48 protein-coding genes (2 of these 48 running past the window's edge) are annotated in these 57,255 nt (G+C 72.1%); 27 read left to right on the forward strand and 21 right to left on the reverse strand.

Annotation, left to right across the window (positions count from 1 at the left end):
* Positions 1–384, reverse strand: the 5' portion of a protein-coding gene (paaN, locus tag ABZ854_RS05890; RefSeq protein ID WP_361204862.1) for a phenylacetic acid degradation protein PaaN. Its footprint begins 1,308 nt before the window's first position; only the first 384 of its 1,692 coding nucleotides appear in the window; it begins with the start codon at positions 382–384; its stop codon lies off the left edge, out of view.
* A gap of 160 nt (positions 385–544) precedes the next feature.
* Here paaN and ABZ854_RS05895 point away from each other — a divergent pair, with 160 nt between their 5' ends.
* Both ABZ854_RS05895 and ABZ854_RS05900 read left to right on the forward strand, forming a co-directional pair.
* Positions 545–2,059 (forward strand): 3-hydroxyacyl-CoA dehydrogenase, encoded by a 1,515-nt coding sequence (locus ABZ854_RS05895; protein ID WP_361204865.1) that lies wholly within the window; start codon positions 545–547, stop codon positions 2,057–2,059.
* Positions 2,056–2,643, forward strand: coding sequence for a TetR/AcrR family transcriptional regulator (locus ABZ854_RS05900; protein ID WP_361204868.1), 588 nt, complete (start codon positions 2,056–2,058; stop codon positions 2,641–2,643). Before ABZ854_RS05895 ends, ABZ854_RS05900 begins: the two co-directional genes overlap by 4 nt.
* Positions 2,644–2,693: 50 nt before the next feature.
* Here the strand turns inward: ABZ854_RS05900 and ABZ854_RS05905 are convergent, their stop codons facing one another.
* Positions 2,694–3,179 (reverse strand): Lrp/AsnC family transcriptional regulator, encoded by a 486-nt coding sequence (locus ABZ854_RS05905; protein ID WP_361205175.1) that lies wholly within the window; start codon positions 3,177–3,179, stop codon positions 2,694–2,696.
* Between the two features lie 190 nt (positions 3,180–3,369).
* Between ABZ854_RS05905 and pdhA (ABZ854_RS05910) the strand changes: the two genes are divergently transcribed.
* From pdhA (ABZ854_RS05910) to ABZ854_RS05940, 7 genes are all read left to right on the forward strand, one after another.
* Positions 3,370–4,533: a pyruvate dehydrogenase (acetyl-transferring) E1 component subunit alpha gene (pdhA, locus tag ABZ854_RS05910; RefSeq protein ID WP_361204871.1), complete on the forward strand. Its 1,164-nt coding sequence runs from the start codon at positions 3,370–3,372 to the stop codon at positions 4,531–4,533.
* Entirely contained in the window at positions 4,530–5,534 is a 1,005-nt protein-coding gene (locus ABZ854_RS05915; RefSeq protein WP_361204874.1) for an alpha-ketoacid dehydrogenase subunit beta, read from the forward strand. Before pdhA (ABZ854_RS05910) ends, ABZ854_RS05915 begins: the two co-directional genes overlap by 4 nt.
* Positions 5,534–6,949, forward strand: a complete 1,416-nt coding sequence (locus ABZ854_RS05920; protein WP_361204877.1) for a dihydrolipoamide acetyltransferase family protein — start codon at positions 5,534–5,536, stop codon at positions 6,947–6,949. The genes ABZ854_RS05915 and ABZ854_RS05920 overlap by 1 nt, the downstream gene beginning before the upstream one ends.
* 103 nt (positions 6,950–7,052) lie before the next feature.
* Complete coding sequence (locus ABZ854_RS05925; RefSeq protein ID WP_361205178.1) at positions 7,053–7,925, forward strand: NTP transferase domain-containing protein; 873 nt, start codon at positions 7,053–7,055, stop codon at positions 7,923–7,925.
* The gene (locus ABZ854_RS05930) at positions 7,922–9,307 is read left to right on the forward strand and encodes a molybdopterin molybdotransferase MoeA (protein WP_361204880.1); all 1,386 of its coding nucleotides are present in this window, start codon (positions 7,922–7,924) and stop codon (positions 9,305–9,307) included. Before ABZ854_RS05925 ends, ABZ854_RS05930 begins: the two co-directional genes overlap by 4 nt.
* On the forward strand, positions 9,304–10,401 hold the full coding sequence (locus ABZ854_RS05935) for a potassium channel family protein (protein WP_361204883.1): 1,098 nt from the start codon (positions 9,304–9,306) through the stop codon (positions 10,399–10,401). Before ABZ854_RS05930 ends, ABZ854_RS05935 begins: the two co-directional genes overlap by 4 nt.
* A gap of 47 nt (positions 10,402–10,448) precedes the next feature.
* Positions 10,449–11,429: an NAD(P)H-quinone oxidoreductase gene (locus ABZ854_RS05940; RefSeq protein ID WP_361204886.1), complete on the forward strand. Its 981-nt coding sequence runs from the start codon at positions 10,449–10,451 to the stop codon at positions 11,427–11,429.
* Positions 11,430–11,475: 46 nt separating this feature from the next.
* Here ABZ854_RS05940 and ABZ854_RS05945 read toward each other — a convergent pair whose 3' ends face one another.
* Positions 11,476–12,183, reverse strand: coding sequence for a hypothetical protein (locus tag ABZ854_RS05945; RefSeq protein WP_361204889.1), 708 nt, complete (start codon positions 12,181–12,183; stop codon positions 11,476–11,478).
* Positions 12,184–12,359: 176 nt separating this feature from the next.
* Here ABZ854_RS05945 and ABZ854_RS05950 point away from each other — a divergent pair, with 176 nt between their 5' ends.
* Positions 12,360–12,896, forward strand: coding sequence for a bacterial proteasome activator family protein (locus ABZ854_RS05950; protein ID WP_361204892.1), 537 nt, complete (start codon positions 12,360–12,362; stop codon positions 12,894–12,896).
* 164 nt (positions 12,897–13,060) lie between these two features.
* Here the strand turns inward: ABZ854_RS05950 and ABZ854_RS05955 are convergent, their stop codons facing one another.
* The gene (locus ABZ854_RS05955) at positions 13,061–14,719 is read right to left on the reverse strand and encodes a protein kinase (protein WP_361204894.1); all 1,659 of its coding nucleotides are present in this window, start codon (positions 14,717–14,719) and stop codon (positions 13,061–13,063) included.
* 370 nt (positions 14,720–15,089) lie between these two features.
* On the opposite strand from ABZ854_RS05955, the gene ABZ854_RS05960 reads away from it, so the two are divergent.
* A complete protein-coding gene (locus ABZ854_RS05960; protein WP_361204897.1) occupies positions 15,090–16,667 on the forward strand; it encodes a protein kinase in 1,578 nt (525 codons plus the stop codon).
* Between the two features lie 72 nt (positions 16,668–16,739).
* Here ABZ854_RS05960 and ABZ854_RS05965 read toward each other — a convergent pair whose 3' ends face one another.
* Entirely contained in the window at positions 16,740–17,738 is a 999-nt protein-coding gene (locus ABZ854_RS05965) for a phosphotransferase (protein ID WP_361204900.1), read from the reverse strand.
* Positions 17,739–18,309: 571 nt separating this feature from the next.
* Between ABZ854_RS05965 and pdhA (ABZ854_RS05970) the strand changes: the two genes are divergently transcribed.
* The 3 genes from pdhA (ABZ854_RS05970) to ABZ854_RS05980 are packed head-to-tail and all read left to right on the forward strand — an operon-like array spanning position 18,310 to position 21,961.
* Complete coding sequence (gene pdhA / locus ABZ854_RS05970) at positions 18,310–19,497, forward strand: pyruvate dehydrogenase (acetyl-transferring) E1 component subunit alpha (RefSeq protein WP_361204903.1); 1,188 nt, start codon at positions 18,310–18,312, stop codon at positions 19,495–19,497.
* On the forward strand, positions 19,497–20,474 hold the full coding sequence (locus ABZ854_RS05975) for an alpha-ketoacid dehydrogenase subunit beta (protein ID WP_361204907.1): 978 nt from the start codon (positions 19,497–19,499) through the stop codon (positions 20,472–20,474). The genes pdhA (ABZ854_RS05970) and ABZ854_RS05975 overlap by 1 nt, the downstream gene beginning before the upstream one ends.
* Positions 20,475–20,485: 11 nt before the next feature.
* Positions 20,486–21,961 (forward strand): dihydrolipoamide acetyltransferase family protein, encoded by a 1,476-nt coding sequence (locus ABZ854_RS05980; RefSeq protein WP_361204910.1) that lies wholly within the window; start codon positions 20,486–20,488, stop codon positions 21,959–21,961.
* A 76-nt stretch (positions 21,962–22,037) separates the two neighbouring features.
* Here the strand turns inward: ABZ854_RS05980 and ABZ854_RS05985 are convergent, their stop codons facing one another.
* Positions 22,038–23,048 carry a Bro-N domain-containing protein gene (locus ABZ854_RS05985; RefSeq protein WP_361204913.1) on the reverse strand — a complete coding sequence of 337 codons (1,011 nt, stop codon included), beginning with the start codon at positions 23,046–23,048 and terminating at the stop codon, positions 22,038–22,040.
* Positions 23,049–23,299: 251 nt separating this feature from the next.
* On the opposite strand from ABZ854_RS05985, the gene ABZ854_RS05990 reads away from it, so the two are divergent.
* Complete coding sequence (locus tag ABZ854_RS05990; protein WP_361204916.1) at positions 23,300–24,064, forward strand: hypothetical protein; 765 nt, start codon at positions 23,300–23,302, stop codon at positions 24,062–24,064.
* Between the two features lie 140 nt (positions 24,065–24,204).
* A complete protein-coding gene (locus ABZ854_RS05995; protein ID WP_361204919.1) occupies positions 24,205–25,122 on the forward strand; it encodes an alpha/beta hydrolase in 918 nt (305 codons plus the stop codon).
* Here the strand turns inward: ABZ854_RS05995 and ABZ854_RS06000 are convergent.
* The 3 genes from ABZ854_RS06000 to ABZ854_RS06010 all read right to left on the reverse strand — a co-directional run bounded on the left by ABZ854_RS06000 (position 25,114) and on the right by ABZ854_RS06010 (position 27,142).
* Positions 25,114–25,566 carry a hypothetical protein gene (locus ABZ854_RS06000; RefSeq protein WP_361204922.1) on the reverse strand — a complete coding sequence of 151 codons (453 nt, stop codon included), beginning with the start codon at positions 25,564–25,566 and terminating at the stop codon, positions 25,114–25,116. The genes ABZ854_RS05995 and ABZ854_RS06000 overlap by 9 nt on opposite strands.
* Positions 25,563–26,114, reverse strand: a complete 552-nt coding sequence (locus tag ABZ854_RS06005; RefSeq protein WP_361204925.1) for an RNA polymerase sigma factor — start codon at positions 26,112–26,114, stop codon at positions 25,563–25,565. Before ABZ854_RS06005 ends, ABZ854_RS06000 begins: the two co-directional genes overlap by 4 nt.
* Positions 26,115–26,239: 125 nt before the next feature.
* Positions 26,240–27,142 carry a D-alanyl-D-alanine carboxypeptidase gene (locus tag ABZ854_RS06010; protein WP_361204928.1) on the reverse strand — a complete coding sequence of 301 codons (903 nt, stop codon included), beginning with the start codon at positions 27,140–27,142 and terminating at the stop codon, positions 26,240–26,242.
* 244 nt (positions 27,143–27,386) lie between these two features.
* Here ABZ854_RS06010 and ABZ854_RS06015 point away from each other — a divergent pair, with 244 nt between their 5' ends.
* Complete coding sequence (locus ABZ854_RS06015) at positions 27,387–28,037, forward strand: GntR family transcriptional regulator (protein WP_361204931.1); 651 nt, start codon at positions 27,387–27,389, stop codon at positions 28,035–28,037.
* A gap of 50 nt (positions 28,038–28,087) precedes the next feature.
* Positions 28,088–29,329 carry an MFS transporter gene (locus ABZ854_RS06020; RefSeq protein ID WP_361205181.1) on the forward strand — a complete coding sequence of 414 codons (1,242 nt, stop codon included), beginning with the start codon at positions 28,088–28,090 and terminating at the stop codon, positions 29,327–29,329.
* Positions 29,330–29,721: 392 nt separating this feature from the next.
* On the opposite strand, the gene ABZ854_RS06025 is transcribed toward ABZ854_RS06020, so the two are convergent.
* Positions 29,722–30,546 (reverse strand): maleylpyruvate isomerase family mycothiol-dependent enzyme, encoded by an 825-nt coding sequence (locus tag ABZ854_RS06025; protein ID WP_361204934.1) that lies wholly within the window; start codon positions 30,544–30,546, stop codon positions 29,722–29,724.
* Positions 30,547–30,778: 232 nt separating this feature from the next.
* Between ABZ854_RS06025 and ABZ854_RS06030 the strand changes: the two genes are divergently transcribed.
* Complete coding sequence (locus ABZ854_RS06030) at positions 30,779–31,579, forward strand: carbon-nitrogen family hydrolase (RefSeq protein ID WP_361204937.1); 801 nt, start codon at positions 30,779–30,781, stop codon at positions 31,577–31,579.
* Between the two features lie 18 nt (positions 31,580–31,597).
* On the opposite strand, the gene ABZ854_RS06035 is transcribed toward ABZ854_RS06030, so the two are convergent.
* Entirely contained in the window at positions 31,598–32,101 is a 504-nt protein-coding gene (locus ABZ854_RS06035) for an LURP-one-related family protein (protein WP_361204940.1), read from the reverse strand.
* Positions 32,102–32,939: 838 nt separating this feature from the next.
* On the opposite strand from ABZ854_RS06035, the gene ABZ854_RS06040 reads away from it, so the two are divergent.
* Positions 32,940–34,778, forward strand: coding sequence for an NHL domain-containing thioredoxin family protein (locus ABZ854_RS06040; protein ID WP_361204943.1), 1,839 nt, complete (start codon positions 32,940–32,942; stop codon positions 34,776–34,778).
* A gap of 280 nt (positions 34,779–35,058) precedes the next feature.
* Here ABZ854_RS06040 and ABZ854_RS06045 read toward each other — a convergent pair whose 3' ends face one another.
* The 3 genes from ABZ854_RS06045 to ABZ854_RS06055 form a co-directional block, all read right to left on the reverse strand.
* Positions 35,059–35,325, reverse strand: coding sequence for a DUF6458 family protein (locus ABZ854_RS06045; protein WP_361204946.1), 267 nt, complete (start codon positions 35,323–35,325; stop codon positions 35,059–35,061).
* A gap of 110 nt (positions 35,326–35,435) precedes the next feature.
* Complete coding sequence (locus ABZ854_RS06050; protein WP_361204949.1) at positions 35,436–36,758, reverse strand: M18 family aminopeptidase; 1,323 nt, start codon at positions 36,756–36,758, stop codon at positions 35,436–35,438.
* Between the two features lie 93 nt (positions 36,759–36,851).
* Entirely contained in the window at positions 36,852–38,678 is a 1,827-nt protein-coding gene (locus tag ABZ854_RS06055; protein ID WP_361204952.1) for an acyl-CoA dehydrogenase, read from the reverse strand.
* 139 nt (positions 38,679–38,817) lie between these two features.
* On the opposite strand from ABZ854_RS06055, the gene ABZ854_RS06060 reads away from it, so the two are divergent.
* The 3 genes from ABZ854_RS06060 to ABZ854_RS06070 all read left to right on the forward strand — a co-directional run bounded on the left by ABZ854_RS06060 (position 38,818) and on the right by ABZ854_RS06070 (position 42,149).
* The gene (locus ABZ854_RS06060; protein ID WP_361204955.1) at positions 38,818–39,294 is read left to right on the forward strand and encodes an SseB family protein; all 477 of its coding nucleotides are present in this window, start codon (positions 38,818–38,820) and stop codon (positions 39,292–39,294) included.
* Positions 39,295–39,437: 143 nt separating this feature from the next.
* Positions 39,438–40,409, forward strand: coding sequence for a pirin family protein (locus tag ABZ854_RS06065; RefSeq protein WP_361204958.1), 972 nt, complete (start codon positions 39,438–39,440; stop codon positions 40,407–40,409).
* Positions 40,410–40,634: 225 nt separating this feature from the next.
* On the forward strand, positions 40,635–42,149 hold the full coding sequence (locus ABZ854_RS06070; protein WP_361204961.1) for a sigma-70 family RNA polymerase sigma factor: 1,515 nt from the start codon (positions 40,635–40,637) through the stop codon (positions 42,147–42,149).
* Here ABZ854_RS06070 and ABZ854_RS06075 read toward each other — a convergent pair.
* Positions 42,050–43,009, reverse strand: a complete 960-nt coding sequence (locus tag ABZ854_RS06075; RefSeq protein WP_361204964.1) for a transposase — start codon at positions 43,007–43,009, stop codon at positions 42,050–42,052. The two genes, ABZ854_RS06070 and ABZ854_RS06075, sit on opposite strands and share 100 nt — an antisense overlap.
* Positions 43,010–43,257: 248 nt before the next feature.
* Between ABZ854_RS06075 and ABZ854_RS06080 the strand changes: the two genes are divergently transcribed.
* The 3 genes from ABZ854_RS06080 to ABZ854_RS06090 all read left to right on the forward strand — a co-directional run bounded on the left by ABZ854_RS06080 (position 43,258) and on the right by ABZ854_RS06090 (position 47,978).
* Positions 43,258–45,036 (forward strand): M4 family metallopeptidase, encoded by a 1,779-nt coding sequence (locus tag ABZ854_RS06080; protein ID WP_361204967.1) that lies wholly within the window; start codon positions 43,258–43,260, stop codon positions 45,034–45,036.
* A gap of 135 nt (positions 45,037–45,171) precedes the next feature.
* Positions 45,172–46,836, forward strand: a complete 1,665-nt coding sequence (locus ABZ854_RS06085) for a M4 family metallopeptidase (protein WP_361204970.1) — start codon at positions 45,172–45,174, stop codon at positions 46,834–46,836.
* A 68-nt stretch (positions 46,837–46,904) separates the two neighbouring features.
* Positions 46,905–47,978: an AI-2E family transporter gene (locus tag ABZ854_RS06090; protein ID WP_361204973.1), complete on the forward strand. Its 1,074-nt coding sequence runs from the start codon at positions 46,905–46,907 to the stop codon at positions 47,976–47,978.
* Here ABZ854_RS06090 and ABZ854_RS06095 read toward each other — a convergent pair.
* Positions 47,921–50,086 carry a SpoIIE family protein phosphatase gene (locus ABZ854_RS06095; RefSeq protein ID WP_361204976.1) on the reverse strand — a complete coding sequence of 722 codons (2,166 nt, stop codon included), beginning with the start codon at positions 50,084–50,086 and terminating at the stop codon, positions 47,921–47,923. The genes ABZ854_RS06090 and ABZ854_RS06095 overlap by 58 nt on opposite strands.
* 234 nt (positions 50,087–50,320) lie before the next feature.
* Here ABZ854_RS06095 and aspS point away from each other — a divergent pair, with 234 nt between their 5' ends.
* Entirely contained in the window at positions 50,321–52,084 is a 1,764-nt protein-coding gene (aspS, locus tag ABZ854_RS06100) for an aspartate--tRNA ligase (protein WP_361204979.1), read from the forward strand.
* 12 nt (positions 52,085–52,096) lie between these two features.
* Here aspS and ABZ854_RS06105 read toward each other — a convergent pair whose 3' ends face one another.
* The 5 genes from ABZ854_RS06105 to ABZ854_RS06125 all read right to left on the reverse strand — a co-directional run.
* Positions 52,097–52,810: a hypothetical protein gene (locus tag ABZ854_RS06105; RefSeq protein ID WP_361204981.1), complete on the reverse strand. Its 714-nt coding sequence runs from the start codon at positions 52,808–52,810 to the stop codon at positions 52,097–52,099.
* Between the two features lie 60 nt (positions 52,811–52,870).
* Positions 52,871–53,626, reverse strand: a complete 756-nt coding sequence (locus tag ABZ854_RS06110) for a YoaK family protein (RefSeq protein ID WP_361204984.1) — start codon at positions 53,624–53,626, stop codon at positions 52,871–52,873.
* Between the two features lie 76 nt (positions 53,627–53,702).
* Positions 53,703–54,791: a hypothetical protein gene (locus ABZ854_RS06115; RefSeq protein WP_361204987.1), complete on the reverse strand. Its 1,089-nt coding sequence runs from the start codon at positions 54,789–54,791 to the stop codon at positions 53,703–53,705.
* An 85-nt stretch (positions 54,792–54,876) separates the two neighbouring features.
* The gene (gene metG / locus ABZ854_RS06120; RefSeq protein ID WP_361204990.1) at positions 54,877–56,493 is read right to left on the reverse strand and encodes a methionine--tRNA ligase; all 1,617 of its coding nucleotides are present in this window, start codon (positions 56,491–56,493) and stop codon (positions 54,877–54,879) included.
* Between the two features lie 123 nt (positions 56,494–56,616).
* Positions 56,617–57,255: the 3' portion of a VWA domain-containing protein gene (locus ABZ854_RS06125; protein WP_361204993.1), read on the reverse strand. It continues 792 nt past the right edge of the window; the window shows 639 of its 1,431 coding nt (coding positions 793–1,431); its start codon lies beyond the right edge, outside the window; it ends in the stop codon at positions 56,617–56,619.

Below are 57,255 nucleotides of genomic sequence, written 5' to 3' on the forward strand. Positions count from 1 at the left end.
GATCCGCTTGAGGATCTCCACGCAGACCACGGCGCGGGTCTCGGCGCCCGCGTCCCGCCAGGCGCGCTGTCCGGCCTTCATGGCGGGCAGCAGCACGTCCAGGTCGGCGTGCGGGTAGCTGACGTCCAGGTCGATGCCGTACGGGGAGCGCTCGCCGCCCACCCAGTCGTCAGTGCCGGGCTGGCCGAGGTCGAGGCGGGTGCCCAGCAGGGCGTCGAAGGCGGCCTTGCCGGCCGCCGCGTCCAGGCTGCCGTTCTCGCCGTACGCCTTGGGGTGCTCGGGGTGCGGGGACCAGTACGCGCGCGTGCGGATCGCTTCCAGGGCCTGGTCGAGTGTGGGCCGGTGCTTGGCGATCAGCTCGTGCGCGGTCAGTTCGGCGGCCATGCGGGACCAACTCCTCGTCTGAAGAACTCTTCGTCGAGTTCACGACCTGCGCGGAAACAGAGGCAGGAACAGGCGGACAGGGCTAGAGTAACCGAACGATCGGTCGGTACAAGGGGGTCCGCCGCATCTGTGGAAAACCCCGTGCGGGAGGATCGCGCACATGACAGCTCCTGACCTCAGCAGCCCCGTGGCCGTCGTCGGCACCGGCACCATGGGCCAGGGCATCGCCCAGGTCGCGCTGGTCGCCGGCCACCCGGTGCGGCTCTACGACGCCGTCCCCGGGCGGGCCCGCCAGGCGGCCGACGCCATCGGCGCCCGCCTGGACCGGCTCGTGGCCAAGGACCGGCTCACCGGCGCCGACCGGGACGCGGCCCGCGCCCGCCTCACGCCCGCGGACAGCCTCGTCGAGCTGGCGGACTGCACGCTGGTCGTCGAGGCCGTCCTGGAGCGCCTGGACGTCAAGCAGCAGCTCTTCCGCGAGCTGGAGGAGATCGTCTCCGACGACTGCCTGCTCGCCACCAACACCTCCTCGCTGTCGGTGACGGCGATCGGCGGCGCCCTGCGCAACCCCGGCCGCTTCGTCGGCCTGCACTTCTTCAACCCGGCCCCGCTGCTGCCGCTGGTCGAGGTCGTCTCCGGGTTCGCCACCGACGTCACGTCGGCCACGCGCGCGTACGAGATGGCCCGTACCTGGGGCAAGACACCGGTGGCCTGCGCGGACACCCCCGGCTTCATCGTCAACCGGATCGCCCGGCCCTTCTACGCCGAGGCGTTCGCCGTGTACGAGGCCCAGGGCGCCGACCCGGCCACCATCGACGCCGTCCTGCGCGAGTGCGGCGGCTTCAGGATGGGCGCGTTCGAGCTGACGGACCTCATCGGGCAGGACGTCAACGAGTCCGTCACCCACTCGGTGTGGCAGTCCTTCTTCCAGGACGTCCGCTTCACGCCCTCCCTCGCCCAGCGCCGGCTCGTCGAGTCCGGCCGGCTCGGCCGCAAGTCCGGGCACGGCTGGTACGACCACGCGGACGGCGCCGAGCGGCCCGAACCGCACACCGCCGACAAGGAGCAGCCGCCCGCCTACGTGATCGCCGAGGGCACCCTGGAGCCCGCCGGCCAGCTGCTCACGCTGATCCGGGAGGCCGGCATCCAGGTCCGTGAGGACGACGAGGACCACGGCACCCGTCTGGTGCTGCCCAGCGGCGGCCAGCTGGTCCTCGCCGACGGCCAGACCTCCGTGGAGTTCCGGGACGTCGTCTACTTCGACCTCGCCCTCGACTACCGCAAGGCCACCCGTGTCGCCCTGTCCGCCTCCCAGGACACCTCCCCGCAGACCCTCGCCGAGGCCGTCGGGCTCTTCCAGGCGCTCGGCAAGGACGTCAGCGTGATCGGGGACGTCCCCGGCATGATCGTCGCCCGTACGGTCGCCCGGATCATCGACCTCGCGCACGACGCCGTCGCCAAGGGCGTCGCCACCGAGGAGGACATCGACACCGCTATGCGGCTCGGCGTCAACTACCCGCTCGGCCCCTTCGAGTGGAGTCGCTCGCTCGGCCGCGGCTGGGCCTGCGGGGTGCTGGACGAGCTGCACGAGCGCGACCCCTCCGGCCGCTACGCGCCCTCCCTGGCGCTGTACCGGCACGCCTACGCCTCCGAGAAGCGGGAGGGCACCTCATGACCACGGCCCGGCGGGACACCTACACCCCGGAGACGCTGCTCACGGTCGCCGTCCGGGTCTTCAACGAGCGTGGCTACGACGGTACCTCCATGGAGCACCTGTCCAAGGCGGCCGGCATCTCCAAGTCGTCGATCTACCACCACGTCAGCGGCAAGGAGGAGCTGCTGCGCCGCGCCGTCAGCCGGGCGCTGGACGGCCTCTTCGGCATCCTCGGCGAGGAACACGCGCGCGTGGGGCGCCCCGCGGACCGGCTGGAGTACGTCGTCCGCCGCATGGTCGAGGTGCTCATGACCGAGCTGCCCTATGTGACGCTGCTGCTGCGCGTGCGGGGCAACACCGACACCGAGCGGTGGGCGCTGGAGCGGCGCCGCGACTTCGACCACCGGGTCGCCGAGCTGCTGAGCGCGGCGGCCGCCGAGGGTGACGTGCGCGCCGACGTGGAGGTGCGGCTGGCCACCCGGCTGGTCTTCGGAATGGTCAACTCCATTGTGGAGTGGTACCGCCCGGACACGCGGGGCGCCGGTGAGCGCGAGGTGGCCGACGCGGTCGTACGGCTGGTGTTCTCCGGTCTGCGGCGGGACTGAGCCGCACCACACCCCGGGAGGCGCACCGCACCCCGCGCGGCACTCCCGGCTCAGTCCTCCGGCTCCAGGTCCTCCTCCTCGAACACCAGCAGCGTGCGCGTGCTCAGCACCTCGGGGAGCGCCTGGAGCCGGGTCAGCACCACCTCGCGCAGCGCCCGGTTGTCGGGCGTGTGCACCAGGAGCAGCACGTCGAAGTCGCCGCCCACCAGGGCGATGTGGGAGGCGCCGGGCAGCTGGCGCAGCTGCTCGCGGACCGTGCGCCAGGTGTTCTGGACGATCTTCAGGGTGATGTACGCCGACGTGCCGTGGCCGGCCCGCTCGTGGTCGACGCGGGCGCCGAAGCCCCGGATCACCCCGTCCTCGACGAGCCGGTTGATGCGCGCGTACGCGTTCGCGCGCGAGACGTGCACCCGTTCGGCCACGGACCGTATCGAGGCGCGGCCGTCCGACTGCAGGATCTTCAGGATGTCCTGGTCGATGGAATCCAGCGGGCGCGGCGCCGGCAGCAGGGCGTCGTCGTCCGGTCCTCCGGCCATTTGTTCAGGTGCCATGTCCCCCCGCTTCACCGCCGTGGACGTCCTGCGTTCATTCCAGGCTGTGGAGAACCGTTTGTCCACAGCCTGGCGGTGCCTGTAGCCAAAATGTGCCGACGACCGAACAATCGGTAGGTGAGGCGCCTCACAGTCGACGCGCCTCCCGTAGCCACTCCCCCGAGGAGGTGCCGTCATGACGGTCATGGAGCAGCGAGGCGGATACCGGCCCGCGCCGCCGCCCGCCTGGCAGCCCCGCATGGACCCCGCGCCGCTGCTGCCCGACGCCGAGCCCTACCGCGTCCTCGGCACCGAGGCGGCCGGCAAGGCCGACCCGGACCTGCTGCGCAGGCTCTACGCCCAGCTGGTGCGCGGCCGCCGCTACAACGCGCAGGCCACCGCGCTGACCAAGCAGGGCCGGCTTGCCGTCTACCCCTCCACCACCGGCCAGGAGGCCTGCGAGGTCGCCGCCGCGATGGCCCTGGAGGAGCGCGACTGGCTGTTCCCCAGCTACCGCGACACCCTCGCGGTCGTCGCCCGCGGCGTGGACCCGGTCGAGGCCCTCACGCTGCTGCGCGGCGACTGGCACACCGGCTACGACCCGCACGAGCACCGGGTGGCGCCGCTCAGCACCCCGCTGGCCACGCAGCTCCCGCACGCCGTCGGTCTCGCGCACGCCGCCCGCCTCAAGGGCGACGACGTCGTCGCGCTCGCCATGATCGGCGACGGCGGCACCAGCGAGGGCGACTTCCACGAGGCGCTGAACTTCGCCGCCGTGTGGCAGGCGCCGGTCGTCTTCCTCGTGCAGAACAACGGCTTCGCCATCTCCGTCCCGCTGGCCAAGCAGACCGCCGCCCCCTCCCTCGCCCACAAGGCCGTCGGCTACGGCATGCCGGGCCGGCTGGTCGACGGCAACGACGCCGCCGCCATGTACGAGGTCATCGGCGACGCCGTGCGCCACGCGCGCGCGGGCGGCGGCCCGACCCTGATCGAGGCCGTGACGTACCGCATCGACGCCCACACCAACGCCGACGACGCAACCCGCTATCGGGGCGACGGCGAGGTCGACGCCTGGCGCGACCACGACCCGGTCCAGCTGCTGGAACGCGAACTGACCGAGCGCGGGCTGCTCGACGAGAGCGGCATCGCGGCCGCCCGCGAGGACGCCGAGGCGATGGCGGCCGACCTGCGCGCGCGCATGAACCGGGACGCCGAACTGAACCCGATGGACCTCTTCGACCACGTGTACGCCGAGACCACCGCGCAACTGCGCGAGCAGCGCGCCCTGCTGCGCGCCGAGCTGGAGGCCGAGCACGACGACCAGGGCGACCTGGACGACCAGGAAGGCGACCTGCGATGACCACCGTCGCCGTCAAGCCCGCCACCATGGCGCAGGCCCTCACGCGCGCGCTGCGCGACGCGATGGCCGCCGACCCCACCGTGCACGTCATGGGCGAGGACGTCGGCACGCTCGGCGGCGTCTTCCGGGTCACCGACGGACTCGCCAAGGAGTTCGGCGAGGACCGCTGCACCGATACCCCGCTGGCCGAGGCCGGCATCCTCGGCGCCGCCGTCGGCATGGCCATGTACGGCCTGCGCCCGGTCGTCGAGATGCAGTTCGACGCCTTCGCCTACCCGGCGTTCGAGCAGCTAGTCAGCCACGTGTCCCGGATGCGCAACCGCACCCGCGGCAAGATGCCCCTGCCGATCACCGTCCGCATCCCCTACGGCGGCGGAATCGGCGGCGTCGAGCATCACAGCGACTCCTCCGAGGCCTACTACATGGCCACCCCGGGCCTGCACGTGGTCACGCCCGCGACCATCGCCGACGCCTACGGGATGCTGCGCGAGGCCATCGCCTCCGACGACCCGGTGGTCTTCCTGGAGCCCAAGCGGCTGTACTGGTCGAAGGACTCCTGGAACCCCGAGCACCCCACCGAGGTCGAGCCCATCGGGCGGGCAGTGGTCCGGCGGACCGGCCGCAGCGCCACGCTGATCACCTACGGCCCGTCCGTCCCCGTCTGCCTGGAGGCCGCCGAGGCCGCGCAGGCGGAGGGCTGGGACCTGGAGGTCGTCGACCTGCGCTCCCTGGTGCCGTTCGACGACGAGACGGTCTGCGCCTCCGTACGGCGTACCGGCCGGGCCGTCGTCGTCCACGAGTCGACCGGGTTCGGCGGGCCGGGCGGCGAGATCACGGCCCGTGTCACCGAGCGCTGCTTCCACCACCTGGAGGCACCCGTGCTGCGCGTGGCCGGATTCGACATCCCCTATCCGCCGCCGATGCTGGAGCGGCACCACCTGCCCGGCGTCGACCGCATCCTGGACGCCGTCGCGCGTCTGCAGTGGGAGGCCGAGAGCTGATGGCACAGGTGCTGGAGTTCAAGCTCCCCGACCTCGGGGAGGGCCTGACCGAGGCGGAGATCGTCCGCTGGCTGGTGCAGGTCGGTGACGTGGTCGTCGTCGACCAGCCGGTCGTCGAGGTCGAGACGGCCAAGGCGATGGTCGAGGTCCCCTGCCCGTACGGCGGCGTGGTCACCGCCCGCTTCGGCGAGGAGGGCACCGAACTGCCCGTCGGAGCCCCGCTGCTGACGGTCGCGGTCGGCGAGTCAGCCACCGTGGCGGACGGCGACTCGGAGGGGTCCGGCAACGTGCTCGTCGGCTACGGCACCCAGGCCCCCGCGGCCCGGCGCCGCCGGGTCCGGACCACGACGGCGGGCCCGACCCGCCGCGACGACGCGCCCGACCGGGACGCCACCGTTCCGCGGAACGGCACGTCCGGCCCGAGGACGGGCCCCTCGCATCGGCCCGAACCCGCCGCTCCCGCGCCACACGCGCGCGTGACCGCGCCCGCCCCGGCTCCCGCGCCCGCTTCGGCGTTCGCCGACGGCCCGGTGCCGGTGATCTCCCCGCTGGTACGGCGGCTCGCCCGCGAGGGCGGCCTGGACCTGCGCCGGCTGTCCGGATCCGGCCCCGACGGGCTGATCCTGCGGGCCGACGTCGAGGGCGCCCTGCGCGCCAAGGACGCCACGCCCACCCCCGTGGCCCTCGCACCGGCCCCGGCCGTCCGCGGCGGCGGCGCGGACCGCGGCGGACTGCGCGTCCCCCTCAAGGGCGTGCGCGGTGCCGTGGCCGACAAACTCTCCCGCAGCCGCCGGGAGATCCCGGACGCCACCTGCTGGGTCGACGCCGACGCCACGGAACTCATGCGCGCGCGGACCGCCATGAACGCCGCCGGAGCGCCGAAGATCTCCCTCCTCGCGCTGCTCGCCCGCGTCTGCACCGCCGCCCTGGCCCGCTTCCCCGAGCTGAACTCCTACGTCGACACCGAGGCCCGCGAGGTCGTCCAACTCGACCACGTACACCTCGGGTTCGCCGCGCAGACCGAGCGCGGGCTCGTGGTCCCGGTGGTCCGGGACGCCCACGCGCGTGACGCCGAGTCGCTGACCGCGGAGTTCGCCCGGCTCACCGAGGCCGCCCGCACCGGAACCCTGACCCCCGGGGAACTCACCGGCGGCACCTTCACGTTGAACAACTACGGCGTGTTCGGCGTCGACGGCTCCACGCCGATCATCAACCACCCCGAGGCCGCGATGCTCGGCGTCGGCCGCATCATTCCCAAGCCGTGGGTGCACGAGGGCGAGCTGGCCGTCCGGCAGGGCGTCCAGCTCTCCCTCACCTTCGACCACCGGGTGTGCGACGGCGGCACGGCCGGCGGCTTCCTGAGGTACGTGGCGGACTGCGTGGAACAGCCGGCGGTGCTGCTGCGCACTCTGTGACCCATTCAAATAACACCGGCCGAGAGGACATACTCGGGGGGTGACCGACACCGCCCCCACCGCCCTGGACGGCCCGGCCGCCACGGCAGCCCCGGCCGCCCTCGTGGGCTCCGGGCCCGCCGCGCCGTACGACGCCGTCGTGCTGGCCGGCGGTGCCGCCCGGCGGCTCGGTGGCGCCGACAAACCGGCCGTGCGGGTCGGCGGCCGCCCGCTGCTCGACCGCGTGCTCGCGGCCTGCGCCGACGCGGCCACGACCGTCGTCGTGGCCGGCCCCCGGCCCACCGCCCGCCCGGTGCGCTGGGCGCGCGAGGAGCCGCCCGGCGCCGGACCCGTCGCCGCGCTGGACGCCGGACTGCGGCACACCACCGCCGAGCACGCCGTCGTACTCTCCGCCGACCTGCCGTTCCTCGAAGCCGCCACCCTGCGACGGCTGTTGACGGCCCTGGGGGACACCGGCGCCGACGGCGCGCTGCTCACCGACGCCGACGGACGCGACCAGCCGCTCGTCGCCGCCTACCGCACCGCCGCGCTGCGCCGCGAGCTGACGGCACTCGCCGCCGCGCCGGGCGGCCTGACCGGCCTCCCCCTGCGCAGGCTGACCGGCGCCCTCCACCTCACCCGCGTCCCGGACCCCCTCGCGTCCTTCGACTGCGACACCTGGGACGACATCGCCGACGCCAGGGCACGCATCAGGGAGCATGGGCACGTGTTGGATGAATGGATCTCCGCAGTCAAGGACGAACTGGGCATCGACCTGGACGTCGACACAGGCGTCCTCCTCGACCTGGCCCGCGACGCGGCGCACGGCGTCGCCCGCCCCGCCGCCCCACTGACCACCTTCCTCGTCGGCTACGCCGCCGCCCGGGGCCAGGGAGGCCCCGAGGCGGTCACCGAGGCCGCCCGCAAGGCCGCCGCGCTGGCCCTGCGCTGGGAGGAAGAGAACGAAGGGGGCCCCAGCGGCCCGGACGCCGGATGACCGCCCCCGGAACCCGGGCCGGAGCGTCCGCGGACACCGACGACCTCGATGTCGAGGAGGCCCTCGCCCTCGTGCGGGAACGCAAGGACGACAGCGCCGCCGGGCACCCCCCCGCCCCGCGTGGCGACCACGGGAGCGAGCACCAGGGCGATCACAGGGGCGGCCACCGGGGCGACCGCCATCAGGCCACCGCCTGGCCCCGGGCCCGGGACGTCGCCGCCCGCGCGGCCCGCTCAGGACCGCGCCGGCCACCCGTCTCCGTCGCGCTCGCCGACGCACTCGGCCTCGTCCTGGCCGCCCCCCTCGACGCGCTCACCGACCTGCCCTCGTTCGACACCTCCGCGATGGACGGCTGGGCGGTCTCCGGACCGGCCCCCTGGCGGGTCCGGGACGAGGGCATCCTCGCCGGGCACGCGCAGCCCGACCCGCTCACCGACGGCGAGGCCGTGCGCATCGCCACCGGCGCCCGCGTCCCGGCCGAGACCACCGCCGTCCTGCGCAGCGAGCACGGCCGCCTCGACGCCAAGGGCCGTCTGCACCCCACCAGGGACGCCGGCCACGGTCAGGACATCCGCCCGCGCGGCCAGGAGTGCCGCACCGGCGACCAACTGCTGCCCGTCGGCACCCTCGTCACCCCCGCCGTCCTCGGCCTGGCCGCGGCTGCCGGATACGACACGCTCACCGCCGTACCCCGCCCCCGCGTCGAGGTCCTGGTCCTGGGCGACGAACTGTTGACCGAGGGACAGCCGCACGACGGGCTGATCCGGGACGCGCTCGGCCCGATGCTGCCGCCCTGGCTGCGTGCGATGGGCGCCGAGGTGACCGCCGTACGCCGGCTGGGAGATGACGCCAAGGCCCTCCAGACGGCCGTCACCGGCTCCACGGCCGATCTCGTCATCACCACCGGCGGAACCGCCGCCGGACCCGTCGACCACGTGCACCCCACCCTGGAACGCATCGGCGCCGAGCTGCTCGTCGACGGTGTGAAGGTGCGCCCCGGCCACCCCATGCTGCTGGCCCGCACCAAGGAGGACCAGCACCTGGTCGGCCTGCCCGGCAACCCGCTCGCGGCCGTCTCCGGCCTGCTCACGCTCGCCGAGCCCCTGCTTCGGACCCTTGCCGCCCACCCCGCCCCGGAGCCGTACACGCTGCCGCTCAAGGAGGCCGTGCACGGACACCCGTACGACACCCGGCTCGTCCCCGTGGTGCTGCGCGGCGACGACGCCGTTCCGCTGCACTACAACGGCCCGGCCATGCTGCGCGGAATCGCCGCCGCCGACGCGCTGGCCGTCGTACCCCCGGGCGGCGCCCGGCAGGGTGAGGAGACGGAGCTGCTGGACCTGCCGTGGGCGGCCGCCGGAATCGGGGTGTGTTTCACGTGAAACTTCCGGGCCATGACGCCATCGCCCGCCAGGCGGACGAACATCTGGTGACCCATCGGGTGAAACTCCCGAGGAAAGTGGTGGAGCGTCCCGTCCGCCAGGTCGTCAAACGGCTCCTTATGGCCCTGCTGGTGCTGCTGGCCACCGCGTTCGTCGTCTACGCCGACCACGACGGCTACCGCGACAGCTCCGACGGGCCCGTCGACCTCCTCGACGCGTTCTACTACGCCACCGTCACCCTCTCCACCACCGGATACGGCGACATCACCCCGGTCAGCGACGGCGCCCGGCTGACCAACATCCTCGTCATCACCCCCCTGCGCGTGCTGTTCCTGATCATCCTGGTCGGCACCACGCTGGAGGTCCTCACCGAACGCACCCGGGAGGAATGGCGCGTGACCCGCTGGAGGTCCACCTTGCGCGACCACACCGTCGTCATCGGCTTCGGCACCAAGGGCCGGTCCGCCATCCAGACCGTCTGCGCGACCGGCCTGCGCAAGGAGCAGGTCGTCGTGGTCGACCCCAGTTCCAAGGCCATCGACGCGGCGACGAATGAGGGCTACGCGGGCGTCATAGGCGACGGCACCCGGAGCGAGGTCCTCAAACGAGCCGAGGTGCACCGGGCACGGCAGATCATCGTCGCCACGCAGCGCGACGACACCGCCGTCCTCGTCAGCCTGACGGCCCGGCAGCTCAACCGCAGCGCCAAGATCGTCGCCACCGTCCGCGAGGAGGAAAACGCGCCGCTGCTCCGGCAGTCCGGCGCCGACGCCGTCATCACCAGCGCCAGCGCCGCGGGCCGGCTGCTCGGCCTGTCCGTCCTCAGCCCCGCCGCCGGCATGGTGATGGAGGACCTCATCCAGCAGGGCAGCGGCCTGGACATCGTCGAACGCCCCGTCGTCCGCGCCGAGGCGGGCAAGGCGCCGCGCGAGACCGACGACCTGGTGGTGAGCGTCGTCCGCGGGCACCGCGTGCTCGGTTACGACGATCCGGCCGTCGGCACCCTCCAGTTGACGGACCGGCTGATCACCATCGTCCGCATGACCCCCGGTACCCCCGTCACCCCCGACACCCGCCCCCTGCCGCGGGACTGAGCGGGCCTGCCGACCGGCCGCCACCGGCGCGGAGTAGCGTCGCCGGCATGTATGCGATCACGATTCCCGAACCTGGTGGTCCCGAGGCGCTGGTGTGGGACGAGGTTCCCGATCCGGTACCCGGCGAGGGCGAGGTGCTGGTCGAGGTGGTGGCCAGCGCCGTCAACCGTGCCGACATCCTGCAGCGCCAGGGCTTCTACAACCCGCCGCCCGGCGCGTCCCCCTACCCCGGCCTGGAGTGCTCCGGCCGGATCGCCGCGCTCGGCCCCGGCGTCTCCGGCTGGGCCGTCGGCGACGAGGTGTGCGGCCTGCTCTCGGGCGGCGGATACGCCCAGAAGGTCGCCGTTCCGGCAGGTCAGCTGCTGCCCGTGCCCGACGGCGTCGACCTCCGGCACGCCGCGGCGCTGCCCGAAGTGGTGAGCACCGTCTGGTCCAACGTCTTCATGATCGCCCACCTGCGCCCGGGGGAGACGCTGCTCGTGCACGGCGGGTCCAGCGGGATCGGCACCATGGCGATCCAGCTCGCCAAGGCCGTCGGCGCCAAGGTCGCGGTGACGGCGGGGACGAAGGAGAAGCTGGAGTACTGCGCCCAGCTCGGCGCGGACGTGCTCGTCAACTACCGCGAGCAGGACTTCGTCGCCGAGATCGAGCAGGCCACGGACGGAGCCGGCGCCGACGTCATCCTCGACAACATGGGCGCCAAGTACCTCGACCGCAACATCCAGACGCTCGCCGTCAGCGGCCGGCTCGCGATCATCGGCATGCAGGGCGGCGCCAAGGGTGAGCTGAACATCGGTGCGCTGCTCACCAAGCGGGCCGCCATCAGCGCGACCTCGCTGCGGGCACGCCCGCTGGGTGAGAAGGCGTCGATCGTGGCGGCCGTACGCGAACACGTGTGGCCGCTGCTGGCCGCCGGGCACGTCCGTCCCGTCGTCGACCGCGAGCTGCCGATGCCGGACGCCGCCGAGGCGCACCGGCTGGTGGAGGCGAGCGGGCACATCGGCAAGGTGCTGCTGGTCGCGCCGTAGCGCCCGGCGGGTGGGCCTGTCGTGACCAGGGGTCTGCCGGCGGCGCTCAGCCCCGGCGGGCCCGCAGGCCCAGGAACGCCAGGGCCAGGCCGAGGCCGATGAGGACGAGGCCGCTGCCCAGGGGCAGGATCCGCAGGGTCGGTGCCGCCCCGCCGCCCTGCCCCTGCTGGACGGCGTGCGGTGCGGCGGGCAGCAGGGGAGTCGCGGGGGCCAGCCCGGCTTCCTCGGGCGGCAGGGAGGCCGCCGCTGTCCCGTCCGGGGTGTCGGCGGTGTCCGGGTCCTCGGGGACGGTGGCCTCCGCGTCACCGGTGTCGTCCGGGTCGTCGCCTTCGACCTCGTCGGCGGGCCCGTCGGGCCGCCCCGGCCGCTCGCGCCCCACCCCGGCCAGGCTGCCGGCCTGGGACGGTTCGGCCGGGGCCGACGGAGAGGCCGGGTCGGAGGCCGACAGGGGCGCGACGCGGGCCGACCGGTCGGACGCGGAGTCGGTGGCCTCCGGGTGTGCGGTGCGGGCCGGCCGCTCGGTGGGGTGCCGGGCCGACCGGTCCCGGCCCGCCGGCCGGCTACGGCCGACTGCATGCTCGTCCGAGGAGTGCCCGTCCGAGGAGCGCGCGGCGGACGCGGTCGAGCCGGTGGTGCCGGGTTCGGCGCCGTACGCCGTGGCCGTGCCGTACACCGGCAGGAGTACCGCGAGGACCGCCCCGAGTGCGAGCAGCGGCCGTACGTGGCGGAGCACGAGTCGTCGCCATGGAGTCACGTCGGTGACCTCCCGGAACCCAGTCGGCGATGGCCGACGGAGAAATCGAAGAAATCCAGCGTCACATGTGAGGACGAACAGGGCATTTTGAATTACGCCGTCGGGTTCGCACGGTGGATCACTCCCACGAGGGGGCACCACGGTGGTGAGGTATACGGGTGCGAGAGAATGGCGGCATGGAGATGCCGAGGAACGATAGATCGCCGGAGAACCCGCAGATCCTCGTCGTGGGCCAGGACGGCATGGCGCTCGGCGGCGGGGACGAGGACTCCCGCGAGACCCCGGTGACGGAACAGGTGGAACAGCCGGCGAAGGTCATGCGGATCGGCAGCATGATCAAGCAGCTTCTGGAGGAGGTGCGGGCGGCGCCTCTGGACGAGGCCAGCCGGGTCCGGCTGAAGGAGATCCACGCCAGCTCCGTGAAGGAGCTGGAGGACGGCCTGGCGCCGGAGCTGGTCGAGGAACTGGAGCGGCTCTCCCTGCCGTTCACCGACGAGGGCACCCCGAGCGACGCGGAACTGCGGATCGCCCAGGCCCAGTTGGTGGGCTGGCTGGAAGGGTTGTTCCACGGCATCCAGACCACGCTGTTCGCGCAGCAGATGGCGGCGCGGGCGCAGCTGGAGCAGATGCGCCGGGCGCTGCCGCCGGGCGCGGTCCACGAGGACGACGGCGACCCGCGCGCGGGCGGCCGTTCCGGTGGGCCCTACCTGTAGTTTCCGTTCACCACCAGCGCGAAGGGCCCGGCGGTCTCCCGCCGGGCCCTCCTTCATACGCTCCTCACGCGCCGGCCGTTCAGCCGGCCGACGGCCTCGCGCCGGCCGACGGCCTCGCGCCGGTCAATGGGCCGCCCGGTCACGCGTTCAGCCGGTCATCGCGTTCAGCCGGTCGCCGGGTTGCCCGTCGACACCTTGAGCTGGATGGTCGGCATCTTCTGCGGGTCGAGATCCGTCTCCGCGGCGGGGAACTGCTCCATGACCGTCCCCTCGCCGTACGTGTTCTCGTCGACGTGGATCTCCTTCATCTCCCAGCCCGCCGCCTGGAAGCACGCCTTGACCGACTTGATGTTCTTGAACTGGAAGTCCGGCAGCTGGATCTTCTTCGGGTCGTCGTACGACTCCTCCGGCTCCGTGCAGTCGGACTTCTCGATCGTCTTGGACTCGTCCGGCCCGCGGTAGCCCGGCTTGTGAGCCGGGGACGCCGAGGTGCTCGGGCCACCCTTGTCCGCCTTGTCGTCGCTGCCGCCGCCGTTCAGCGTCAGCGCGGCGATCAGGCCGACGACCGCGACGACGGACACCACGATCGAGCCGATGATCACCGGCTTGTTGCTCTTGCCGCCACCCGAGCCGGACGACGGCGGGGGCGTCTGGGGCGTGATGTTGTACGGCGGCGGGGTCGAGGCCCCCTGCTGCCCGTACCCCCCGGCCGGCGTCTGGTAGCCGCCCTGCTGGGGGTAGCCGTAGGCCGGCGCCGGCGTGCCGTACGGGTTCGGTGCGGGTGTGCCGTACGGGTTCGGCGCGGGCGTCGGCTGGTACGGCGTCTGGACCGGGCCGGTCGGGGCCGGGGTCGCCTGGTCGACCGGCGGGAACACCGCGGAACCCACGCCGGAACCGCTCTGCGTCTGCGGGGCGCCCGGCACGATGCTCGGCGGGGCCGCCTGGAAGGACGCCGCGACGCGCAGGCACTCGTCGCGCATGGACTCGGCGGTCGGGAAACGCTCGTTCGGGTTCTTCTTGAGCGCGCGGGCGACCAGCGCGTCCACCGCCGGAGGCAGCGCGCGGTTGATCGAGGAGGGCGCGACCGGCTCCTCCTGCACGTGCGCGTACGCGATCGCCAGCGGGGAGTCCGCCTCGAACGGCAGCCGCCCGGTGACCAGCTGGAACAGCATGATGCCGACCGAGTACAGGTCGGAGCGGGCGTCCACGCCCCGGCCGAGGGCCTGCTCGGGCGACAGGTACTGCGGGGTGCCGACGACCATGCCGGTCTGGGTCATCGAGGTGACGCCGGACTGCATGGCACGCGCGATGCCGAAGTCCATCACCTTGACCACGCCGCGCTTGGTCATCATCACGTTGCCGGGCTTGATGTCGCGGTGGACCAGCCCCATCTCGTGGCTGATCTCCAGCGCGGCCAGCACGTCGGCGGTGACCTTGAGCGCCTGGTCGGCGGGCATGGCGCCGTGCTGCCGGATGTCCTCGTCGAGAACGGAGCCCAGCGGGCGGCCCTCGATGTACTCCATGACGATGTACGGCGTCGTCATGCCGTCCAGATCGTCCTCGCCGGTGTCGAAGACGGAGACGATGTTGGTGTGCGTGAGCTTGGCCACGGCCTGCGCCTCGCGGCGGAAGCGCTCACGGAAGGCCTGTTCCCGGCCGAGTTCCGTGTGCAGTGTCTTGACCGCGACCTGACGGTCGAGCACGGCGTCGTACGCCAGGTGCACCGATGCCATGCCGCCCTCGCCGAGCAAGTCGCGCAGCTGGTAGCGGCCGCCGGCCAGCGCCCGCCCCGCGTACCGGCCCTGTGCGCCGTCCTGGCTCATGTCTCCGCATCCCCCATTGGCCGTCCGGCGCTCGGCTGTTCAGGCCGCGCCGCCCCTGCGGCGCCGGCTGAACGGCGTGATCGAAAGTGTCATTCCCGGCCAAGTCTGCCCCAGGGCACTGACACGTCAAGCTCGGTGCCCGTTCCGTGACCGTACGCGAAAGAAGCGTCGCGGAAGCGTTACAGCGGACGTACGCCCGGTACACAGAATTTGCACGACAGCGCGTGCTGGAGGTTTCATGGCCGGTCCGGTTCCGGGCCGTTTCCCGCAGCCGGTTCCGGACCGGAGGCTTGCGCGGAGGCTGTAGCGTGGCCGACGGAGACCCGTACAACACCGCGCGTACCGCGGGCAGAAACGACGGCGAGGACCGATGGCACAGACGCACAGCGCCCAGGGCCCGTCCGACCCCGAGGCGACTGGCGGCGGCATGTCAGAGACACCGGAGATGTGGGGCAACGGCGGGCTCGTCGGCGACGGCCGGTACCGGCTGACCCACCGGCTGGGCCGCGGCGGCATGGCCGAGGTGTTCGCCGCCGAGGACGTGCGCCTGGGCCGTACGGTCGCCGTCAAGCTGCTCCGCGCCGACCTGGCCGAGGACCCGGTCTCCAAGGCCCGCTTCACGCGCGAGGCCCAGTCCGTCGCCGGGCTCAACCACCACGCGATCGTCGCCGTGTACGACTCCGGTGAGGACGTCGTGGGCGGCCAGTCGGTGCCGTACATCGTGATGGAGCTGGTCGAGGGCCGCACCATCCGCGACCTGCTGCTGAACGCCGAGGCGCCGGGTCCCGAGCAGGCCCTGATCATCGTCTCCGGTGTGCTGGAGGCGCTCGCCTACTCGCACCAGCACGGCATCGTGCACCGCGACATCAAGCCCGCCAACGTCATCATCACGCACAACGGCGCGGTGAAGGTGATGGACTTCGGCATCGCCCGCGCCCTGCACGGCGCTTCGACGACGATGACGCAGACCGGCATGGTCATGGGCACGCCCCAGTACCTGTCCCCGGAACAGGCCCTCGGCAAGGCCGTCGACCACCGTTCCGACCTGTACGCGACCGGCTGCCTGCTCTACGAACTCCTCGCCCTGCGGCCCCCCTTCACCGGCGAGACCCCGCTCTCGGTGGTCTACCAGCACGTCCAGGACCCGCCGGTGCCGCCGTCCCAGACCTCGGACGGCGCCTGCCCGCCGGAACTCGACGGCCTGGTCATGCGTTCTCTCGCCAAGGAGCCCGACGACCGCTTCCAGACCGCGGAGGAGATGCGCGGCCTGGTCCAGTACGGCCTGCAGATGCTGTACGAGGCCGGCGGCCACACCGGAACCTGGAACACCGGCCCGGTGGCCGTGCACGACGGCCGGCACACCCCGGCGGCCGGTTTCGCCGGGACCACCGTCATGCCCCACCCGATGGACGCGTCGGGCACCACACAGATCCCGCAGCCGATGCTGCCGCACGGCTACGGGGGCGGCGACGACGGCGGCTTCGAGGGGCAGGGCAACAAGGGCAGCGGCCGGGGCAAGCTGTGGATCCTCGCGGTGCTCGCGGTGGTCGCCATCGCGGCCGGAGTCGCGTTCGCCTTCCAGAACACCGGCGGCCACGGCACCGGCACGGACACGAAGCCGACGCAGACCCACTCCAAGGCCGCCAAGCACGAGACGGACGACTCCACGCCGTCCGACCAGAACACCGACCAGCCCACCGACACAAACACGGACGACCCGACGGACCCGGGCACCGGCCAGCAGCAGCCGCCGTCCTACCAGCCGTCCTACACCCCGTCCCAGCCGGAGAGCACGGAGCCGAGCGACGAGCCGTCGGACACGCCGAGCACGGGGGGCGGCGAGTCGAGCCCGGAGACCACTCCCTCGGAGCCGTCGTCACCGGCCACGGGCAGCGCGCCCGATGACGGGGGCGACGGGGACACCACGGGCGACAGCGCGGGTCCGTGAGCCCTTCGGGACCGCGGGTCCGTGAGCCCTTCGGGTCCGCGCTTGACCGACTGAGTCCCCACCCGGACCCCCTCACTCCGTGAACGCCTCGCACACCGCCTCGTACGCGCGCGTCCACCACGCGACGAGTGCGGACGCGGCCGGGAACTGGCAGTCCGCGCGCGTGTCGCCGCGCTCGTAGTGCCAGCGCAGCATCCAGAAGTCGTTCAGGCGTTCCCACCACACCCGGTGCACGGCCGCCGCCAGCTCTGACGGCGTGGCGCGGCTGGCGCGCCGGTACGCGCGCGCGTACGCCCGCACCTTGGGTAGGTCCAGTGCCCCCGCCGCCCGCAGGAAGAAGATCGCGGCCGCGCGTACGGCCTCTTCCGCGCGCGGCTGCACGCCGAGCCGGTCCCAGTCGACGATGGCGGCGGGGGCGTTCTCCTTGTAGAGCAGGTTGAAGGGGTGGAAGTCGCCGTGCACCCAGCCCACCGCTCCGCCCCGCGGGGGTCGCCGGCCCAGGTGTTGCTCCAGGAGGGCGCGCCGTTCCAGGAGCCGCTGCCGGGCGAGTGTGTCGAAGATGTCGCCGGGCCGGTGGCGGCCGATCCGGGCGAGCAGGTCGTCGATCAGGGCGAACGTGTCCGCGGGGTCCGCGCTCTCCACGGGATGGGGGCTCGTGGCGGGCCGTGTGCGCCCCTTGGGCGGCATCACGCGCTCCAGGCAGGCGTGCACGGCGCCCAGCAGCGCCCCCAGGCGTGCGCTCTCGCTGCGGGTGAGCTGTCCGCCGTGCCGGTGTCCGCCGTCGATCCAGGGGTGCAGCGCGTAGGCGTGGCCCCCGACGACGGCCACGGTACGGCCGTCACGCTGGGCCAGCGGGAGCGCGACCGGGACGCCGAGGCCGGCCAGCCGCTCGGTCGCCCGGTGCCGGCGCTCGATGGACTCGGGGTCGGCGGTGTCCGGATCGGAGTGGTGCTTGAGGAAATAGTGGCCGCGGGTCGTGCACAGCCGGTATGCACGGTTCAGCAGGCCCTGGTCGACGGGCTCGCACGAGACGGCCGTACCGGCGGAGTAGAGGCGCAGGAGGGCGCTCACAGGGGGCGCGTGCGGTGCAGGCGGTGGTACACAGGGGCGCGGCACGCGGCAGATGCTAGGGCACGGGGGACGGCCCTGAGCTGCGGGGTGTCACAGACAGCCACCACTGATCGCTTTTGGTCACGAGGTGACTCTTCATGGGTGAGTGCCGGGAGATTTCGTTCCGGTGCGGACCGGTGGCCGGAATCCGCACCTGCGCGTTCGGGGCCGTAGAGCGGTAATACCCGGACATTTCACCCTTCGCCCCCGAGGTCGATGTCACAAGTCGGCTCTTCCCGTGCCCGGGGTGGCCGGGATAACGTGCCGTAGCTCCGGCCTCCTGCAAGGCTGTGACCAGGGCCCTTCCGGCGCCGGCCGATTTACTTGGAAATCCAAGCAAAATGGCAGGTCAGGAGGGGTTTCACAGAAATGTGGCGCACTGGGTAACGTAAAAGTCGCAGGGCGCTCGCCGGGGCACCTGTCACGCCTGTTCCCGGCCGAGTGGCACCCACCCCGTGCCCGGTGGTCGGAAACAGGTGAGCCGCACTGGCCCACCGGCAACCCCGGGGGCCGGACCGACGGAGGAGCACACGTGACCGTGGAGAGCAGTGCCGCGCGTAAGCCGCGACGCAGCGCCGCAGGCAAGGCCGGCACCACCGGCACCAAGCGCACCACCCGCAGCACCGCGAAGAAGAGCACCGACCCCGAGCTCGTGCAGCTTCTGACGCCCGAGGGCAAGCGGATCGCCAACGCCGAGTACGACGGCTACGTCGACGGCATCACCCCCGAAGACCTGCGCGGCCTGTACCGCGACATGGTGCTCACCCGCCGCTTCGACGCCGAGGCCACCGCCCTGCAGCGCCAGGGCGAGCTGGGCCTGTGGGCGTCCCTGCTCGGCCAGGAGGCCGCCCAGATCGGCTCCGGGCGGGCGCTGCGCGACGACGACTACGTCTTCCCGACCTACCGCGAGCACGGCGTCGCCTGGTGCCGCGGGGTGGACCCGACCAACCTGCTCGGCATGTTCCGCGGTGTGAACAACGGCGGCTGGGACCCCAACAGCAACAACTTCCACCTGTACACGATCGTCATCGGCTCCCAGACCCTGCACGCCACCGGCTACGCCATGGGCGTGACCAAGGACGGCGCGGACTCGGCGGTCATCGCCTACTTCGGCGACGGCGCCTCCAGCCAGGGCGACGTGGCCGAGGCGTTCACCTTCTCCGCGGTCTACAACGCGCCGGTCGTGTTCTTCTGCCAGAACAACCAGTGGGCGATCTCCGAGCCCACCGAGAAGCAGAGCCGCGTCCCGCTGTACCAGCGCGCGCAGGGCTTCGGCTTCCCGGGCGTCCGGGTGGACGGCAACGACGTCCTGGCCTGCCTCGCGGTCACCAAGTGGGCACTGGAGCGGGCGCGCGCCGGCGAGGGCCCCACCCTGGTCGAGGCGTACACGTACCGCATGGGCGCGCACACCACCTCCGACGACCCCACCCGCTACCGCCACGACGACGAGCGCGCCGCCTGGGAGGCGAAGGACCCGATCTTGCGCCTTCGCCGGTTCCTGGAGGCGTCAAACCACGCGGACGAGGGATTCTTCGCGGAACTCGAGGCCGAGTCCGAGGCGTTGGGCAAACGAGTGCGCGAAGCGGTCCGTGCCATGCCCGACCCGGACCACTTCGCCATCTTCGAGAACGTGTACGCGGACGGGCACGCGCTCGTCGACGAGGAGCGAGCGCAGTTCGCCGCCTACCAGGCGTCGTTCGCGGATGAAGGGGGTCACTGATGGCCGAGAAGATGGCGATGGCCAAGGCCATCAACGAATCGCTCCGCCGCGCCCTGGAGACGGACCCCAAGGTCGTCGTCATGGGCGAGGACGTCGGCAAGCTCGGCGGCGTGTTCCGCGTGACGGACGGCCTCCAGAAGGACTTCGGCGACAGCCGTGTCATCGACACCCCGCTGGCGGAGTCCGGCATCGTCGGCACCGCGATCGGCCTGGCCCTGCGCGGCTACCGCCCGGTGGTGGAGATCCAGTTCGACGGCTTCGTCTTCCCGGCGTACGACCAGATCGTCACCCAGCTCGCCAAGATGCACGCCCGCTCGCTGGGCAAGGTCAAGCTGCCGGTCGTCGTCCGCATCCCCTACGGCGGCGGCATCGGCGCGGTCGAGCACCACTCCGAGTCCCCGGAGGCGCTGTTCGCCCACGTGTCCGGCCTCAAGATCGTCAGCCCCTCCAACGCGTCGGACGCGTACTGGATGATGCAGCAGGCCATCCAGAGCGACGACCCGGTGATCTACTTCGAGCCCAAGCGGCGCTACTGGGACAAGGCCGAGGTGGACCGGGAGGCGATCCCGGCCCCGCTGCACAAGGCGCAGGTGGTCCGCGAGGGCACCGACCTCACCCTGGCGGCGTACGGCCCGATGGTGAAGCTGTGCCAGGAGGTCGCGAACGCGGCGGCCGAGGAGGGCAAGTCCCTGGAGGTCCTCGACCTGCGCTCGGTCTCGCCGCTCGACTTCGACTCCATCCAGGCCTCGGTCGAGAAGACCCGCCGCCTGGTAGTGGTCCACGAGGCGCCGGTCTTCTTCGGCTCCGGTGCGGAGATCGCCGCGAGGATCACCGAGCGCTGCTTCTACCACCTGGAGGCGCCGGTGCTCCGGGTCGGCGGCTATCACGCGCCGTACCCGCCGGCGCGCCTGGAGGAGGAGTACCTGCCAGGGCTGGACCGGGTGCTCGACGCCGTCGACCGTGCCCTGGCGTACTGAGGAGAGGGTTCGTGACGACGATGACGGAAGCTTCCGTACGCGAGTTCAAGATGCCCGACGTGGGCGAGGGACTCACCGAGGCCGAGATCCTCAAGTGGTACGTCCAGCCGGGTGACACGGTCACCGACGGCCAGGTGGTGTGCGAGGTCGAGACCGCCAAGGCGGCCGTCGAACTGCCCATCCCCTACGACGGCGTGGTCCGCGAGCTGCACTTCCCCGAGGGCACCACGGTCGACGTGGGCACGTCCATCATCGCGGTGGACGTGGCGGGCGGCGCGGCCGCCCCGGCGGCCGATCAGCCCGTGGCCGCTCAGCCGCAGGCCGAGCCGCAGCAGCCCGCCGCGCCGGTGGCGCCGGAGGGCTCGGAGGACGAGCCCAAGCCGGCGGGCCGCCAGCCGGTCCTCGTCGGCTACGGCGTGGCGACCACCTCCACCAAGCGCCGCCCCCGCAAGGGCCCCGGGGTCACCGTCCCCGCGGCCTCCCCTGCGGCCCAGGCGGTCCAGGCCGAGCTGAACGGTCACGGCGCCGCTGCCGCGCCCGCGGCTCCCGCCGCTCCTGCCGCTCCCGGGCAGGACCGTCCGCTGGCCAAGCCGCCGGTGCGCAAGCTGGCCAAGGACCTCGGCGTCGACCTGGCCGCGGTCACCCCGTCCGGGCCGGACGGCGTCATCACGCGCGAGGACGTCCACGCCGCGGTCACCCCGAAGGCCGCCGAGCCGGCGGCCGTGACCCCGGCCGCGGCCCCCGCCGCGCCCGTGGCACCGGCGCCGGTGGCGACGTACGACGGCGCGCGCGAGACCCGTGTCCCGGTCAAGGGCGTCCGCAAGGCGACGGCGGCGGCGATGGTCGGCTCGGCCTTCACCGCGCCGCACGTCACGGAGTTCGTGACGGTCGACGTCACGCGCACCATGAAGCTCGTCGAGGAGCTGAAGCAGGGCAAGGACATGCAGGGCCTGCGGGTCAACCCGCTGCTGCTGATCGCCAAGGCCCTGCTGGTCGCCATCAAGCGCAACCCGGAGATCAACGCGTCCTGGGACGAGGCCAACCAGGAGATCGTCCAGAAGCACTACGTCAACCTGGGCATCGCCGCGGCCACCCCGCGCGGGCTGATCGTGCCGAACATCAAGGACGCGCACGCCAAGACGCTCCCGCAGCTCGCGGAGGCCCTGGGCGAACTGGTGGCGACGGCCCGCGAGGGAAAGACGTCCCCCGCCGCCATGCAGGGCGGCACGGTGACGATCACCAACGTCGGCGTCTTCGGTGTCGACACCGGTACGCCGATCCTCAACCCCGGCGAGTCGGCGATCCTCGCGGTCGGCGCGATCAAGCTCCAGCCGTGGGTCCACAAGGGCAAGATCAAGCCCCGCCAGGTCACCACGCTGGCCCTGAGCTTCGACCACCGCCTGGTCGACGGCGAACTGGGCTCCAAGGTGCTGGCGGACGTTGCGGCGGTCCTTGAGCAGCCGAAAAGGTTGATCACCTGGGCGTGAGGGCCGTGGACCGGTAATCTCTGACACCTGAAAGGGCGGCCGCAAATTCGTCTTGCGACCGCCCTTTCTCCTTGTCTCAGCCCAGGTTGAGCACGTACACCGGAGCCCCGTCCTCCGCCCCGCCCCGTGAGCGGATGCAGGCGTGCTTGTGCAGCAGCCGGAGACATTCGTTGACGCGGTGCACCGTGAGACCGGTCCGGTCCGCGATCGACTCCAGCGGCTCGCGCAGCTCACCCCGCTCGACCAGCACCGGGGCGATCACCACGGCCACCGTCCACACGTCCTCGGTCACGGACAACCGTCGCCGCCAGTCGGCCAGCACCGACTCGGTGGTGGGCTGGCCTTCGTGGCACCGCTCGGGCTGCCTCGCCGCAACCGGTCGCGCGAGCACGAACGAGTCCAGTCGGTCGGCGATCCGAGCCATGGCCCGGGCCATGGCCTCCTGAGCAACGAGCGCGGGCTGTTGGACGACGAGTGCGGCCTGTTGGACGGCGAGGGTCTGCTGCTGCGTGGACAGCATCTCCTTGTGCAGCGCCAGCGATTCACGCTGTGCGACCGCAAGGTCCTCGTCTACCTGAAGGTTGTGCGCCTCCAGCCGGACGATGGCCTCGGCGACCTGCTCCGGCATGGCATACGCGATGGGCGCGGTCGGGTCGGAGGACTGCACCTCGGCCTCGTCCAGCGAGTAGGAACCCTCGCGCTGCACGGTCTCGATGACTTCGGCGACCCACTGTTTGAAGGGCGCGCACGCGGGTTTGGTACATGCGTTGACGAGCAGGATGAGACCTTGAAGAGAGATGACATTCAGGTCTCGGCGCCACTCTCTACCTGCGGGAATGCTGAGACCGTAAGCTCCAGTTACGGTCTCGAGAATCTCTCGGTGCGGCCCGGGAACATGATCCGCGAGAGCCTGCCGAGAGTTTGTGTGCCCAAGTTCCTTGCACACATCCACCGCCGGAAACCAATGCGCCCCGTCCGGCATGGTCAGCCTCCGGACCCGGGCCCCGGTGGCCGCGTACACGAAGTCGCTGACGTCGATCGCCTCGTACCGCTCGGCCGAATTGGGTTGCTTGCTGGGTTCGTTCATGTGAACCACCTCCGCTGCGGAACGTAGAGCGGAGAAAATCGAATATGCCAGCTGCAAAGATGATATTCACGCATGCGAGTGAAGATGTCCTGATTCACCCGGCATCGCCGCCATAGGCCCCAACTCCCCTGCGCGAGAGCCATGCCGGCCGCGTCAGGGCCAGGACCCTGACGGTACGTCAGGGTGGTCTCGGGGGTGAGCGGGGGGAGTCACCGATGTGGCCGGTGGTGCCCGGGCGGCACGCTGGCGACATGTCGAAATCCACTGCCGCTCGTAACCGTTCCTACCTTGGCCGGCGTGCCGTCGTCGCTATGGCGGGCGCCGCCCTCGCGGTGGGTGCCACCGGGGTATGGGCGTCGGGTACCGCGTCCGCCGCGCCTGCCGTCACCGCCCGGCCGGCCACCGGATCCGCGTCCCAGTTCGGTGACTGCCCACCACTGCCCGAGGGGGTGGATCCGGCTCGCTGGAGATGCGAGGTGCACACGGCCGCGCCCGAGCTGACCATGGGCAAGATCACGGTGACGCTCGCCCCGCTCACCATGACGCACGCCGAGGGGCCCATGCCGGACGGCAGCAACGGCCAGGTGTGGGGCGGGATGCACAGCGCGCCGACGACCGTGCCGGGAGGACTGACCGGAACACCCGCGGGAGACAGTGTCCCGGCTCTCCGGCTGGCGATACAGCTGGAGTACGGCGGACGGTCCGACTTCTACACCGGGCAGCTCAGCCTGCGCTTTCGGCTCCTCAGCCCCCTGCTGCCGCAGAGCTGCCTGATCGGAGGAGGCCGCCCGGTCGACTTCCAGGCGAAGCGATCCGGACCCTCGAAGTGGGTGTCCCAGAATCCTCCGGTCATCGAGTTCTCGGCGTACGACGACACCTTCGCCGCCCCCGCACCGGAACACTGCGGCCCCCTGACCCGACCGCTGGCCAGACGGCTCGGCCTGCCGGCGGCCACCGGGAACCTGCTGTCCTACGACGCGTCCTACACCTTCAAGACCTACGACCAACTCCCCTAGGAGGGAAGCGAGGCGGAGGGCGAGGAGGAGGAGAGAAACGAAGTGGGGGAAATGAAGGGAACCTTTCGCACGGAGCCCCGCTCCTGACCCGGCGACGCGGACCCGACGGGGGACCGCGGCGGACCGAGAGGGGTCTACCCATGGCATCGCGCACTGTGCCGCCGTCCGAGCGGCTCCTGCCCGGGGACACGGGCGTCAGGCACGAATGGAAGGAGATACGGGGCGCTCGTCTGCACATCGCGGAGTACGGCACCGGCACCCCGCTGCTGATGCTGCACGGCTTCCCCCAGCACTGGTACGCCTGGCACCGGGCCGCCCAACTGGTGGCAGGGGAGTACCGGCTCGTCTGCCCGGACCTCAGGGGGTTCGGCTGGTCGGAGGGGACGGCGCGGGGCTACGACATGGACGCGCTGGCCGACGACGCCCTCGCGCTGCTGGACGCGCTCGGGCTGGAGCGGGTCGGGCTCGTCGGGCACGACTGGGGCGGACACCTGGGCTTCCGGCTGTGTCTGCGGGCGCCGGAGCGGTTCACCGGATACCTCGCGCTGAACATGTCCCACCCCTGGCCCCGGCACCGGGTGGTGCTGCCGAACCTGTGGCGCATGTGGTACACGGCGTTCGTCGAGTATCCGGTGCTGGGGCGGGCCGTGCTGAGGCACTGGCCGGCGTTCACCCGGTTCCTGCTGCGGCACCAGGTCGCCGACCCGGCGGTGTGGGAGGAGGCGGAACTCGCGGAGTACGCCGCCGCGACCCGGGAGAGTGCCGCTGCCGGACAGGCCATGTTCTGGCAGTACGTGCTCCGCGACATCCCGGCGCTCCTGCGGGGCACCCACCGGCGGCAGCGGCTGACCGTGCCGACCCTGCTGCTCGGCGGGGAACGGGACAACGTCATAGCGCCGGCCCTGCTGGCGGGCGGTGAGGCGTATGCCGACGACCTGACCGTGCGGGTGGTGCCCGGCGCCGGGCACTTCCTGCCGCAGGAGCGGCCGGGGGAGGTCGCCGACGCACTGAGGGAACTCTTCGGCTCCCCGGGGTCCCGGCCTATCGGATCAGCGTGACGCCGCCCGCTCGGTGACCCGGTGGACGAACGCCCGGCCGCGCCGTTCGCCGAGCACACGGCCGTAGAGCCACTGGGCCGGGCGCAGCGGGGCGGGGCGGGTGGCGCCGAGGACGGCGAAGCGGGTGCCGTCGCCCTCGGGGACCGCCGCCATGCCGCCCACGATCAGCCGGGACTGCATCAGGCACCAGCCGGGGGCGAGCCGTACCTCGAAGGGGGCACGCACACCGGAAGGGCCCACGGCGAGGGCCGGCACGCGGTCGGCGTCGCCGGGCGGGACGCGGAACTCGCGGAGGAAGGGGATCAGATGGGGTAGTTCGCCGGACAGGTCGGAGGCCACGGCCCAGACGCGCTCGTACGGCAGGGCGATGTGCTCCTCGGCGTACAGCGCGGCGTGCAGGCCGGCGGCCAGCACCCGCAGGCGCACCAGGGGATCGGCATTCATCGTGACCACGCCTTACGGAAGGAGGAACGGGCCCGGTGCAGCCGGGACTTGACGGTTCCGGTGGGCACGCCGAGCAGGTCGGCGACGGCGGCCTCGTCGAGGCCTTCCAGCTCGCGCAGGACCAGGACCGCGCGGTGCCGGACGGGCAGCCGGGCGAGGACGTCGCGTACGTCGGCGGGGAGTTCGGTGCCGGCGTCCGTGTGCAGGCCGGTGAGGCGGGCCAGGTCGGCGGGGTCGGCCGGTTCCTCGGTGGCCGTGCGCCGGGCGACGCGTACGGCCTCCCGGACGGTGACGGTGCGGACCCAGCCGTAGAAGGCCAGGGGGTCGCGCAGGCCGCGCAGGCCCTTGAAGACCGCCACGAGGGACTCCTGGACGGCGTCGGCGGCCTCGTGTGGGGCGATGGGCCGGCAGAGCCGGGTCACGTACGGCGTCACCAGGGCGAGCAGTTCGTCCATGGCGAGGGCGTCGCCGGCCTGTGCGGCCCGGACGAGTGGGGCGGCGGTCTCCCACGGCGGCTCGGCACCGCTGCCGCCCTGAGTGTCGTCCATGTCGGGGACAGCCTAGGGTGCGCGCGGCGCCTGCCGTGCACGGCCCTTGCTCCGGGACGGCCGGGTGGCGTGCCGAGGACCCGCCGCTGGAGTGCGGCGGGCCCCGGGAGGGATCTGTGGTGGTGTCAGCCGAGCTGGGCGAAGCCGTAGTTCATCAGCTTCTTCGCGTCCGACTCGCGCTGGGCGATGGAGGAGGAGGCGAGGACGGTGCCGATGACGGTCTTGCCGTGCCGGGTCGCGGCGAAGACCAGGCAGTATTTCGCCTCGGGGCCGGAGCCGGTCTTGACGCCGATGGTGCCGCTGTAGCTGCTGAGCAGACCGTTGGTGTTGGTCCACGGCGACATGACGCGGGTGCCGCCGGTCTTGGTGATCGTCCTGGCCGTGTACTTCTTGGTCTTGACGATCGAGCGGAACGTGGCGCTCTTCATCGCGCTGCTGGCGATCTTCGTCAGGTCCTTCGGCGTCGAGTAGTTGGAGCCGTTGCCGATGCCGTCGAAGGAGTCGAAGTGGGTGTTCTTCAGGCCGAGGCTCTTGGCGGCGGCGTTCATCTTGCCGATGAAGCTCGCGACGCGCTTGGCGCGGGTGGTGCCGGTGCCGTACTTGTCGGCGAGCGCGTAGGCGGCGTCGCAGCCGGACGGCAGCATCAGGCCGTACAGGAGCTGGCGGACGGTGACCTTGTCGCCGACGATCAGGTGGGCCTGCGAGGCGTTGTTCTTGACGACGTAGTCGCTGTAGGCCTTCTGGATCGTGACCTTGGAGTCGAGGTTCAGGTGGGGCTGCGCGAGCACCACCTTGGCCGTCATGATCTTGGTGGTGGAGCCGGTCGAACGCTTGGTGTCGGCCGCCTTGCTGAAGATTGACTTGGCGTTCGCGTTGTTCATGATGTAGCCGCCCTTGGCCACGAGCGAGGGCGCCGCGACGGCCTGTGCGGGCGCCGCGGTGAGGGCTCCCGTGGCGACCAGCGCGCCGGACGTGACGGCGACGGCGGCGGCTCTGCGGAGGCGGGTGCCCTTAATGCCGGTAATCAACGTGATGTACCCCGATTGTCTTGAATGCCCCTGGCGTGCGGCCGAGTTGAGGTCCTAAGAGAGTGGGGCCGCACTTGTGTGACACGTAAGTAGCACAGAAGGTTGTGCGCTCGCTGAGGGGGGTTCCGTACGGGTCCTGTGCGGGTCCCCTCGTCGAGCCGGTCGCGGACCCGGGGGGATCGCCGCATGTCCGCATGGTGGACTGGGGCACCATATGAGTACGTGTTGTATCTATCCTGTCGGCATGAATACGGCCGTCAAGCAGCCCCCCGCGGCAGACCGCGTCTACAGCCACGTCAAGCAGGGCGTTCTCGACCGCCGATACGAGGGCGGGACGCTCCTGACCGAGGGCGAGCTGGCGGAGGCCGTCGGTGTGTCCCGCACGCCGGTGCGCGAGGCGCTGCTCCGCTTGGAGGTCGAGGGGCTGATCAAGCTCTACCCGAAGAAGGGAGCGCTGGTCCTGCCCGTCTCCGCGCAGGAGATCGCCGACGTGGTGGAGACCCGGCTGCTGGTCGAGGCGCATGCCGCGCGGAAGGCCGTACCCGCCCCGCCGGGGCTCGTCGAGCGGCTCACGGAGCTGTTGGAGAAGCAGAAGGCCCAGGCCGCGGCCGGTGACTTCGCCGCCGCCGCGGTCACCGACCGGTGCTTCCACGCCGAGATCGTCCGCAGCGGCGGCAACGAGATTCTCTCCCGCCTCTACGACCAGCTGCGTGACCGCCAGCTCAGGATGGGCGTCGCCGTCATGCACTCCCACCCCGACCGGATCGCCAAGACGCTCGCCGAGCACGGGGAGATCCTGGACGCGCTGCGTTCCGGCGACGCCGAGGCGGCCGTCGGGGTCGTGCACCGGCACGTGAGCTGGTTCTCGCACCTCGCGCGGGGTGAGGTCCGGTGAACGGCACCACTCTGCCGGGTGATCCCCCGGGCGGCCGCCGCGCCGTCGTGATGTGGACCTTCGGTGTCGCCGTCTACTTCGTCGCCGTCATCTTCCGTACGTCCCTCGGGGTGGCCGGCCTGGACGCGGCGGACCGCTTCCATGTCAACGCCTCCGCGCTGTCGACGTTCTCCATCCTCCAGCTGCTGGTGTACGCGGGCATGCAGATACCCGTGGGCCTGCTGGTCGACCGGCTCGGCACGAAGCGGGTGCTCAGCATCGGCGCCGTGCTGTTCACGGCCGGGCAGCTGGGCTTCGCCTTCTCCCCCTCCTACGGCACGGCTCTCGCCTCGCGGGCGCTGCTCGGCTGCGGCGACGCGATGACCTTCATCAGCGTGCTGCGGCTCGGCACGCGCTGGTTCCCGGCCAGGCGCGGGCCGCTGGTCGCGCAGCTGGCGGGACTGATCGGCATGGCGGGCAACCTGGTCTCCACCCTCGTCCTGGCCCGGCTGCTGCACGGGCTCGGCTGGACGGCGGCGTTCGCCGGCAGTGCACTCGCCGGGATCGTCGTCTTCGTTCTCGTCGTGCTGTTCCTGAAGGACCACCCCGAGGGCCATGAGCCCGAGCCGTTCCCGCACCAGGGCGCGGCCTACGTCCGCCGGCAGATCGCGGCGTCCTGGCGGGAGCCGGGGACCCGGCTGGGTCTGTGGGTGCACTTCACCACGCAGTTCCCGGCGATGGTGTTCCTGCTGCTGTGGGGCATGCCGTTCCTGGTCGAGGCGCAGGGGCTGAGCCGGGCCACGGCCGGTGAGCTGCTCACGCTGGTGGTGCTGTCCAACATGGTGGTCGGACTGGTGTACGGGCAGGTCGTCGCCCGGCACCAGGCGGCGCGGCTGCCGCTGGCGCTGGGGACGGTGGCGGCGACGGCGGGGGTGTGGGCCGGGACGCTGGCCTATCCCGGGGCGCATGCTCCGATGTGGCTGCTGCTGGTGCTGTGCACGGTTCTCGGGGCGTGTGGGCCGGCGTCGATGATCGGGTTCGACTTCGCTCGGCCCGCGAATCCGGCGGAGCGTCAGGGGACGGCGTCGGGGATCACCAATATGGGCGGGTTCGTCGCCTCGATGACGACGTTGTTCGCGATCGGTGTGCTGTTGGATGCGACCGGGGACGACTACCGGGTGGCGTTCTCGGCGGTGTTCGTGCTGCAGGCGCTGGGGGTGAGCCAGATTCTGCGGCTGCGGAGGCGGGCGGCTCGGCGGGAGCGGGAGCGGTGGGTGGCCAGCCGGGTGGAGACGGTGCACGTGCCTGCTTGAACCGGGTGGGTCTCCCACCCGCGCACCACCCGTCTCCAGTCGGCAGACAGGCTCAGCAACACGCGGGCGGCCCGCGCCGTCGGCGGCTTTTCCCGGGGGGGCCGAAACCCTCGCCGTCCCGCTGCGCCGGCAGCCGGGTCTCCGCGCCGCCATCCGGAACTCCGGGTCGCGCCGCGCCGGCTCCCGGGTCTGCGTCCAACTGCCGCGTGGCAGCCGGACCTCCGTCTCACCGTCGCGCCGGTCGGACCTTCGCCCCCCGCCGCGTAACAGCCGGGCATCCGCCCCGCCGCCCCGACCGGGCCATGCTCCCCGCCTCCGCCGGATCGGGTGCCCCGTGCCGACGAGGCAGCGCGACCCCGCGGCATCGCGTCCCGGGCCGGGCCGGTGAGACGTTACGGAGTGACCGTGAAGTTGTTCAGGATGGCTGTGGCGAGGGCGGGGTCGCCCTCTGCCTTGATGCGGTCGGTGACCGCGTCCGGGGTGACGCGGCCGCAGGCGAGGCGGACGTAGGTCTCCCAGTCGAGGGTGAGGGTGGCGGCCGGGCCGAGGGCGGGGGCGGCTTCCAGGGTGCCGCGGCCCTGGATGTCGACGCGGATGGTGCGCAGGAACTCGATCGGCCCGTGCACGTCGAACACGACGGCCGAACTGCGCGGGGCGTCCGCGCCCTTGGCGACGACCTTCGGCAGCCCCTCCAGCAGCAGGTCCCGGGCGACGTGCGCGCCCGGCGAGTCCAGGTTGCCGGGGCGGCCGAGAGCGGTGCGCAGGTCCTGCTCGTGCACCCACACGTCGAACGCGCGCATCCGCATGGCGTGTTCCAGGGTGACCTCCGCGCCCAGCGCGCCGCGCACCTTGGTGCCGGGCTCGCGGGACTCGTTCCGCAGCTGACGGTTGCGCCGGATGATGGTGTACTCCAGCTCGGACGTCATCTCCGGCGCCGTGTGGTGGCGGCGGACGTCGACCTGCATCTCCATGTACCGCTGGTGCTCGTTGGTGACGTGGAACAGGTCACGGGGCAGGGTGTGGATGGGCCGCGGGTCGCCGAGCATCTCGCAGTCCAGGCCGATGACGTGCGAGACCACGTCCCGAACGGACCAGCCGGGGCAGGGGGTCCGCCGGTTCCACTCGCCCTCGACGAGTGACTGCACCATCTCGGATATCGCTTCGATGGAGTGTGTCCAGGCATCGGCGTAGGGCTGGACGGTGGGATGCAGACTCACGGAACGGGACCCCTCGGCGGTCGGTACACGGGCAGGTTGCGGCGGCAGTGCCGGCGGGCGGTGACCGCACGCGGAGGGTGTCCTGGAACTCCCCCACGCCCGGCTCTCCCACGCTCGGCTCCGCCTGCGCGGGAGAACCCCCAAGTTACGCTGCTCCGAGGCACCCCGGCAGTGCTTTCGTGTGACGATCGTAGGCCGGTATGGACTACTCGAATGCCAGGACGGTGGTAGTGTGCGCGCCTCGCTGATCCAGATCGCCGTGGACGAGGGCGAATCGGTGGCCTCTCGACGTCAGCGGGCGGCCGCGCTGGTGCGGGAGCAGGTCGGCTCCGACCTCGTCGTGCTGCCCGAGCTGTGGACGACCGGCGCCTTCGCCTACGAGGACTTCGGCCGGGAGGCCGAGCCGCTGGAGGGGCCGACGCACGAGGCGATGGCCAAGGCGGCGGCCGACGCGGGCGTCTGGCTGCACGCCGGGTCCCTGCCCGAGCTGGCCCCGGACGGCACCGTCTACAACACCTCGCTCGTCTTCACCCCCTCCGGCGAGCGGGCCGCGGCCTACCGCAAGATCCACCGCTTCGGCTTCGACAAGGGCGAGGCCGTGCTCATGGGCGCCGGGCAGGAGCTGGTGACGGTGCGTCTGCCGGACACCACCCTCGGACTGGCGACCTGTTACGACCTCCGTTTCCCCGAGCTCTTCCGCTCCCTCGTCGACGCAGGCGCCGAGATGCTCGTCGTCCCCGCGGGCTGGCCGGAACGGCGGCGCACGCACTGGACGCTGCTGGCCCGGGCGCGGGCCGTGGAGAACCAGGCGTTCGTGCTCGCCTGTGGAACGGCCGGGACACACGCCGGAGTTCCCCAGGCGGGTCACTCGATCGTGGTGGACCCGTGGGGCGAGGTCCTCGCCGAGGCGGGCCCGGACGAGGAGGTCCTCACGGTCGACGTCGACCCGGCGAAGGTGGCCGCCACCCGTGAACAGTTCCCGGCCCTGAAGGACCGCGTGCTGGGCCTGGCCCCGCCGCCCCACCGGGCGTGACACCCGGGCGAGGACGGCTCAGTCGTCCTCGTCCTCCTCCCCTTCCTTCTCCGCCAGGTGGATCACGCACACCGCCACAGCGATCAGCAGCGCCGGGTCCGCGTCGTCCTGGACGATGTCGACGCCGTAGGTGTCCCGGATCGTCAGCCAGCGGCGGGAGATCACCGCGAGGAGTTCGCCGTCGTACTCGACGGCGAACTCACGGTCGAGGATCTTGCCGCTGACGTCCAGCTCGGTGCCGTCGACCAGGGACACCCGGTAGTGGTTGCGCAGCAGCGACAGGCGCTTGCGCTTGATCTTGGCCAGGGCCTCGCCGCCCCGTTCGATCACCATCGTGTCCCGCAGGGCGAGCATCTTCTGGTGGATGTCGATCAGGACCTGCCCGTGGGCGTCCTTGAGCTCGAAGGTGTCGCGCAGGCGCATGGCCTTGCCGTCGACGAGGTACACCTTCCGCCCGTGCTCGTCCTCGATCCACCAGTCGTCACCGATGCCGAGGATCCGATCGCGTACGAGGAATCTCATGCGGTTACCGCTTCCCCGGCGGGACCCGTCCGACGCGATCAGTAGGCCGACGGACTGAGCGCGGTCGGTGGCCCGACGGACCGAGCGCGGTGGCCGCGGCCCCCGCCAAACGTCATGGACGACCTCGACACGAAGAACGACAGCGCCCGCGTCACCATCGCGATGCCGGCGGAACTGGCGCGCAACGAGTCCCGCGACCTCGGGATGCGCGTCGGCAACGCCAAGCGGTACCTACGGCAGCGGGGCCAGTGGATCGGCGGACAACCGCCTTACGGGCTGCTGGTGGACCCGGAGGTGAAGAAGCTCGTCCACGACCCCGAGACCGCCACTGCTGCCGGTCGTTCACGCGAACCTCAAGCCGGGGGGGCGTGTTCGCCTTCTCCCAGCGGCCCTCGGTTGAAGGGTGCTACGGCTGCCAGGCGTCATACATCCCTCGCGGGCCCGAAGAAGACCCCGCTGTCGTCAGGAGGTGGGATTACGAACCCGATGTGTGGGCGCTGATTCTCAAGGAACACGGCTTCGTGGACGTGTCAGCGTCCGTGCTTGCCCCGCCCCCAGGAAGTCGCCGCACAGGCACCCTGTTCGTCCGGGGTATCCAAGGAGGCTAGGCAGGGGTACTGGTCTGAGCCGACGAAAGCCCCCGACAGCCATCCGTCAGGACATCCGCTGGGGGCAGTGGCCAGAAGTCCTCCGGCCAGTCACTGGCCGGACCGGGCATATGACCTGGCTCTGAGAATTCTCGGAGGTCGCCGTGGTGGAGCGGATCCCGTAGCTGTGCAGGGCGACGGCGTCGTACGGCCGTGATCCGGTGTTCATGGGCCAATGGCAAGCTTGAAACATGAACGATGCCGCCTCGGTGCCCGCCCCCGCGCCCCGCCGTGCCCGTGTCCGTGCCCCCGAGCTGATCGGCAAGGGCGGCTGGATCAACACCGGCGGGAAGGATCTGAAGCTCGCCGACTTCCGAGGTCGAGCATTGATCATCGATTTTTGGACCTTCTGCTGCATCAACTGCCTGCACGTCCTCGACGAACTGCGAGAGCTGGAGGAGCGGCACCGGGACACCGTGGTCGTCGTCGGGGTGCACTCGCCGAAGTTCGTGCACGAGGCGGAGCATCAGGCGGTGCTGGACGCGGTGGAGCGGTACGGGGTGGAGCACCCGGTGCTGGACGACCCCGAGCTGGCGACCTGGAAGCAGTACGCGGTGCGGGCCTGGCCGACGCTGGTCGTGATCGACCCGGAGGGGTACGTGGTCGCGCAGCACGCCGGCGAGGGGCATGTGCACGCCATCGAGCGGCTGGTCACCGAGCTGGAGGCCGAGCACGCCGCCAAGGGCACCCTGCGCCGCGGCGACGGGCCGTACGTTCCGCCGGAGCCCCGGCCGACGAGCCTGCGCTTCCCCGGCAAGGCGCTGCTACTGCCCGGCGGGACGTTCCTGGTCAGCGACACGACCCGGCACCAGCTGGTGGAGGTGGCCGAGGACGGCGAGACGGTCGTACGGCGGATCGGCACCGGGGCGCGCGGGTTCACCGACGGCGGTCCGGAGCGGGCGGAGTTCAACGAGCCGCAGGGACTCGCGCTGCTCGACGACGGCACGGTGGTCGTCGCCGACACCGTCAACCACGCCCTGCGCCTCCTCGACCCCGCCACCGGCGAGGTGACGACCCTCGCGGGCACGGGGCAGCAGTGGATGCAGGGTGAGGCGACCACAGGTCCCGGCCGCGCGGTGAAGCTGTCCTCGCCGTGGGACGTGGCCTGGTGGCGGGGGCGGGTGTGGATCGCCATGGCGGGCGTGCACCAGCTGTGGGCGTACGACCCGGCGGACGGCACCGTGGCGGTGGCGGCAGGGACGACGAACGAGGGGCTGGTGGACGGGCCCGGCGCCGAGGCCTGGTTCGCGCAGCCCTCGGGGCTCGCCGCCACCCCCGAGCGGCTGTGGCTCGCCGACTCCGAGACCTCCGCCCTGCGCTGGGTCGACGTCGACGGGCACGTCCACACGGCCGTAGGCACCGGACTGTTCGACTTCGGTCACCAGGACGGCGCCGCCGGACAGGCCCTGCTCCAGCACCCGTTGGGCGTCACCGCGCTGGCCGACGGATCGGTCGCGGTCAGCGACACCTACAACCACGCCCTGCGCCGCTACGACCCCGCGACCGGCGAGGTCACCACGCTGGCCACCGATCTGCGCGAGCCGAGCGACGCGGTGCTGGCCGGCGAGGACATCGTGGTCGTGGAGTCGGCCCGGCACCGGCTGACCCGGCTGCGGCTGCCCGAGGAGGCCGTACGGGTGGAGGCGGTGGCCCACCGCACCCAGCGCGCGGCGACCGAGGTCGCGCCGGGGCGCCTCCGCCTCGACGTCGTCTTCCAGGCGCCGGCCGGGCAGAAGCTCGACACGCGCTACGGCCCCTCGACGCGTCTGCTGGTCTCCTCCACCCCGCCCGAGCTGATCCTCAAGGGCGAGGGGGCCGAGGCGGACCTCTCACGCGAGCTGGAGCTCAACCCGGCCGTCACGGAGGGCGTCCTGCACGTCTCCGCGATGGCCGCCTCCTGCGACGACGACCCGGCGAACCAGTACCCCGCGTGCCATGTCCACCAGCAGGACTGGGGAGTCCCGGTCCGCCTCACCGACGGCGGGGCGGACCGGCTGCCGCTCGTCCTGGCGGGCCTGGACGAACAGTGACCAGCGGCGCGCCGGCCTCCGGCGTGACTCACACGCGGTAACCGTCGGCCGGGCTCACCCGCCGGAGCCCACAGCCCGCCCGACCCGCCGGAACCGCCGGCCGGACTCATCCGCGCCGGCCGTCGACGTGGTGCGCCCGCCGTGGCCTGTCGGCCCGCCCCACCCGCCGACCGGACTCATCCGCGCCGGCCGTCGGCCCGCTCACCCGCCGTAGCCCGTCGGCTCGGCCCACTCGCCGAAACCGCCGGCCCGGCGCGAAGAACGTGGCCCTCGGCCCGGTTCACACGCCGTAGCCGTCGGTGTAGCTGTCGCCGTAGCCGTCGGCGCGGTGATGGTGGTGGTGCGGTTCCTCCTCGACGACCGGGGCCGGTGGCATGACCACCCGCCGGCGTCGCGCGATGCCGCTGAACGTTGCCGTGCCGATCAGTCCAACGGCCATGAGGATCACGCCGACCAGATCGAGGTTGACCCCGTTCATGTGCCAGTCGGTCGCGAACGTGAGGATTGCTCCCACGGCGATGAGGATGATGCATCCGCCGAGGCCCATGAGACGTCGCCTCCCCTTTCGGTTCCGGAATTTCCGGTGCCGAGCGGGTACCCGCCGCCGCCCCGAGTAGCCCTGCCGAAGGACGGCCGGCTCCGGCCGCCGGGCGGGAACTAGCCCTCCAGGAACGCCACCAGCGCGTTGGCCAGCAGGAACGGGTCGTCGGCGCCGCAGAGTTCGCGGGCGCTGTGCATCGAGAGGATCGCCACGCCGATGTCGACGGTCTTGATGCCGTGCCGGGCCGCGGTGATCGGGCCGATGGTGGTGCCGCAGGGCATGGAGTTGTTCGAGACGAAGGACTGGAAGGGGACGCCGGCCCGCTCGCAGGCGGCGGCGAAGACCGCGCGGCCGGAACCGTCCGTGGCGTAGCGGTTGTTGACGTTGACCTTGAGGATGGGGCCGCCGTTGACGCGGGGGTGGTGGGTCGGGTCGTGCCGTTCCGCGTAGTTGGGGTGGACGGCGTGGCCGGTGTCGGAGGACAGGCAGACCGTGCCGGCGAGGGCACGGGCGCGGTCCTCGTAGCTGCCGCCGCGCGCGAACACCGAGCGCTCCAGGACGGTGCCGAGCAGCGGGCCGTCGGCGCCGGTGTCGGACTGGGAGCCGTTCTCCTCGTGGTCGAAGGCGGCGAGCACGGGGATGCGGGTGAGCGGGGCGCCGGAGGTGGCCGCGGCGGCCAGGGCGGCGGCCCCCGCGTGCACCGAGAGCAGGTTGTCCATGCGCGGGCCGGCGAGGAGTTCGCGGTCCCGGCCGAGGTAGGCCGGTGCCTCCACGGGATGCAGCATGAGGTCCCAGCCGGCCACCGAGCCGGACGGCAGCCCGGTCTCCTCCTCCAGGAAGGCGATCAGGTCGCCGTGGCCGAAGTCGTCCGTGAGGCCCCACACAGGTTGCAGGTGGCGCTGCTTGTCCAGCTTGAGGCCGTCCGTGGACACCGTGCGGTCCAGGTGGATGGCGAGCTGCGGCACGCGCAGCAGCGGGCGGTCCACGTTGACCAGGCGGGTGGAGCCGTCGCGCAGGGTGAGCCGGCCGGCCAGGCCCAGGTCGCGGTCGAGCCAGGAGTTCATCAGCGGGCCGCCGTAGATCTCCACGGCGACCTGCCGAAAGCCGTGCGCCTGGCTGTCCGGCTGCGGCTTGACGCGCAGGCTGGGCGAGTCGGTGTGGGCGCCGATGATGTGGAACGGCGTGTGCGGCCGGGCGCCCTCGGGGACGTACCAGGCGATGATCGCGCCGCCGCGCAGCACGTACTTGCCGCCGCTCCCCGCCGCCGAACCCGCCGGTGTCCCCGTGTCCCAGGCGTCCGTCTCCTCGACCTGGCGGAAGCCGGCCTTCTCCAGCCGCGCGGCGGTGGCCGCCACGGCGTGGTACGGCGACGGGGCGGCCGCGAGGAAGGACATCAGGTCGTCGGTGTGGCCGCGGTCGAAGCGCTGGCTTGTACTCATGGGTTCACCTTAACGACGGACGAGGGTCCGCTCCCGGTGCGGGAGCGGACCCTCGGACGGATCGGACGGCGGGCCGGACGAGGCCGCCGGGACCTAGAAGGCCGCCTCGTCCAGCTCCATCAGGTCCAGGTCGACGTTCTCCGAGACCTTGCGGGCCAGGGTGACGCCGGGCAGGACGTTGGCCGCGTAGAACTTCGCCGCGGCGATCTTGCCGGTGTAGAAGGCCTTGTCCTTCGCGGACGCGGTCGGCAGCTTCTCGGCGGCGACCGCGGCCCCCTTGAGCAGCAGGTAGCCGACGATGACGTCACCGGAGGCGAGCAGCAGGCGGCTGGTGTTCAGGCCGACCTTGTAGATGTTCTTGACGTCGTCCTCGGTGGCGGCGAGGTCGGTCAGCATCAGGCCGACGATGGCCTCCAGCTCGACGGCCGCCTTGGCGAGGTGCTCGCGGGCGCCGGCCAGCTCCTCGCCGCCGTTGCCGAGCGCCAGGAACTTCTTGATGTCCTCGGCGATGGAGTTCAGGGCCGCGCCCTGGTTGCGGACGATCTTGCGGAAGAAGTAGTCCTGGCCCTGGATCGCGGTGGTGCCCTCGTAGAGGGTGTCGATCTTGGAGTCCCGGATGTACTGCTCGATCGGGTACTCCTGGAGGAAGCCGGAGCCGCCGAAGGTCTGGAGGGACTGGGCGAGCTGCTCGTAGCCCTTCTCGGAGCCGTAGCCCTTGACGATGGGCAGGAGCAGGTCGTTCAGCGCGTGCTCGGTCTTGGCGTCCTCGCCGGCGGCCTCCTTGACGGCGATGGCGTCCTGGACCGAGGCGGTGTAGAGGACGAGGGCGCGCATGCCCTCGGCGTACGCCTTCTGCGTCATCAGGGAGCGGCGCACGTCGGGGTGGTGGGTGATGGTGACCTTGGGCGCGGCCTTGTCCATGAAGTCGGCCAGGTCGGTGCCCTGGACGCGCTCCTTGGCGTACTCCAGGGCGTTGAGGTAGCCGGTGGAGAGGGTGGAGATCGCCTTCGTGCCGACCATCATGCGGGCGAACTCGATGATGCGGAACATCTGGCGGATGCCCTCGTGCTTGTCACCGATCAGCCAGCCCTTGGCCGGGTGGCGGTCGCCGAAGGTCATCTCGCAGGTGTTGGAGGCCTTGAGGCCCATCTTGTGCTCGACGTTCGTGGCGTACACGCCGTTGCGCTCGCCCAGCTCGCCGGTCTCGAAGTCGAACTCGTACTTCGGGACGAGGAAGAGGGACAGGCCCTTGGTGCCGGGGCCGGCGCCCTCGGGGCGGGCGAGGACGTAGTGGAGGATGTTCTCCGACATGTCGTGCTCACCGGAGGTGATGAAGCGCTTCACGCCCTCGATGTGCCAGGAGCCGTCCTCCTGCTGGACCGCCTTGGTGCGGCCGGCGCCGACGTCGGAGCCGGCGTCCGGCTCGGTGAGGACCATGGTGGAGCCCCACTGCTTGTCGACGGCTATCTGCGCGATCTTCTTCTGGACCTCGTTGCCCTCGTCGAAGAGGATGCCGGCGAACGCCGGGCCGGAGGAGTACATCCACACGGCCGGGTTGGCGCCGAGGACCAGCTCCGCGTACGCCCAGATCAGGGACGGGGGAGCCGTCGTGCCGCCGATGGCCTCGGGCAGGCCGAGGCGCCAGTACTCGGAGTCCATGAAGGCCTGGTAGCTCTTCTTGAAGGACGCGGGGACCGGGGCCGTGTTCGTCTCGGGGTCGAACACCGGGGGGTTGCGGTCGGCGTCGGTGAAGGACTCCGCCAGCTCGTTCTCGGCCAGGCGGGTCAGCTCGTCCAGGACGCTCTTCGCGGTGTCCGTGTCCATCTCCGCGAACGGGCCCGTGCCGTACAGCTGGTCGCGGCCGAGCACCTCGAAGAGGTTGAACTCGATGTCGCGGAGGTTGGACTTGTAGTGCCCCATGGTGACGGCTCCGTTGAGAGAGTTTCTGTTCGATGACGCGTCTTGGTTCGCGTACCAACAAGTAGCTACGATGATGCTACCCGTCGGTAATAAGACGCAACCCCGAACCGGTCATCTGTGACTGAGTACTCTTTCGTGCATGTACGGATACGGCCCGACGATGGATGCTGGTGCCGCCCAGCAGCAGTACGCCGCCCCCCAGCAGCCTATGGCCGGCGGATACGGGCAGCAGCAGGCCCCGCTGTACCCGGAGCCGTCCCCGCCGTCCCTCGCCGACGCGGTCCGGGCCTTCACCACCGGACAGATGGCCGCCGAGGACTTCCAGCAGATCTTCGCCACCTCGAAGGTGTACTGCCCGCGCGGCGACACCCCCGGCTTCCTCGCCCTGCACAACACGCAGCAGCCGGTGATCCCCATGTTCACCTCGCTCAAGGAACTGCGCCGCTACGCGGGCAAGGAGTCCAAGTACTTCGTCATCACCGGCGCCGAGGTGATCGACCTGCTGCCGACGGGCTACGGCTTCGTCCTGGACATGGAGGGCGAGCACCGGATGGTGTTCGACGCGAAGGCGGTGGAGCAGATGGTCGAGTTCGCGATGCGCCGGATGTACGGCTGAGGGGTGCGGCGCTCACGGCGGGTACCGCCGGTGGGTGAGCCGCTCGGACCCGGGCCCGGAGGGAATGCCCTCCGGGCTCTTTGCGTTCCGGGTGGCAAGAAGTTCAATGCTCAACTAAAGTGGGCGCACAAGGAGGTACGACCATGCCTGCAGTGACCGTCGAGAACCCGTTGACGCTGCCCCGCGTGACCGCGTCGGCCGAGGCGGTGGCACGCCCCGTGCTGGCCGTGACGACCGCACCGAGCGGCTTCGAGGGCGAGGGATTCCCGGTCCGCCGGGCGTTCGCCGGCATCGACTACCGCCATCTCGACCCGTTCATCATGATGGACCAGATGGGCGAGGTGGAGTACCGGCCGGGAGAGCCGAAAGGCACCCCTTGGCACCCCCACCGCGGCTTCGAGACCGTCACCTACATCATCGACGGCATCTTCGACCACCAGGACTCCAACGGCGGGGGCGGCACCATCACCAACGGTGACACCCAGTGGATGACCGCCGGCGCCGGCCTCCTGCACATCGAGGCCCCGCCGGAGCACCTGGTGACCTCGGGCGGCCTCTTCCACGGGCTCCAGCTGTGGGTGAACCTGCCGGCCAGGGACAAGATGATGGCCCCGCGCTACCAGGACATCCGCGGCGGCACGGTCCAGCTGCTGACCAGCCCCGACGGCGGCGCGCTGCTCCGCGTCATCGCCGGCGAGCTGGACGGCCACGCCGGCCCCGGCATCACCCACACCCCGATCACCATGGTCCACGCGACCCTCGCCCCGGGCGCCGAGGTCACCCTGCCCTGGCGTGAGGACTTCAACGGGCTCGCCTACGTCCTCGCCGGCCGCGGCACGGTGGGCGCCGAGCGCCGCCCCGTCCACCTGGGCCAGACCGCCGTCTTCGGCGCCGGCTCCGCCCTGACGGTCCGCGCGGACGAGAAGCAGGACTCCCACACCCCCGACCTGGAGGTCGTCCTCCTCGGCGGCCGCCCCATCCGCGAGCCCATGGCCCACTACGGCCCGTTCGTCATGAACACCAAGGCCGAGCTGATGCAGGCCTTCGAGGACTTCCAGAAGGGCCGCCTGGGCACGATCCCGGCGGTCCACGGGATGACGGAAGGCGGGCTGTAGTCACCTGCCCCGGTAGAGCCCCCTGCCCCGGCCCTCCGGCCCGCGCACCGACAAGCCCCGTCCGCTCCGGACGGGGCTCGTTTCCGCGTGCTCGGCCGCGAGGGAACGCCCGCCTGTGACGGGCGTCACAGGCGGGCGCCCGGATTTTGTGTTGTGCTGCGGGGCCGTGCGGGTCTCCGAATCGGGGCGACCGTGTGTTCCGGGACCGGAGGGGAGCTGGTGCGGGTGAGCGGGGCCGGCGCTGACGAGATATCGCTGATCGCCGCTGCCCGGCGGGGGGACCCCGTGGCCCGGGAGCGGCTCGTGGCCGCGTACCTGCCGTTGGTCTACAACGTCGTGGGGCGGGCGCTGAAAGGGCACGCGGACGTCGACGACGTCGTGCAGGACACCATGCTGCGGGCCCTGAGCGGGCTGGACGGGCTCCGGGACCCGGAGCGGTTCCGGCCCTGGCTGGTGGCCATCGCCATGAACCAGGTCCGTCGGCGCTGGTCGGGCTCGCGGCAGCCGGCCCTGCCGCTCGAAACGGCGGCCGACGGCGCGGTGGAGGGCGACTTCGCCGAGCTGACGATCCTGCGCCTCGGCCTGTCCGGGCAGCGCCGTGAGGTCGCCGAGGCGACGCGGTGGCTGGACGACGGCGAGCGCTCCGCGCTGTCCCTGTGGTGGCTGGAGGCCGCCGGGGAACTCACCCGCGGCGAGGTCGCTGCGGCCCTCGGACTCAACCGCGCGCACGCCGCGGTGCGCGTGCAGCGGGTCAAGGGGCAGCTGGACGTGTGCCGTCAGGTCGTCCGGGCGCTCGGGGCGCGCGAGCGGTGCGCGGAACTGGACGCGCTGACCGGGACCTGGGACGGCGTGCCGAGCCCGCTTTGGCGCAAGCGCATCGCCCGGCACACCCGGGGCTGCGAGAGGTGTGCGCGCAGCGCCGACGACCTGCTGCCGGTGGACGGCCTGCTCGCCGGGGTAGGTCTGGTGGCCGTCCCCTTCTCCCTGCACTCCGGCGCGGTCGCGGGACACGGGACGGCGGCGGCCCTGGGAGCCGGCCACGGCGTCGTCTCCCACGCGGCGACCGCCCACCGGGTGCTCGGCACCGGGCGCCGCGCCCTCGGCCACGGCACGGCGGCGAAGGTCACGGGGGCGTGCGCCGCGGTCGCCGTGGCCGTCCTGGTGGTCGTGATCCCCCAGGGCCCGGACAAGGGCGACCGCGCGGCCCCGCCGGTCCGTCCGACGGTCTCCGCGCAGGCTCCCTCGCACCGTCCGGCGTCCCCGCACGCCTCACCGCGCCCGAGCGCCACGAAGGCCACGCCGAAGCCTTCCCCGGCCCGTACCCGTACGCCCGCCTCCGTCTCCCCGGCGGCTGCGGAGGCGGCGAGCCGGCTCGACCTGCTCGGCCGGACCAACGCCCTGCGCGCGCGGAACGGGTGCGCGCCCCTGAAGACCGACGCTCGGCTGACCCGCGTGGCCCAGAGCGACGCCCGCGTCATCGCGGCCGACCGCAGCATCGATCTGACGGGCGGCCAGAACGGCAGCACGGGCGACCGGGTGACGGCGGCCGGGTACACCTGGTCGTCCGTCGGGGAGGCCGCCGCCTACGGCGACAAGAACGCGGCGGCCGTGGCGCAGGAGTGGGCCAACAACCAGATGCGTCAGTTCCTGCTGGACTGCCGGTTCACCGACGTGGGTGTCGGGCTGGTCGTCTCGGGTTCACATCGCGCGTGGACCGAGGTGCTGGCCGCCTCGCGCTGACGGGCCCAGAACGCCGACGCGCTGCGGGGCGGTCCGACCGCGGCCGCCACGGCGAGGGACTCACCCAGCCGCCGCACGATCCCGCTGTCCGCCCGCCCGGCCAACCGCTCCAGCAGCGGCCGCAGTACGGCGTCGTCCGCCCGGGCCACCGCCGTGGTGATGGCCGCCACCAGCGCCGCGTCGTCGTCCCCGACGGCCGCCCGTGCGGCCCGCTCCGAGGGCGGCTGTGACCTGGCGGCAAGGGGAAGGGGGACGGGGACGAGGGCGGCCTCGGGCATGGCGTCGAAGACGGCGACGGGCACGGGAGTATGCCCCGCCGGGTGCGGCCGGGGCGTGGCCGCCACCCTCGGCCCCGGCGCGCGCCCGGCCGACGGCGCCGGGCGCCGGTCCGTCCGCAGGCGGGGGCCGCCCGGGGCGGTGCAGTCCGCGGCCACCTGGGCGGAGCCGAACGCGCGCAGGGCGCGGCGGCGGGCGGTGCCGTCGAGTTCGGCGAGGACGGCCTCGCGGATCCGCGGCCAGCTCTCCGCCTGGGCCCAGCGGCGCATCCGGCGCCAGGCGGTGACCCCCGAGCAGCCCAGCTCGGCGGCGGGCGCGGTGTGCCAGGCGATGTCCTCCCGGAACACGTACAGCACCACGGACAGCACCGTCCGGTCGGGCACGGGCCGCCGGCCCGGATGCCGCAGCCTGCGCTGCGGCGGGGGCGGCAGCAGGGGTGCGATCTGTGCCCACACCCTAGCCAGGACCGGTCCGCCCGGCATGATCTCCCGCGCGGCCGGCTCCGGCTCCGGCGCCGGGGTCGTACGCGGCACGCCGGGCCGTATCCCGGGCGCCCGGCCGGTGACGTCGTCGATTGCGGTCATACCCCTGGAGACCCCGGCGCCGCCCGCCCGCAACAGAAACTTCTCCGGTTTTTCGAGCCTCGTGCCGCTCCCGTTTCACAATGAGCCGCGCAAATAAAGGGTTTGGCAATGGCCCTTTCCGGTCCTTCACGTGCGCATGTCAATCATGTCAGGGTCCTCTCGGACGAGCGCACCGCGGCCTCCCCATCCCCCCACAGGCCCTCGGTGCGCTCCGACTCCCCACACCTCCCCACGCACGAGGACCACGCATGCGTTCTGCGCGAATATCCCGAACGGCTCTCGCCCTCGCCGCCGTCACCGCCCTGGCCGGAACCGCCGGCACCGCGGTGGCCGCACCGGCCGAAAGCGCCCACCGCACCACGGTGACCGCCTCCGCCGCATCGGCCGCAGCGTCCGTCAAGGCCGCCCGGTCGGCCGCCCTCCACCACGCCGCCGTCACCGGAGTCGGCGCGCACACCTCCCTCACCGCCACCGACGTCCTCGTCGACAAGGACGGCAAGCGGCACGTGCGGTTCACGCAGTCCTACCGGGGCGTGCCGGTCGTCGGTGGCGACCTCGTCGTCCACCTGAGCGCGGCGGGCACGTACCTCGGCGTCACCAGAGCCGCCCGGCAGGCCGTCTCCCTCCACTCCGTCACCGCCGAACTCACCGGCCGGCAGGCGCAGCGGCACGCCGCCGCCCAGGTGCCCGGCGGGACGGCCGGCGCCGCCCGGCTCGTGGTGGACCACACCGACGGAAAGAGCACCCTCGCCTACGAGGTCGACGTCGCCGGCCCCGACGACGCGCCCGACGCCGGCCGCTCCGTCCTGGTCGACGCGGCCTCCGGCGCCGTACTGCGCAGCACGCCCACCGCCGAGGGATTCCTGTCGCCGCGCGTCGTCGAGAAGCTCCGGCAGCGGGGCGAGACCCTGCACCCGAGCACCGCCGGCCACAAGAGCCTGGACGCGAAGTCCCGGCTGCGCGCCACCTACCCGGCCCCCGCCACCGGCAAGGGACGCTCCCTCTTCTCCGGGACGGTCACCCTCAACACCACGCAGACGGGCGCCCGTTCGTACCAGCTGAAGGACACCACCCGCGGCAGCGCCGAGATCCGCGACGCCAAGCACACCGCACGCGAGGACGCGCGGATCTTCACCGCCGCCTCCGCGATGACCGACGCGGACGACACCTGGGGCGACGGCACCACCCGGGACAACGCCACCGCCGCGGTGGACGCCTCCCACGGGCTCACCTCCACCTTCGACTTCTACAAGTCGACGTTCGGCCGCAACGGCATCGACGACGACGGCGTCGGCCCGCACGGCGTGGTCCACTGGGGCACCGCCTACGGCAACGCCGCCTGGTACGACACCTGCCACTGCATGATCTACGGCGACGGCGACGGCCAGACCTTCACCAAGCCGCTCGTCCAGCTCGACGTCACCGGGCACGAGCTGACGCACGGCGTCGTCGCGGCGACGGCCGGCCTGGAGCCGACCCGGATCGACGCCGACGGCAACCAGTTCGGCGAGCCCGGTGCCCTCAACGAATCCCTCGCGGACATCTTCGGCAGCGCGACCGAGTTCGCCACCAACCCCACCACCGGCAACTACCTGATGGGCGAGCAACTCGGCCTGGACCAGGGCTTCCTGCGCCGCATGGACAAGCCCTCGCGGGACAAGCTCGAAGGGACCGTCGACTACTGGGCCCCGGCCCTCTACGACACCGAGGTGCACGCCGGCTCCGGTGTCTCCTCCCACGCCTTCTACCTGCTCGCCGAGGGCAGCGGCGCCAAGACCGTCAACGGTGTCGCCTACAACTCGGCGACCTACGACGGCTCCTCCGTCACCGGCATCGGCCGCGCCAAGGCCCTGAAGATCTTCTACCAGGCCCTGACCCGCTACATGGTCTCCACGACCGACTTCCACGACGCCCGCACCGCCACCCTCCAGGCGGCGAAGGACCTCTACGGCGCGACGAGCACCGAGTACGCCACGGTCGACAAGGCGTGGGCCGCGGTCAACGTGACCGCCGCCAACCAGCCGTGAGACGCGCCACGACACGGCCGTAACCCCCGTACGCCCCGGCCCGCCGGCAGACCCCACGAATCGCCGGCGGGCCGGGGCTCCCCCACCGCACGCATACCTGAACGCCCGCCCCTTACCCAGAAGGAAGCAGCGCACATGCGTCGAACCCGTCTCGCGCTCCCCACCGTCGTCGCGGCCACCCTCACCGCCGGCGGCCTCCTCGCCGGCCCCACGTTCGCGGCCCCCGCGCCCCCGTCCCTGTCGTCGTCCTCGTCCGCCGCCACGGTCTCGGTGCGGACCGCCGCACCGGGCACCGCCGAGCGCACGGCGGCGGTGGCCAGAGCCAGAGCCAACGTCCGCGAGCACGCCAAGACCTTCGGCTTCGGTGCACACCAGAAGCTGACGGTGAAGGACGTCATCGTCGACAGCAACGGCACCGAGCACGTTCGTTTCGAGCGCACCTACCGCGGACTCCCGGTCGTGGGCGGCGACTTCGTCGTGCACCAGAGCCGGTCGGGCGCTCTGCGCGGTGCCTCCCATGCCCATGGCCGACAAGTGGCCGTGGCCTCGGTCAGCCCCAAGGTCTCGGTCAAGTCGGCCGAGGTGACCGGCCTGAAGAGCGTGAGCGGGATCCGCGCCGCCGCGCCCGACGCCCGGCTGGTCGTCTGGGCCGCGTCCGGCACACCCCGGCTGGCCTGGAGCACCACCGTCCAGGGCACCGGCGCGCACGGCGAGCCCGTCGGCAAGGTCGTCGTCACCGACGCCTCGACCGGGGCGCACATCGAGACCCACGACGCCGAGCAGCACGAGGCCGGCACCGGGCACACCATGTACACCGGGGACGTCACCCTCGACACCACCGCTCTGGCGAACGGCACGTACGAGCTGATCGACCCGGTCCGCGGCACCGTGACCAAGGACGCGCACAACGTCTCCGCGTCCAGCGTGAAGGCGAGCTCGGGCACCCTGTTCACCGACGCCGACAACGTGTGGGGCGACGGCCGGACGTTTTCCTCCGACCGGGCCACCGCCGCCGCCGACGCGCACGCCAACACGGCCGAGACCTGGGACTACTACCTGAACACGTTCGGCCGCAAGGGCATCAAGAACGACGGCAAGGGCGCCACCGTCTTCGTGCACGTCGGCACCGACTGGGACAACGCCCAGTGGTCGGACGCCTGCTTCTGCATGATGACCGGTGACGGCGACGGCTCCACCGACCCCGAGCAGGTCGACCTGGACACCATGGGCCACGAGATGACCCACGGTGTCACCAGCGCCACCGCGAACCTGCGCTACAGCGGCGAGTCCGGCGGCCTCAACGAGGCGACCAGCGACATCCTCGGCACCATGGTCGAGTGGTACGCGAACAACCCGGTCGACACCCCCGACTACCTGTTCAGCGACCAGTCGACGCCGCCGTGGCTGCGCCGCTTCGACCACCCCTCGCTGGACGGCTCCTCCGCCGACTACTGGTCCAAGCGCGTCGGCCGGCTCGACGTCCACCAGTCCTCCGGCGTCGGCAACCACTGGTTCTACCTGGCCAGCGAGGGCAGCGGCGCCAAGACCATCAACGGCGTCGACTACGACAGCCCCACCTACGACGGCTCGACCGTGACCGGCATCGGCAACAAGAAGGCCTCGGCCATCTGGTACCGCGCGCTCACCGTCTACATGACGTCCACCACCGACTACCACGGCGCCCGCACCGCCACCCTGAACGCGGCCGCGGACCTCTACGGCTCCACCAGCGCCGAGTACAGGACGGTCGCCGCCGCCTGGACCGCGGTCAACGTGACGGCAGCCACGACCAAGCACTAGCGGGGCGGGCCTCACCCGCCCGGAGCCCAGGCCAGGACAGGCGTACCCTCCCGTGATCCGCTGGGGGTGTGCGTCTGCTCCCCGACCCCGTCCGCCGGCTGGCCGCCTGGTGCGCGGTGCTGCTGCTGGTGGCCGGGGTCGGCTGGGTCGGGGTGCAACTGTGCTCACAGTTCCGTACGGCCGTCACCCCGGTGCTGCTCGCCCTGCTGGGCACCGCCCTGCTCGGGCCGCTGTACCGCAGGCTCGTCCGGGTCGGGGTGAACCCGTCGGTGGCGGCCGGGCTCACCTGTGTCGCCGTGGTGGCCGTGGTCGGCGGCGCCCTCTACATCGTCGTCGCCGCCCTCATCGACACCGGCGACCAGATCGTCGCCTCGCTGAAGGACGCCGCCAAGGCCGTCTCCCGGCACTTCGGGGCCGCCGGGACCGGGCTGGACGACCTGGCCGAGAACTCCCGCGCGCTGCTGGGCAAGTTCGGCGGGACCGCCGCAGCCAACGTGATCAGCGGGGTCAGCGTGGTCGGCGAGGGCATCGCCATGGCTGTTCTCGCGCTGCTGCTCGTCTTCTTCTTCCTGCGCGACTCCGGGCGGGCCGTCACGGCCCTGCGCTCCCTCGCCCCCGGCGGCACCGCCGACACCGTGGAGGCCATGGCCCGCCGCGCCTTCGAGGCCGTCGAGGGGTTCATGCGCGGCACCACTCTCATCGCGCTCATCGACGCCTTCTGCATCACTCTCGGCCTGCTGATCCTCCAGGTGCCCGGCGCGATCGGGCTGGGCGCGCTGGTGTTCGTCGGCGCGTACATCCCCTACCTGGGCGCGTTCATCTCCGGGGCGGTGGCCGTCCTGGTCGCGCTCGCCGACCGAGGCTTCGTCATCGCGCTGTGGGCCCTCGGCGTCGTCCTCGCCGTACAGGTGCTGGAAGGGCATGTGCTGCAGCCGGTGATCCAGAGCCGGACCGTGCAGATGCACCCCGCGGTGGTGCTGCTGGCGATCACCGCCGGGGCGTCCGTCGCCGGCGTCCTCGGCATGCTCCTCGCGGTCCCGCTGACCGCCGCCGCGTTCGGCGTCGCGCACGAACTGCGCGGGCGTCAGGTCCTGGACGGCGCCGCGGAGGCACCCCCGTCCGGTGAGCCGCCCGGCTCGTAGAGCTCGAACCAGATGCTCTTGCCCTCGCCGCGCGGGTCGACCCCCCACGCGTCGGCCAGCAGCTCGATCAGCATCAGACCGCGCCCGGAGGACGCCAGCTCGCCCGGTCGCCGCTTGTGCGGCAGGTCGTCGCCCGCGTCGGCGACCTCCACCCGGAGCCTGCGTCCGCCCCTGCGCTCCCCGATGACCTCGGCGAGCAGCAGCGCGTCGGCGTCGGTGTGCACCAGCACGTTGGTGACCATCTCGGAGACCAGCAGCACCGCCGAGTCCACCTGTTCGGCCGACGCCCAGTCGTGCAGCAGCTCCCGCAGGTGCCGGCGGGCCTCGGCGATCCGCTCGGGCTCGTCCTGCGCCACCGACAGCAGCGTGCGCCGCACCCGGGGCCGTACCGCCACCGTGTCGCCGCAGCCACAGCCGTCGCCGGGCCGGCACAGCAGCAGGAGCGCTATGTCGTCCTCGCGGCGGTCGGCGAGGGGGCCGGTGGTGTGGTGCGAGGACGGCCCGTGCACGCCCTGCACCAGGGCGTCCGCGAGGGACTCCAGGCCGTCCTCGTGGTCCGCGTCGTAGTCCTCCAGGATCGCCCGGATGCGCCGCCAGCCGCTCTCCATGTCGTGCCCGCCGGTCTCGATCAGGCCGTCGGTGCACATCGTCATCGTCTCGCCGGGCTCCAGTGCGAACCGGGTCGTCGGATAGTCCGCGTCCGGGTCGATGCCGAGCGGCAGGCCGCCCGCCGTCGGCCGCATCATCACCGTGCCGTCGGCCATCCGGATCGCCGGGTCCGGGTGCCCGGCGCGGGCGATCTCCAGCATCCCGGTCGCCGGGTCGGCCTCCACGTACAGGCAGGTCGCGAACCGGAGGTCGGTCAGCTCCTCGTCGTGGGTGATGCCGTGCAGGAACCGGGAGGCGCGGGTGAGGACCGCGTCCGGGCGGTGGCCCTCGGCGGCGTAGGCGCGCAGCGCGATCCGCAGCTGGCCCATCAGCCCGGCCGCCCGTACGTCGTGCCCCTGCACGTCCCCGATGACCAGCGCGAACCGGCCGGAGGGCAGCGGGATCATGTCGTACCAGTCGCCGCCGACCTGCAGTCCGCCGCCGGTCGGGATGTAGCGGGCGGCCACGTCCAGGCCGGGGATCTCCCGGATGAGGGTGGGCAGCATGGAGCGCTGCAGGCCCTCGGTCAGCTCCCGCTCGGACTCGGCCGCGCCGGCCCGGGACAGCGCCTGGGCGAACATCCGGGCGACCGTCGTCAGCACGGCGCGCTCGTCGGGCGTGAACGCCACCGGATAGCTGAACGCGGCCAGCCAGGCACCCATCGTGTGCCCGCCCACGATCAGCGGCAGGAACGCCCACGAGTGGCGGCCGAGCTGCCGGGCGAGCGGCCAGGTCACCGGGTAGCGGGCCCTGTAGTGCTCCGGCGAGGACAGGTACACGGCGCGGCCGGTGCGCACCACCTCGGCGGCCGGGTAGTCCGTGGACAGCGGCATGTAGGAGAAGGGGCCGCCGTCGCCGGTCGGGTAGCCGTGGTGGCCGATCACGGTGAGCCGGTCGCCCTCCACCCCGAAGACCGCGAGCCCGTCCGGGGAGAAGCCCGGCATCGACAGCCCGGACGCGACCCGCAGCACCTCCTCGGTGGAGCGCGCCTCGGCCAGCGCCCGGCCGGCGTCCAGCAGGAACGCCTCCCGGGAGCGCCGCCAGTCCCCGGTGACCGCGCTGCGGGCCGCCGCGCTGCCCGGGACCGGCTCGGTGACCTCCTGGAGGGTGCCGATCAGCTCGTACGCCTGCCGTTCCGGGTCGAAGGACGGCTTCGAGCGGCTGCGGACGATCCGAACGACGTCCCCCTGCTCGTCCATGATCCGGATCCGGACCTCGGCGAGGGTGCCCTCGGACACGGCCATCGGGACCACGCCGGTGATCTCGTTCCAGTCGGCGGGGTGCAGCCGGGTGCGGGTCTGGTCCTCGGTGAGGGTGACGGGCTCGGCGGGCAGCCCGAGCAGCCGCGCCGCCTCCGCGTCCACGGTGACCAGACCGGCAGCGGTGTCCCAGTGCCAGAGGCCGGTGGCGAGGGCGGCGAGGACGTCCCCGACGGACGGCAGGGGCTCGCCAGTACGCATTGCCCCACCTTAGGGAGGTCTGTTTGATATGTGCCACCTGTTGCACCCGCCATGTTTCACCTGTGGCACCCGCCTTCGTGCGGCCGTTCCCCCCGGCACCGCCCCCGGCGGGAAATGTGGGGGAGGCGATCTTGGGGCGGCCGGTACCCTTGACGGGTCCGGGCCCCGTGCCCGTTCCCGCCGGTCCGCAGCGCCGGCAGGCGAGAACCCCACCACGAAGGACGATGAACCACGATGCATCGGTACAGGTCCCACACCTGCGGCCAGCTCCGCGCCTCTGACGTCGGCACCGACGTCCGGCTGAGTGGCTGGCTGCACAATCGGCGCGACCTGGGCGGCATCCTCTTCATCGATCTGCGCGACCACTACGGCATCACGCAGCTGGTCGCCCGTCCCGGCACGCCCGCCTACGAGGCCCTGGACAAGCTCTCCAAGGAGTCCACGGTCCGCGTCGACGGCCGCGTTGTTTCACGTGGAACCGAGAACATCAACCCCGACCTGCCCACCGGCGAGGTCGAGGTCGAGGTGGCCGAGGTCGAACTGCTGGGCGCCGCCGCCCCGCTGCCCTTCACCATCAACGCCGAGGACGGGGTCAACGAGGAGCGGCGCCTGGAGTACCGCTTCCTGGACCTGCGCCGCGAGCGCATGCACCGCAACATCATGCTGCGCACGCAGGTCATCTCGGCGATCCGGCAGAAGATGAACGGCCTCGGCTTCAACGAGCTGGCCACGCCGATCCTGACGGCGACCTCCCCCGAGGGCGCGCGCGACTTCGTCGTCCCCTCCCGGCTGCACGCGGGCAAGTTCTACGCCCTGCCGCAGGCGCCGCAGCAGTTCAAGCAGCTGCTGATGATCTCCGGCTTCGACCGCTACTTCCAGATCGCGCCCTGCTTCCGCGACGAGGACGCCCGCGCGGACCGCTCGCCGGGCGAGTTCTACCAGCTCGACGTCGAGATGAGCTTCGTCGAGCAGGAGGACGTCTTCCAGCCGATCGAGCGGCTGATGACGGAACTCTTCGAGGAGTTCGGCGGTGGACGCCACGTCACCTCCCCCTTCCCCCGCATCCCGTTCCGCGAGGCGATGCTCAAGTACGGCTCCGACAAGCCGGACCTGCGTGCCAAGCTGGAGCTGGTGGACATCACCGACGTCTTCGAAGGCTCGGCGTTCAAGGCGTTCGCCGGCAAGCACGTCCGCGCCCTGCCGGTGCCGGACGTCGCCGGCCAGCCCCGCAAGTTCTTCGACCAGCTCGGCGAGTTCGCGGTCTCGCTCGGCGCGCAGGGCCTGGCCTGGGTCCGCGTCACCGAGGACGGCTCGCTGACCGGCCCGATCGCCAAGTTCCTCACCGAGGAGAACGTGGCCGAGCTGACCAAGCGGCTGTCGCTGGCCGCCGGGCACGCGGTGTTCTTCGGCGCCGGCGAGTTCGACGAGGTCTCCAAGATCATGGGCGCGGTCCGCGTCGAGGCCGCCCGCCGGGCCGGCCACTTCGAGGAGAACGTCTTCCGGTTCTGCTGGATCGTCGACTTCCCGATGTTCGAGAAGGACGAGGAGACCGGGAAGATCGACTTCTCGCACAACCCGTTCTCCATGCCCCAGGGCGGCATGGACGCCCTGGAGAACCAGGACCCGCTGGACATCCTCGCCTGGCAGTACGACATCGTCTGCAACGGCGTCGAGCTGTCCTCCGGCGCGATCCGGAACCACGAGCCGGACATCATGCTCAAGGCGTTCGAGATCGCCGGCTACGACCGGGAGACCACCGAGCGCGAGTTCGCCGGCATGCTCCGCGCGCTCCGCTTCGGCGCCCCGCCGCACGGTGGCATCGCCCCCGGCGTCGACCGGATCGTCATGCTCCTCGCCGACGAGCCCAACATCCGCGAGACGATCGCCTTCCCGCTCAACGGCAACGCCCAGGACCTGATGATGGGCGCCCCCACCGAGCTGGACGAGTCCCGCCTGCGCGAGCTGCACCTCACCATCCGCAAGCCGCAGCCGAGGTAGTCCACCCGGCGGTCAGTCCCCCGCACCGGTACCGGAGACCGTGTCGTCCTCCGGCTCGGTGTCGGGGGACGCGCCGTCCTCCATCAGCCGCTCGGCGATGTCGTCGGACCAGGCCCACGCCCACGCCCGCAGCGCGTCGGTGTCCGGCCCGGTCAGGCCCAGGGCCGTGAACTGGGCGTCGGCGTAGAAGTCGGTGCCGGTGAGCCGGGACTGCAGGGTGGGCAGGTCGAAGGGGTCGTGCGCGTGCCGCCGGCCCAGCTCCTCCAGTTCCGGCAGGCTGAACCGGCTCGCGGCGGCCCGCGCGTCCACCAGGTCCACCGCCGCGCCCCGGTCGTACAGCGCCCGGATCTTCGTCCCCACGGCGTCCTCCAGCGACAGGGCCGGCCCGTGTCCGGTCAGCTCCGGCGGCTGCCAGCAGACCTCCTTGTGCAGGGTGAGCCCGCACGCCTCACCGGTCGGCGGATCGGTGACGGTCAGCTGTGCGGTGAGCGCGGTGACGGCGTCCACGCGCACCTGGCGGCCCCGCGCCTCCAGAGCCACCCGGACGGCCTCACCGATCTGCGCCACGGCCTCCGCGCTCTCGGTGGCGAAGTCGACGTTCGCGTGCGGCCGCCGCACCAGCCCGTACGCCCGCAGGGCACAGCCCCCGGCCAGCACCAGCCCGTACGGGCCGCCCAGGGTGACGACATCGGCGATGAGCCGCGACTGGGGCTCGGAAAGGTCCACGGCACCCGTACTCTGCCAGACCCCGCACCGGCACGCCCGGTACGGCGGCGGCGGGTTCGCTCACTCGGCTCCGGAAGGGCGCGTGCGTGCGGTGAGCCGCAGCATGACCGCGTGGACGGCGGCCAGGACCAGCACCGCCGCAGCGACGACGAGCAGCGCCGGGCCGGTACCCCAGGGGGAGAGCAGGGCGCCGAGGACGCCGCCGAGGAAGATCGCCGTGATCGAGGCCGTCAGCCTGATCCGGGTCAGCAACTCGGACGCGGACAGTGGGCCGGGCCCGTGTCCCGGCGGGTTGGTGACGATCTGACCGATCATCCGCAGGAGGGGCGTCTGGATCACCAGGGTCGACATCCCGGGCACCGCCGCGCGCAGCGCCATCGCCCCGCGCAGTCCCATGGCGACGCCGACGAACGTGATGACCCCGGCGTCGGGCCTGCCCGCCAGACTGAACCCGTGGTGCCACACCGCCAGCCCGCCCCCGGCACCCAGCAGCAGTGCCTCGACGAGCAGGGACGCGGAGAACCAGGATGTGGCCGCGCCCAGCCAGCCGATCAGCAGGGACCCCACCACCGCCCCCGCGACGAAGGCGGCCACGGCGATCGCCGGGCCGAGCGCGGGCACCCCGGGGCCGCCCGCGAGCGCGAAGGCGAGGAAGAGCAGGTTGCCGGTGACGAGGGCGGTGAAGACATGCCCCAGAGTCAGGAAGGTGATGGCGTCGATCGCACCCGCGACCACGGTGAGCAGCGTCATGTCGACGATGACCCGCAGGTCGGGCCGGAAGGCGGCCGGTTCGGCCGGGGCGGGGCTGTGCTGCATGGTCGTAGTGTCGGCGCCGCGCGGCCCGCGCCCGCTCAGCCTCCCCCGGATGCCCCGCCCGCGTGTCCCGGCCGGCTCACCGGCGGGTCATCCGCAGCGTGACCACGTGCCAGTGCGTCTCGGCCGCCCTCGGGTCGGCGGCCAGCCGTGCCGCCAGCCGGGTGCGGAACGCCGCCGTCAGGGCGTCGGTGGTGTGCGGGTCGCGGTCCGGGGCCAGCGCGCTGAACAGGGACGGACCGAAGGCCGCCGCGAAGAACGTGGTCAGCCGGTCGGCGAAGGCCCCGGCGTCACCGGAGCGGTCGTACGCGTCGAGGATGACGTCCGGGAGGGCTACCAGGTCGTGTTCGTCGAGGCGCAGGGTCTCGGCGAGCGGCTCCGACTCCAGCGGTTCGAGGAACTCGGTGAGGGTCCGGTTCCAGGTCGGGATCGTCATGCGCGCGTACTCCGCGGGCCGCAGCAGCCCCTGCTCCACCAGCTCCACGAGCACGGCGTCGGCGGCGTCCAGCAGGTTCTCGGCGCCGCTGGACCCGTCGTCGGCCGCCGCCCCGCCGACGACCACGAGCTGTCCGCCGGGCCGCAGCTCACGGGCCCGGTGGGTGAGGAACGCCGTCCAGTCCGCCCGGGACTGCTCCTTCAGCGCGCGGCGGGCGTCGCCGGTGGCTCGCGCAGAGTAGATGTGGCCGCGGACGGGCTCGGGCACCCGGGACAGCCACTGCACGGCGATCGCGCTCCACGCCAGGTGCAGCTCGGCCGCCGGGAAGAGCCGGCCGTAGAAGGAGCGCGGCTCGGCGTGGACGTAGACGTCCGGCTCCCGCGCGTACGACCCCGGCGCGTCCAGGACCGTGGCGAACAGGGCGTTGAAGTCGTTGGCGGGGATGTCGGTGTGGACCACGGTCACGGGGGTGTCCCGGCCCGTGCGGCCCCGCACCCGCTCGACCACGGCCCGCATCGGCGTCAGCGAGTTGGAGCCCGCCGCCGCCCCCAGGTCGGCCACCCGGAACGGCGCGTCGCCCTCGGGCAGCACCACCGCGTCCAGCGCCCGGTGCAGCAGCGGCATCCCGTGATCACCGGCCGAGCCCTGCACCCGGGAGTGCCGGGCGTAGTCCTCACCCATGGCCCCTGAGGCGTAGGAGGCGTACGAGGCGGGAGGGAGCGGTCCGCTCATGAATTCACGATACCGAGACAGACGCCACGCAGCCCGGTGACGCCCTACGACGTCACCGGGCTCCGGTGTCCTTCAGCGGGTCCGCCTACGCGGCCGGCTTCTCCTCCAGGCGCGGGAAGAGCACCGCGCCCTTGGTGACCGTGGAGCCGGCCGGGAGGCGGCCCCACTCACCCGCGTCCTGGACCCGCTGCTCGGCGAGGGCGCCCAGGGACGCCTCCGCGCCGAGGGAGTCCCACAGCTTCCGCGAGGTGTCCGGCATGACCGGGTTCAGGAGCACGGCGACCGCGCGGAGCGACTCGGCGGCGGTGTAGAGGATGGTCGCGAGGCGGGCCTGGCCCTCCGCGGACTCGTCCTTGGCCACCTTCCACGGCTCCTGCTCCGTGATGTAGCCGTTGACCTGCTTCACGAAGTCGAAGACCGCCAGGATGCCGCCCTGGAAGTCCAGCTCCTCGCCGATCTTCCGGTCGGCCGTCGCGACGGCCTTCGCCAGCCCGTCGTGGACCGCCGTCTCGGCGTCGCCGTCGGCCGTGGCCGCGGGCAACTCGCCACCGAAGTACTTGCCGACCATGGCGGCCACGCGGGAGGCGAGGTTGCCGTAGTCGTTGGCCAGCTCGGAGGTGTAGCGGGCGGAGAAGTCCTCCCAGGAGAACGAGCCGTCCTGGCCGAAGGCGATGGCCCGCAGGAAGTACCAGCGGTACGCGTCCACGCCGAAGTGCGAGGTCAGGTCCTGCGGCTTGATGCCGGTCAGGTTCGACTTCGACATCTTCTCGCCGCCGACCATCAGCCAGCCGTTCGCGGCGATCTTCCCGGGCAGCGGCAGGCCCTGCGCCATCAGCATCGCCGGCCAGATCACCGCGTGGAAGCGGAGGATGTCCTTGCCGACGAGGTGTACGTCGGCGGGGAAGGTCTCCTCGAACTTCTGCTGGTTCTCGTTGTAGCCGACGGCCGTCGCGTAGTTCAGCAGGGCGTCGACCCACACGTAGATCACGTGCTTCTCGTCCCAGGGGACCGGCACGCCCCAGTCGAAGGTCGACCGGGAGATGGAGAGGTCCTGCAGGCCCTGGCGGACGAAGTTCACGACCTCGTTGCGCGCGGACTCCGGCTGGATGAAGTCGGGGTTCGCCTCGTAGAGGGCGAGGAGCTTGTCGGTGTACTCGCCCAGGCGGAAGAAGTAGTTCTCCTCGCTGAGGATCTCCACCGGCTTCTTGTGGATCGGGCACAGCTTCTGGCCCGCGTACTCGCCCTCGCCGTCGAGCAGTTCACCGGGGAGCTTGTACTCCTCGCAGCCCACGCAGTACGGGCCCTCGTAGCCGCCCTTGTAGATCTCGCCCTTGTCGTACAGGTCCTGCACGAACTCCTGGACGCGGTCGGTGTGCCGCTTCTGCGTGGTGCGGATGAAATCGTCGTTCGCGATCTCCAGGTGCTCCCACAGCGGCCGCCAGGCCTCCGTGACGAGCTTGTCGGCCCAGGCCTGCGGGGTGACCCCGTTCGCCTCGGCCGTGCGCATGATCTTCTGACCGTGCTCGTCCGTGCCGGTGAGGTACCACACCTTCTCGCCGCGCTGACGGTGCCAGCGGGTGAGCACGTCGCCTGCGACGGTCGTATAGGCGTGGCCCAGGTGAGGAGCGTCGTTGACGTAGTAGATGGGCGTCGAGACGTAGTACGCCTTCGACCCCTGCTTCTCGGATCCAGTGGCCGCCATAAGCCGCAATCCTACTGGGCCGCCGGAGATCGACTCACATGCGTTTCGGGGGGTGGACCTCGTGCGGTGCCGGTCCACCCCCGGGCGCGGCGGTGCGCTGGTGTGCGTGCTGGTGTGCGGGGGCTACGGGCGCCAGGCCGCCAGGATGCCCTCGTACAGCTCCTTGTCGGTGAGCTCACGGGGGGTGGGGCCCGCGTGGAAGAAGGCGGTGTTCTCCGTCTTCAGCTTGCGGAGGTAGTCGAACGCCTTGTTGTCGTGCTCGCCGAAGGCGACGAAGGAGAAGAAGACGTCGGGGTGCTGCGCCGCGGCTTCCGTGAGGGACTGGGTGGCCGGGGTCTTGGCGTCCGGGGCGCCGTCCGTCTGGAAGACCACCAGGGCGGGGGTGCCGGGTGCCTCCTTCGCGTGCCGGGTGAGGACGGCCTCCACGGCGGCGTGGTAGCTGGTACGGCCCATACGGCCGAGGCCCGCGTGCAGCTCGTCGATCTTGTTCTCGTGCTCGTCGAGGGTCAGCTCGCCGGTGCCGTCCAGTTCCGTGGAGAAGAAGGTCACGTGGACCGTGGCCTCGGGGTCGAGGTGGGCGGCGAGGGCGAGGGTCTGCTCGCCGAGGGCCTGGGCGGAGCCGTCCTTGTAGTACGGGCGCATGCTCGCGGAGCGGTCCAGTACGAGGTAGAGCTTCGCTCGGGTGCCGGTGAGGTCGGCCTTCTTGAGGGCGGCGCCGGCGGCCTTGTAGGCGGCGGTGAGGGCGGGGGCGCGGGTCTTGAG

This window comes from Streptomyces sp. NPDC047028, assembly GCF_040644095.1.
GTDB lineage: Bacteria > Actinomycetota > Actinomycetes > Streptomycetales > Streptomycetaceae > Streptomyces.

Bases quoted from the DNA above. Each gene is read 5' to 3' on its own strand.
- ABZ854_RS05895 (WP_361204865.1), top strand. From the start codon at position 545: ATGACAGCTCCTGACCTCAGCAGCCCCGTGGCCGTCGTCGGCACCGGC.
- ABZ854_RS05900 (WP_361204868.1), top strand. From the start codon at position 2,056: ATGACCACGGCCCGGCGGGACACCTACACCCCGGAGACGCTGCTCACG.
- ABZ854_RS05905 (WP_361205175.1), bottom strand. From the start codon at position 3,179: ATGGCCGGAGGACCGGACGACGACGCCCTGCTGCCGGCGCCGCGCCCG.
- pdhA (WP_361204871.1), top strand. From the start codon at position 3,370: ATGACGGTCATGGAGCAGCGAGGCGGATACCGGCCCGCGCCGCCGCCC.
- ABZ854_RS05915 (WP_361204874.1), top strand. From the start codon at position 4,530: ATGACCACCGTCGCCGTCAAGCCCGCCACCATGGCGCAGGCCCTCACG.
- ABZ854_RS05920 (WP_361204877.1), top strand. From the start codon at position 5,534: ATGGCACAGGTGCTGGAGTTCAAGCTCCCCGACCTCGGGGAGGGCCTG.
- ABZ854_RS05930 (WP_361204880.1), top strand. From the start codon at position 7,922: ATGACCGCCCCCGGAACCCGGGCCGGAGCGTCCGCGGACACCGACGAC.
- ABZ854_RS05940 (WP_361204886.1), top strand. From the start codon at position 10,449: ATGTATGCGATCACGATTCCCGAACCTGGTGGTCCCGAGGCGCTGGTG.
- ABZ854_RS05950 (WP_361204892.1), top strand. From the start codon at position 12,360: ATGGAGATGCCGAGGAACGATAGATCGCCGGAGAACCCGCAGATCCTC.
- ABZ854_RS05955 (WP_361204894.1), bottom strand. From the start codon at position 14,719: ATGAGCCAGGACGGCGCACAGGGCCGGTACGCGGGGCGGGCGCTGGCC.
- ABZ854_RS05960 (WP_361204897.1), top strand. From the start codon at position 15,090: ATGGCACAGACGCACAGCGCCCAGGGCCCGTCCGACCCCGAGGCGACT.
- ABZ854_RS05975 (WP_361204907.1), top strand. From the start codon at position 19,497: ATGGCCGAGAAGATGGCGATGGCCAAGGCCATCAACGAATCGCTCCGC.
- ABZ854_RS05985 (WP_361204913.1), bottom strand. From the start codon at position 23,048: ATGAACGAACCCAGCAAGCAACCCAATTCGGCCGAGCGGTACGAGGCG.
- ABZ854_RS05990 (WP_361204916.1), top strand. From the start codon at position 23,300: ATGTCGAAATCCACTGCCGCTCGTAACCGTTCCTACCTTGGCCGGCGT.
- ABZ854_RS05995 (WP_361204919.1), top strand. From the start codon at position 24,205: ATGGCATCGCGCACTGTGCCGCCGTCCGAGCGGCTCCTGCCCGGGGAC.
- ABZ854_RS06000 (WP_361204922.1), bottom strand. From the start codon at position 25,566: ATGAATGCCGATCCCCTGGTGCGCCTGCGGGTGCTGGCCGCCGGCCTG.
- ABZ854_RS06005 (WP_361204925.1), bottom strand. From the start codon at position 26,114: ATGGACGACACTCAGGGCGGCAGCGGTGCCGAGCCGCCGTGGGAGACC.
- ABZ854_RS06015 (WP_361204931.1), top strand. From the start codon at position 27,387: ATGAATACGGCCGTCAAGCAGCCCCCCGCGGCAGACCGCGTCTACAGC.
- ABZ854_RS06020 (WP_361205181.1), top strand. From the start codon at position 28,088: ATGTGGACCTTCGGTGTCGCCGTCTACTTCGTCGCCGTCATCTTCCGT.
- ABZ854_RS06035 (WP_361204940.1), bottom strand. From the start codon at position 32,101: ATGAGATTCCTCGTACGCGATCGGATCCTCGGCATCGGTGACGACTGG.
- ABZ854_RS06040 (WP_361204943.1), top strand. From the start codon at position 32,940: ATGAACGATGCCGCCTCGGTGCCCGCCCCCGCGCCCCGCCGTGCCCGT.
- ABZ854_RS06045 (WP_361204946.1), bottom strand. From the start codon at position 35,325: ATGGGCCTCGGCGGATGCATCATCCTCATCGCCGTGGGAGCAATCCTC.
- ABZ854_RS06050 (WP_361204949.1), bottom strand. From the start codon at position 36,758: ATGAGTACAAGCCAGCGCTTCGACCGCGGCCACACCGACGACCTGATG.
- ABZ854_RS06055 (WP_361204952.1), bottom strand. From the start codon at position 38,678: ATGGGGCACTACAAGTCCAACCTCCGCGACATCGAGTTCAACCTCTTC.
- ABZ854_RS06060 (WP_361204955.1), top strand. From the start codon at position 38,818: ATGTACGGATACGGCCCGACGATGGATGCTGGTGCCGCCCAGCAGCAG.
- ABZ854_RS06065 (WP_361204958.1), top strand. From the start codon at position 39,438: ATGCCTGCAGTGACCGTCGAGAACCCGTTGACGCTGCCCCGCGTGACC.
- ABZ854_RS06075 (WP_361204964.1), bottom strand. From the start codon at position 43,009: ATGACCGCAATCGACGACGTCACCGGCCGGGCGCCCGGGATACGGCCC.
- ABZ854_RS06080 (WP_361204967.1), top strand. From the start codon at position 43,258: ATGCGTTCTGCGCGAATATCCCGAACGGCTCTCGCCCTCGCCGCCGTC.
- ABZ854_RS06085 (WP_361204970.1), top strand. From the start codon at position 45,172: ATGCGTCGAACCCGTCTCGCGCTCCCCACCGTCGTCGCGGCCACCCTC.
- ABZ854_RS06095 (WP_361204976.1), bottom strand. From the start codon at position 50,086: ATGCGTACTGGCGAGCCCCTGCCGTCCGTCGGGGACGTCCTCGCCGCC.
- aspS (WP_361204979.1), top strand. From the start codon at position 50,321: ATGCATCGGTACAGGTCCCACACCTGCGGCCAGCTCCGCGCCTCTGAC.
- ABZ854_RS06110 (WP_361204984.1), bottom strand. From the start codon at position 53,626: ATGCAGCACAGCCCCGCCCCGGCCGAACCGGCCGCCTTCCGGCCCGAC.
- ABZ854_RS06115 (WP_361204987.1), bottom strand. From the start codon at position 54,791: ATGAGCGGACCGCTCCCTCCCGCCTCGTACGCCTCCTACGCCTCAGGG.
- metG (WP_361204990.1), bottom strand. From the start codon at position 56,493: ATGGCGGCCACTGGATCCGAGAAGCAGGGGTCGAAGGCGTACTACGTC.